The organism is Agrococcus sp. Ld7 (assembly GCF_045064095.1).
Lineage (GTDB): Bacteria > Actinomycetota > Actinomycetes > Actinomycetales > Microbacteriaceae > Agrococcus.
Genome location: NZ_JBISGY010000026.1, coordinates 227,381 through 283,256, shown reverse-complemented (window position 1 = coordinate 283,256; position 55,876 = coordinate 227,381). Strand labels below are relative to the sequence as shown.

The following is a 55,876-nucleotide window of genomic DNA, read 5'->3' as shown; positions in this document are numbered from 1 at the left end:
TCGGGTGACACCGGTGGCATCGACCGTGCCGTCACCGGGCTGACGCAGCTCGGGGAGCAGGTCACGGCACTGCAGGAGTACTGCACGGGCACCGCGTGAGCGCGCCGCTGCTCGCGCTGCTCGACGGCTCGATCGTCGACGTGGCACAGCCGATCGTGCGCGCCGACGACCTCGGCGTCGTGCGCGGCGACGGCGTGTTCGACGCGGGGCTCGCCCGCCGCGATGCGCACGGCGCCGCTCGGGTGCACGACCGTCAGGCGCACCTCGACCGGCTCGAGCGCTCGGCCGAGATCCTGCAGCTGCCGGCGCCCGACCGCGCCGGCTACGAGCGCGCGATCGACGCGCTGCTCGCCGCGTGGGACTTCGACGCCCAGCCCGAGGCGATCGTGCGGCTCGTGCTCACGCGCGGGCCCGAGGCCGGCGGTGAGCCGACGGCGTTCGCGCTCATGGCGCCGCTCGGCGCCTCCGCCCTCCGCGAGCGCGAGACCGGGGTCAGCGTGACGCTGCTCGGCCGCGGCCACGACGGTGACGAGGTGGCGGCGATGCCGTGGCTGCTGCCCGGCGCGAAGAGCCTGTCGTACTCGATCAACATGGCGGCGAAGCGGCACGCCGGGCAGCGCGGCTTCGACGACGTCATCTTCGTCTCGCCAGCGGGGCTGCTGCTGGAGGGCCCGACCTCGACGCTCGTGATCGACCGCGGGGGCCGGCTGCTGACGCCGAGGCAGGACGGCATCCTCGCCTCGATCACACTCGAGCACCTGATGCGCGACGCTCCCGACGCCGGCCTCGATGTGGCATTCGCTGCGCTGGCGCCCGACGACCTGCTCGGCGGCGACGGTGCATGGCTGCTGTCCTCCGGGCGTCTGCTCGCACGCGTGACGAGCGTCGACGGGCGATCGCTGCCCACGTCGCGGCTCGACGGCACGATGCGCCGCGTCCTCGACGCTTGACGCCTCAGCGCACCGCGGCGAGCAGCGCCGTGACCGCCTCGGGAGGTGCCCCCTCGTGCTGCACGGCGATGAGCAGCGTGCCGCGCGCGGTGCCCTCGAGCACGAGCACGGCGTCATCCGAGGTGAGCGTGACCCGTCCGTCGGCACCCGCGCCCAGCATCCCGTCAGGCGTCTCGACCCCCCCGCAGGCCGTGCCGAGCGAGCGCAGCGCGTCGAGACCGTCGGCGGCCAGCTGGGCCGTGGGATACCGCAGCAGAACCACGTCCATGGGCGCACCCGGCGCCGGGTCGGCAGCGAGCGAGACGGCGGCCGCCGCGAGCACGGCGGCGTCCACGCGCTGACCGGTGCTCGCGCACGCGCCCCCGGCGGCGCGCGCAGCGTTCACGTGCGTGAGCGCTGTCGCGACCGGCACGGCGGCGGGCGCGGCGATCTCGCTCCACGCGGCGGTGCGCATTCCCTCCGTCGTGCTCCATGCGAGGGTCGGCAGCTCGGATGCGCGCGGCAGCAGCGCCACGAGCCGCGCCGGCATCGGAGTGCTGGTCGGCGTCGGGGTGGGAGCAGGCGTCCCGGTGGGCGCGGGCGTCGGCATCGACGTGTCGACGGGCGCGGACGAGGTCGAGGTGGGTGCGTCGGTGGGCGGACTCGTCGGCTCGGTGGGCACGTACGGTCCTCGCACGGTGGGCACCTCTGGCATCGGCTGCTCGCGCGGCGGCGACATCGGCGGCACCTCGCGCTCAGGTGCCGGGGCGACGACCACGGCCGGGCGCGCGTCGTCGGGGCGGGCTGACGGGGTGCTCCCCGCTCCGGCCGGATTCGGCTCGACCACGCACCCGGTCAGTGCGGTGACCGACAGCAGTGCTGCGGCGACCGTGACCTTCGCTGGCCGGGACCTCATGCCCTCATGATCCGCCTTCCGCTTACGGATCGGGAGCGGCGCGGCGGTCAGGCGTCGGGATCGTTGTCCATTCGTGATGCCGCCGCGATCGGCTCGATCGCGTGCCGCACGGTGGCTGCGGCGCTGTCGCGGCCGGGGGTGCGCGTCCACGCGACGACCGCTGCGCACGCGGCCGAGATGATCGCGACGGGAGCGACCGCAGCATCGGTCGATTCCGGCAGCGCGTCGCGCTCGAGCGCGAGCGCGAGCGATGCGCGGTCCAGCAGAGCCTGCAGCCGCGCGGGCGCGCCGTCGCGCAGCGCCTCCGCCGCGCCCATGGTCGATGCGTCGCGCAGCGCGGTGGGCGGCGTCGTGCCCCACGGCTCCACGGCCGCCACGATCGCCTCGACCAGCCGCTGCAGCGCGTCATCCGTCCCGGTGAGGAGGGCATCCCCCGCTCGCTCGATCGCGGCGTCGAGCCCGACCCAGAGCGCGTCTGCCTTCGAGTCGCAGTAGGAGAACACCGTGCCGCGCGAGACGCCCGCGCGTCGGGCGATGTCGTCGACGCTCACCGCGTCGTAGCCGTGCTCGAGGAACAGCTCAAGCGCAGCCTCGTGGATGGTCTCGGCGCTCGAGGCGCGCGGCCTGCCCGGTCCCCGTGACGCTGCCATGGGAATCCCCCCTCGGGTCTATTGTTGCACTGGGTATTGATATCGGCGCCAGCCGATGCCGGAGGAGCACCTGTGCCAAGCATCCCAGTCCAGACCCCAGTGGGCCCAGCGGGCGGCCCCGCGCCCCGGCCGCACAGCGCCACGCGGCGCGTTGCGGCCGCTGCCACCGTCGGCACCGCCCTGGAGTCGTACGACTTCTACGTCTACTCCTACTTCGCCGCCTTCTTCGCCGGCCCGTTCTTCTTCTCCGCCCTCGGCGACACCGGAGCGCTGCTCGCCTCGTTCGCGACCATCGGCGTCGCGTTCGTCGTCCGACCGCTCGGCGCCGTGATCTTCGGCCATCTGGGCGATCGCATCGGTCGACGCGCGACGTTGCTCATCACGATCGCCCTCATGGGTGTCGCGACGGGCCTGGTCGGCCTGCTGCCGACGGGCGAGGGGTGGGCCGCGTTCGGCGCCGTCGCGCTCGTGCTGCTGCGTATCCTGCAGGGCCTCTCGCTCGGCGGCGAGTGGGGCGGCGCGGTGCTGCTCGCGACCGAGCACGCCGACGCTCGCCGGCGCCCGTTCTTCGCGTCCCTCCCTCAGCTCGGCTCCCCGATCGGCTCCGTCGCCGCTGGCGGCCTGATGCTCGCGATGTTCTTCGGCCTCGGCCCCGAGGCGATGTCGGCCTGGGGCTGGCGCGTGCCGTTCCTGCTGGCGGTCCCGCTCATCGCCGTCTCCCTCTACCTGCGCTGGTCGATCGATGAGACGCCGGTCTTCAAGCAGCTGCAGGCCGCCGGCGCGCGCGAGCGGAACCCCGTGTGGGCCGCCATCCGCACACAGCCGGCCGCGTTCGGCGTCGCGATCCTGGTTGCGCTGCTCGGCATCGGCTCCTACTCGCTCATGAACACCTACACGATGGGCTACGGCGTCGCCTCGCTCGGCTTCGACGAGATGCAGCTGCTCACGGCCGCCACGATCGGCGGCCTGCTCCAGCTCGTGACCGTTCCCGCGTTCGGCCTGCTCGCCACGCGCATCGGCTCGGCACGCGTGGTCGCCCTCGGAGCCCTCGGCACGCTGCTCATCGCCTTCCCCGTCTACCTGCTGCTCGCGGATGCCACCTTCGGCATGCTCGTGACCCTCATGATCGTGGGCGGCATCCTGCCGACCGCCTCGTGGGCGGCGCTCGGCGGCACGATGCAGGAGCTCTTCCACGGCCGGCACGCGTACTCGGCGCTCTCGGTGGCCTACGCGCTCGCGGCGGTGCTCGCGGGGTTCATCCCCGCGCTCACGGGCGTGCTGGGCACCGCGACGGGCAACGCCTGGTGGCACCCCGGCATCGTGCTCGCGGCGCTGTCGGCGCTGACCCTCGTCGGCGCCGTGCTCGCGCAGCGGATGCGTCGCTTCGGCGTCGAGGACGCCGAAGCGACGCACGCGGTCGCCGTCGAGCGAGTGCCCGAGCCCGCGTAGCGCCGCCGAGAGCGCAGCGTCACGCCTGCGCCGCGTCGCCGCAGACCGCGCAGCGTCGCCGCAGGAGAAATGTCGCTCTCGGCTCCCACTCGCACGGCTTGCGCGCCGATCGTGACATCTTTGGCGAGCGAGCAAGCAAGCGCAAGAGCGCAAGAGCGCGCGAGCGAGCGCGAGCGAGGCAGCGAATGGGGCGAGGATGGACGCATGGCACGGGCGACGATCGAGCGACAGGCGAGCGCCGAGACGGAGATCTCGCGCTCGCGCTTCGTCGCGACCGCGCAGCGCGTCAGCTCGCTCGATGAGCTCGCCGAGCTCGTGCGGGCCGCACGACGCGCGCATCCGGATGCCCGGCACGTCTGCAGCGCGGCGGTCGCTGGCCCGCACGGCGAGGCAAGCCGCTCGAACGACGACGGCGAGCCGGGCGGCACGGCGGGCGCGCCGATCCTCTCAGCGATCACAGGGCGCGAGCTGACGGATGTCGCCGTGCTCGTGGTGCGCTGGTTCGGCGGCGTCAAGCTCGGCACCGGCGGCCTGGTGCGCGCATACGGCGGCATCGCAGCCGACGCGCTGGACGCCGCAGGCAGGCTGCTCCGGCTGCCGGCGACGGAGCTGATCGGCTCGGTCGCGGTCGCCGACGCTCCTCGTGTCGAGCACGCGCTGCGCTCGGCCGGTCTCGAGCCGACGATCGACTACACCGCGATCGGCGCTCGCGTCGTGCTCACTGTTGAGGACACAGCGCTCGCGGCGGCCGCATCGCTGCTCGCCCAGCTCGGCGTCGCGCACGAGGCGCACGGAGGCCGCGTCATCGAGCGGCCCTCCCGCTGAGCGGGGCGGTCGGCGGTCACTGCCGACCGGCATCGATCTGCCGCACGTGGAAGCGCACCAGATCCTCGATCAGCTCGGTCGGCAGCGGCTGCTCCACGGTGAACCGGATCGCGTGCGCCGACGTCGGGTAGTCGGCCAGCCGATCGGCGAACTCCTCGATCGCCCAGGAGGACGGGTACAGGCTCATGTGCCGCTTCGACGCGGTGAAGTACACCAGCGCACGGCCCTTGTACGTGAGCGTCGGCATCCGATAGCTGATCGACTCCTCGACGCCCGGCACGAGCTCGGCGACGAGCACCCGGATGCGCTGCAGCTCGGCGCGGCATGCCGAATCAACGCTGGCGAGGTAGCCGTCGATCGTCGCGGTCTCCGACATCGCTCACACTCCTGCTCGTTCGCATCCCCTGTCGATGCAACGGTAGCCGCCGCGGTCGGCGGGATCAGCCAAGCGAGCGCGCCACCGCAACCGCCTGCTCGGTGTATCCCCCGCCGAAGCGCATCGTGTGCACGAGCAGCGGCTGCAGCTGCTGCATCGGAATGCGCTCCCTCCAGCCGTCGGCCAGCGGCGACACCTCGTCGTAGGCGGCCAGCACGCGATCGAGGTGCGGCAGGCCGAACAGCGCCAGCATCGCCAGGTCGGTCTCGGCGTGCCCGCCCTGCGCGTGCGGGTCGATGAGCACCGCGCCCGTGTCGACATCCGACCAGAGCACGTTGCCGCTCCAGAGATCCCCGTGGATGCGGGCGGCGCCGTCGACCAGGCGCGGCTGCGGTGCGTCGAGGTCGCCGGCGGCGAGGCGGTCCACTGCGCGCTCGATCGTCGCGGCGGCCTCGCGGTCGAAGGCGCCAGCCGCGACGCAGCGCTCGAAAATGGGTCGCACGGCTGTCGCGGCCCACGCCTCCCCCCAGCCGCCGGGCCCGCTGCCCACCGGCTCGGCGGCGAGCGGCGTGCGCGACGAGCCGACCTCGAACGGCGGTGCCGCGCTTGGCGGTGGGCAGCAGTGCCACGCCGCGCCGCTGGCATGCAGCAGCGCGAGGCTGCGGCCGAGCGCGTGCGCTCGCTCGAGTGTCGCCGGCGCCGGCTCCACCCGCGCCACACGCAGCACGTCGCCGGCGAGCCTCGCGCGCGCGATCCGCGTGCCGCCGTCCGGCTCGGCGTCCGCGAGCCACGCCAAGCCTGCCGCCTCCATCGCGAGCGCTGCGCGGCCGCCCGCAGCCGCCTTCTCGACATCCATCCCCCGATGCTAGGTGTGGCTCACGGCCGTCCGCCGAGCACCGTCGGCATCAGTGCCCCATCGCCGGGCGGGGTGAAGGTGGACAGGTCGCGCGACACCGGTCGCAAGCTCGCTGATGCTTGCACGCTGGTGGCTGGGTGCATCCTGCCGCGATGCTTGCCACCGCCTGATGCAAGACTGCGCAGAGTTCGGTAGTTTGCGACGTGCACAGGCGCCGGTGCCGTGCAATGCCACTCACGGAGGTCAGGTCACCATGACTGTCGCAGCGGAGACCGCCCCGGAGAAATCCCCGGGGACGGGTGTGATCATGATCGTGGCCGGCATCGTGCTGAGCGGGGGCATCGCGTATCTCGTGCGCGTCCTGGACTTGCCCCCTGAAGCCGGTGCCGTGATCGCCGCAAGTGCGGTGCCTCTTCCCGCCGCCATCGCGACCGCGATGTTCAAACGACGTCGCGGCCTCGTCCGTGAGCTCGGCGCATTGAGCAACGGCGCGATCGTGCGCCCAACAGGCCTGGTCGTTGCGATGGCCGCGGGTGTGTTGCTCGTGATCGTGCAATTCACCACGTTCGTGGCCGGCTTCACCGTGGGGCTCGGGTTCACCGCCGACCAGACGCTGGAAGCCCAGTACGTCGCTCTTGGCGTCGCACTGCTCTACGTCGCGTACCCGATCATCGTCACTGCGGCATTCTTCGTTGGGCGCCGCGCGTGCCACTACTTCCGCCGCCACCCGTATGCCTGGCTGCTCGTCTCTGTCGCGCTGTTCGCCGTGCTGCAGGTCGCGTTCGACGCCATGATGATGCTGACACTGCCCACCATCGACGGCCTCGCCGTCACGGTTGGGCTGGTCGCCGCGATCTACTGCGCCTCAGTGCTCGGAGCGTGGCGCGGCATGCGCCGACACGAAGAGTTCGTCGCAGGCCAGCTGGTGCGCAAACTGCCCCCCGAAGACCTGCACGCCGTGACAGCGCTCATCGGAGAGACCGTCGATGCGCGATTGCGCGCGAGCGCTGGCGCCCTGACAGCTCCGACGGCACCGCTGCCGCAGTCGGGCTGACTTCCGACACCCCAGAGATGCGGGCTCGCCGCCGCTACCGTGGATGCATGCCCCCCGCCCGCAAGCCCCTGCCGCTGTGGCTGCCCATCGTCGCCGCCGTCTGCTTGGCGGTCGCCGCCGCGCTGCAGCAGGACACGCTGTCGCGCGTGCTCATGGCAGTCGCGGCCATCACCTTCGGGCTCACCGCCTTCCTCCAGTGGCGCATGCAGCGCAAGCAGCAGTAGGCCTCGCGCGCGTAGACTCGTCCAGGACAACCAGGCATCAAGCCGGACCGCACCACGCGGTCCCCGGCACAGACGCGATGCCGCGCACATCGAAAGCGAGACGCCATGAGCGCACAGCCCGCCAACTCCGCGATGCCCGACCGCCCCGCCCTCGAGGGACTCGAGCAGAAGTGGGACGCGACGTGGGAGGAGGCCGGCACCTATCGCTTCGATGGCGTCGCCGCAGACGGCTCTACTTTGGAGCGCGACGCGATCTACTCGATCGACACCCCGCCGCCAACCGCATCCGGCTCCCTGCACGTCGGCCACGTGTTCTCCTACACGCACACCGACCTCATCGCACGCTTCCAGCGCATGCGCGGCAAGCACGTCTTCTACCCGATGGGCTGGGACGACAACGGCCTGCCCACCGAGCGCCGGGTGCAGAACTACTACGGCGTGCGCGTCGACCCCACGCTCCCCTACGAGCCGGGCTTCACGCCCCCGCAGGAGGGCGGCGACAACAAGAGCTCGAAGGCCGCCGACCAGCTGCCCGTCTCGCGCCGCAACTTCATCGAGCTGTGCGAGCGCCTCACGGAGGAGGATGAGGAGAAGTTCGAGCACCTGTGGCGCACGCTCGGCCTGTCGGTCGACTGGCAGCAGTCGTACCGCACCATCTCCGACGACTCCCGGCGCACCTCGCAGCTGGCGTTCCTGCGCAATCTCGAGCGCGGCGAGGCCTACCAGGCGAACGCGCCGACGCTCTGGGATGTGACCTTCCGCACCGCGGTCGCGCAGGCCGAGCTGGAGGATCGCGAGCAGCCCGGCAGCTACCACACGCTGCTGTTCGAGAGCCAGGACGGCGAGCTGCGGATCGACACCACGCGCCCAGAGCTGCTGCCCTCCTGCGTGGCCGTGGTCGCGCATCCGGATGACGAGCGCTATCAGCACCTCTTCGGCACTTCCGTCACGACGCCGGTGTTCGGTGTCGAGGTGCCGTTCGTCGCCCACGAGCTCGCGCAGATCGACAAGGGCACCGGCGTCGCGATGATCTGCACCTTCGGCGACGTGACGGATGTCACCTGGTGGCGCGAGCTGCAGCTGCCCAACCGCTCGGTGATCGGCTTCGACGGCCGCTTCATCGCCGACGCGCCTGAGGCGCTCGCCTCCGAGGCCGCACAGGCGGCCTACGCCGAGCTGGCCGGGAAGACGGTCTTCAGCGCGAAGAAGGCGATGCTCGAGCAGCTGCAGGCGGCCGGCCGGATCGTCGGCGAGCCGCGCTCGATCACACACCCGGTGAAGTTCTTCGAGAAGGGCGACAAGCCGCTCGAGATCGTCTCGACCCTGCAGTGGTACATCAAGAACGGCGGGCGGGATGAGGAGCTGCAGGAGCGGCTCGTCGCCCTCGGACGCGAGATCGCCTGGCACCCCGAGCACATGCGCACGCGCTACGAGAACTGGGTGCACGGCCTGAACGGCGACTGGCTCATCTCGCGCCAGCGCTTCTTCGGCGTGCCGATCCCCGTCTGGTACTGCCTCGACGAGCAGGGCGAGCGGATGCCCGGCGGCGTGCTGATGCCGAAGCTCGAGCAGCTGCCGCTCGACCCCACGACCGATGTGCCCGACGGCTACGACGAGTCGCAGCGCGGTGCACCGGGCGGCTTCGTCGGCGAGGTCGACATCATGGACACCTGGGCGACGTCGTCGCTCACGCCGCAGCTCGCGGGCGGCTGGTCTCGCGACGACGCGCGCTGGCAGCGGCTCACGCCGTTCGATCTGCGTCCGCAGGGCCAGGACATCATCCGCACCTGGCTCTTCTCGACGCTGCTGCGCTCGATGTTCGAGGATGGCCGCTCGCCGTGGAAGCACGCGGCGCTCTCGGGCTGGATCCTCGACCCCGACCGCAAGAAGATGTCGAAGTCCAAGGGCAACGTCGTGACGCCCTTGGGGATGCTCGAGGAGCACGGCTCGGATGGTGTCCGGTACTGGGCAGCGTCGTCGCGACTGGGCGTCGACGCGACGCTCGACCCGCAGAACCCGAAGATGCTGAAGATCGGGCGGCGGCTGGCGATGAAGGTGCTCAACGCCGCGAAGTTCGTGCTCGCGATGGAGGGCGCGCCGGGCGAGATCACCGAGCGGCTCGACCGCGAGATGCTCGCGGAGCTCTCCGGCGTCGTGCGGGCGGCCACACGGGCCTTCGAGAACTACGACCACGCGAAGGCGCTCGAGGTGACGGAGGCGTTCTTCTGGACCTTCTGCGACGACTACCTCGAGCTCGTCAAGGAGCGCGCGTACGCGGGGGATGCGGCGGGCCGCGGCTCGGCGATCGGGGCGCTCCGCACGGCGATCGACGTGCAGCTGCGACTGCTGGCGCCGTTCCTGCCCTTCGCCACCGAAGAGGTGTGGTCGTGGTCGCACGACGGGTCGATCCACGTCGCTGCCTGGCCCGAGCCCTCGGAGCTCGGGGACGGGCTGAGCGCGACCGGCATGCTCGCGACCGTCGGTCAGGCGCTCATCGGCATCCGGAGGGCCAAGACGGATGCGAAGGCGAGCCAGAAGACGGCTGTCGCCTCCGCCGTGATCGCGGTGCCGGAGGCGCTGCGCGAGCACCTCGAGGCCGCATCGGCGGATCTGCGGGCCGTCGGTCGCATCAGCGAGCTCTCGCTCGTCGAGGCGGACGAGCTCGCGGTTCGCGAGATCGCGCTCGAGGACGCCTGATGCAGATCGGCACGCGCTGGCCTGTCGGCGGGGTCGCGCCGTCGTCGGTGCCGGTCGAGATGCGTGCGGCCATCGATGACGAGGAGCGCACGCTCGTCGAGCTCGGCGCCGAGACCTCCGAGTGGCGCTGGACCCTGACGTTCCTCGAGGGCCAGCCGGTGGTCGAGCTCGACGACGGCACCACGATCAGGATCGACGGCGACGACGTGCTGGTCACCCGCGAGGACTGACCGCCGCTCTGCTCGCGGGTCGAGCAGCGCGCGGCGCAGCCGAGCGCGTGCTCGTAGGTCGAGGAGCGCGCGGCGCAGCCGGGTGCGTCACGAGACCGGACGTCTCGCCGCGCGCGGGTCTCGTGACGGCGACGGGCTCCGCCCGCCGCCTCCTCGACCGACGACCGCAGGTCGAGGAGCGCGCGGCGCAGCCGCGTGCGTCACGAGACCGGAGCCGCCCCTAGCGCATCGGGCGCAGGAAGATCTCTGCGCGGTCATACCGGTCCTGGATCAGCGAGATCGGGGTGGTGGCGGGGTGGGCGTCGTGCTTCGGCATGGTGTGCTCCTTGATGGTCGATCCGATCAGTCGATCGGGAAGGCGTTGAACTGGATCTGGATCCGGTGGGTCGGGTCTGCGTCGTCGGGCACTGCCCGATCGGCGGCGGCGACGCGCTCCTGGATGAGCCGCTGCACATCGCGCGTGAGCCGTCGCAGCTCGCTCGCCGGCATGGTCGCCGCATGGGACGAGACGCGGGAAGCCTCGAGCGTCGACTCGTCGTAGCGCTCCTCACCGGTGGCGATGAAGGTGCGCAGCAGCGCGCCGTCGTGCTGCGTCCACACGCCGAGCACAGCAGCGGATGCTGCGCGGCCCTCTGGCTGGTCGGCGAGATCCTTCGTCCTGACCTGGACGAGGTCGACGGCCCGCCGCCACCAGCGCTCGCGCGCGGTGCCGATGCTCGGGTCCTCGGCGACGAAGCCCTTCGCCTCCAGCTGTCTGAGGTGGTAGCTCGTCGACCCGGTCGACTCCCCCAGCTCGACAGCGAGGGATGACGCGGTCTGAGCGCCACGCGTTGTCAGCACATGCAGGATCCGCACGCGCAACGGGTGGGCGAGTGCTTTGAGGGCTTCGAGCTCGACGGGCTCCGGGAAGCTGCTTGCGCCGTCGGATCCGTCGACGGCGGCGTCGATCATGCATCCAGCATACCCTTTGCAAAGACTTCTTTGCAAGTGGCGCGGGCTGAGTGACGTGTGGAGATCCGCGACTTAGGGTGGTGCCATGACCAACCCCTTCCTGGCGCCGAGCGCGCTCCCCTACCAGCTGCCGCCGTTCGCCGACATCCGTGACGAGCACTACGAGGAGGCGTTCGAGGCCGGCTTCGCCGAGCAGACGCGCGAGGTGCAGGCGATTGTCGAGGACGACGCAGCCCCGACCTTCGAGAACACCATGGAGCCGCTGGAGCGCTCCGGCGGCATCCTCTCCCGGGTTGCCCACGTCTTCTGGAGCATGACGTCGACCGACTCGACCCCGTTCCTGGAGGAACTGGAGGAGCGCTTCGCGCCACGCTTCGCCGCGCACGCCGACTCGATCACGCTCGACCCGGCACTGTACGCGCGCGTCCGCACCCTGCACGAGCAGCCGCAGCCGGAATGGACCGACGAGCAGCGGTACCTCGTGGAGCGGCGGTTCACCGAGATGACGGTCGCTGGCGCCGGGCTGGATGACGCCGCGCGCAACCGCTTGAAGGAGCTCAACCAGCAGATCGCAACGCTCACCACGCGCTTCGACAAGCACCTGCAGGCCGACACGAACGACCTCGCCGTCGTGATCCACGACGTGGCCGAGCTCGACGGCCTCTCGGACGGCGAGATCCAGGCCGCAGCAGCGGCAGCAGCAGAGCGCGGCCTCGACGGCCGGTGGCTCATCACGCTGCCGCTGTTCACGGGTCACCCGCTGCTCGCATCGCTCACGAACCGCGATGTGCGTCGTCGAGTGCTGGCAGCATCGCTCGCGCGCGGTACGCGCGGCAACGCGCACGACAACCGCGAGACCGTGCTCGAGCTGACCGCCGCGCGCGCGGAACGCGCCAAGCTGCTCGGCTTCGCCACCCACGCCCACGCGATCATGGCCGACGAGACGGCCGGCTCCCCCGAGCCCGTCATGGCGATGCTGACGAAGCTCGCCGCACCCGCCGCCGCGAACGCGAAGACCGAAGCGGTGGCCCTGCAGGCGCGGATCGAAGCGGCGGGCGAGTCGTACGAGCTGGCCGCATGGGACTGGGACTTCTGGACCGAGAAGGAGCGCACGGCGCGCTTCGACGTCGACACCGCGGCGCTGCGCCCCTACTTCGAGGCCGAGCGCGTGCTCTGGGACGGCGTCTTCTACGCCGCCACGCAGGTCTACGGCGTCACCTTCACCGAGCGCGACGACCTCGACGGCTACCACCCCGACGTGCGCGTCTTCGAGGTGCACAACGAGGACGGCAGCGAGGTCGGACTGTACCTGCTCGACCTCTACACCCGCGACTCCAAGCGCGGCGGCGCGTGGATGAATCCGCTCATCCAGCAGAACACGCTGCTCGACCACCCGACCGTCGTGATGAACAACCTCAATGTGCCCAAGCCCCCCTCCGGTGCGCCGACGCTGCTCACCTTCGATGAGACGACCACGCTCTTCCACGAGTTCGGCCACGCGCTGCACGGCCTGTTCGCCAAGGTGACCTATCCGTCGCTCGGCGGTACGAACGTGTTCCGCGACTTCGTCGAGTTCCCCAGCCAGGTGAACGAGATGTGGATGCTGTGGCCCGGCATCGTCGATAACTACGCCAAGCACATCGAGACCGGCGAGGTGCTGCCCGCAGAGGTCATCGAGCGCCTGCAGGCGTCGGAAGTCTTCAACCAGGGTCACGACACGAGCGAGTACCTCGCCGCCGCGCTGCTCGACCAGGCGTGGCATGCGCGCACGGCAGGCGACACGGTGACCGACGTCGCCGCGTTCGAGCGGGACGCCCTCGACCAGGTCGGTCTGCTCAGCGAGACCGTGCCGACGCGCTACTCGACGGGCTACTTCCAGCACGTGTTCTCGGGCGGCTACTCGGCGGGCTACTACTCCTACATCTGGTCGGAGGTCATGGACGCCGACACCGTCGAGTGGTTCAAGCGGCAGCCCTCGATCCGCGAGGCCGGTCAGCGCTTCCGGGAGCGGCTGCTGGGCGTGGGCGGCTCGAAGGATCCGCTGGCGGCCTTCCGCGACTTCCTCGGTCGCGACGCCGAGATCGCCCCGCTGCTCAAGCGTCGGGGCCTCGAGGGGTAGCGGCCGGCGCATGCGCATCGCCCTGATCGGATACGGCGCCATCGGCCGCGAGGTCATCGGCTACCTGCATCCCGAGATCGCAGCGGGGACGATTGAGCTGGCCGGCATCGTCGTCCGGCATCCGGAGCGGTACGCGTCGCCGCCGCCCGCAGGCTTCGTGTCGATCGACGAGGCGGTGCGGGCCGATCTCGTGCTCGAGTGCGCCGGCGTGGCCGCCGCCCGGCAGCACGGCCCGGCGGTCGTCGCCGCCGGGACGGCCCTGCTCATCACGAGCATCGGAGTGCTCGCCGATCCCGTTCTCGAGCGAGCACTGCTGGGCGGGCCGGGCGAGGTCGTGCTCACGAGCGGTGCCATCGGCGGGCTCGATCTCGTGCGCGCGGCCGCCCAGGCCGGGGGCCTCGACCGAGCGACGATCACGACGACGAAGACCGCCGGATCGCTCGTGCAGGCGTGGATGGACGATGCCACGGCCGCGCGCGTCAGGAATCTGACCGAGCCCGAGCTGCTCTTCGACGGCACGCCCGCCGAGGCGATCGAGAAGTTCCCCGCGAACGTCAACGTCGCGATCGCGCTCGGCGTCGCGGCGCGCGGGCTCGGCACGATCGCCGATGGCCTCGCGAAGGTGCGCGTGCGCATCGTCGCCGACCCGCGCACCGAGACGTCGACGCACGTCATCGAGGCCGCGGGCTCGAGCGGCACGTACCGCTTCGACATCAGCAACCATCCCTCGCGCGCGAATCCGCGCACCAGCGCACTGACCGCGCAGGCCGTGGCCGCCGACGTCCGGGCCCGGATCGGGCGGCCAACGGGCGCTGCTAGCGGGAACGCCCCGCCTGCAGCACCAGCCAGATGAAGTACGGGATGCCCACGAGCGCCGTCATGATGCCCGCGGGCAGCTGCGCCGGCGCGATCAGCGTGCGCCCCAGCGTGTCCGCGAGCAGCGTGAGCGTGCCGCCGAGCAGCGCGGCGAGCGGCAGCAGCACGCGGTGCCGGGCACCCACGAGCGCGCGCGCCGCATGCGGAGCGACGAGTCCGACGAACGCCACGACGCCGATCGCCGCGACGGCGGTCGATGCGAGCACCACGGCCAGCGCGAGCGCGAGCACCTGCAGGCGTGTCAGGCGCACACCCAGCAGCCTGGGTGTGGCCTCATCGAGCTGCGCCAGGTCGAGGCCGCGATGCATCCACACGAGTGCGGCGCCAGCGACCACGATGGCCACGGCGACCGGCACCACGTCGGCGAACCCGCGGCCGTAGGTGGAGCCGGCCAGCCACACGATCGCCTTGCCGCGGTTCCACGGATCGGTCGTGACGATGAGCAGGCTTGTCACTGCCGCGGTCGCCGCCGACATCGCCAGTCCCGTCAGCACGAGGCGCAGCGAACCGAGCCGGCGCCAGCCGACCAGCAGCAGCACGATGACGCCGGCGATCGCTCCGCCGCCCAGCGCGCTCGCGGCCACCGCCCAGCCGGTCGCGACCGGCACGAGCGTGATGATGCTCACCGCGCCGAGCCCCGCACCTCCGGCGACCCCGAGCAGATACGGGTCCGCCAGCGCGTTGCGGGCCACCGCCTGCACGAGCCCACCCGAGAGCGCCAGGGCGACGCCAGCGAGCACCGCGGCGACGACGCGAGGCGTGCGCGTATCGAGGGTGACGCGCACGGCGTCCCCCGCTCTTCCGGCGAGCCAGTTGGCGACATCGCCCAGCAGCAGCAGCCGATCGCCCAGCAGCACCGCAGCGGCGGCCATCGCCACCAGCACCACGGCGGCGACCACGATCGGGAGCCATGCGCGCCGAGCGATCGTGCGGGCACCGAGCACCGCCATCGATTCCGTCTCGGCGGCCCCGGCCATCGAACGGGCGAGCGCGATGATGCAGACGGCCCCGATGAGGCTCGTGACGACGCCCGTCGGCACGTCGAGCGAGGCGATGCCGCCGAGCGCGGCGCGCAGCAGCACGTCCGCGCCCACCACCAGCACGGCCCCGGCAAGCGCAGCGAGCGGGATCGCGATGACGTGCCGGGCGGCGCCCGGGATGCGGGCAGCGAGCAGCCGGATGACGATGGGGGCGGCGAGACCCACGAAGCCGATCGGCCCAGCGATCGCGACGGCAGCAGCTGCCAGTGCCACGGAGGCGATGAGCGTGGTGAACCGCAGCCGCCCGACCCCCACGCCGATCGTGGTGGCGACCTCCTCGCCGAGCGCGAGCACGTCCAGCCTGCGGGCAAGCAGCAGCAGCGCGGCGATGCCGAGGAGCACGATCGGCAGCAGCTGCGCGACGGTGTCGATGCCGTTCTGCGAGAGCTGGCCGACACCCCACGCGAACAGGCCCGCCGTCTCCTGCTCCGCCAGGATGATCGCCACGGTGGTGACCGACTGCAGCGCGAGCGCGAGCGCGGTGCCGACGAGCACCATCTGGGTCGTCGACCCCCTGCCGCGGCCGATCGCGACGACCAGCAGCGCGGCCAGCAGGCCGCCGACGAAGGCGAGCCCTGCGCCGCCGATGCCTGGCAGGCTGATGCCGAAGACGGCGGCGAGCGCGATGGCCGCACCCGCGCCGCCGTTGACCGCGAGGGTGTCGGGGGATGCGAGCGGATTGCCCGTGAGCGTCTGCATCGCGTAGCCGGCGGCACCGAGCGCGAGCCCGACGACGACCGCGGCGGCGATGCGCGGCAACCTGCTCTCGACGATCACGGATGCGTTGCCCTGCTCGCCCCTGAGCCAGCCGAGCAGCTCGGTCACGCCGAGCTGCGTGGTGCCCTGGGTGGCGTGCCAGGCGGAGAGCGCGACGAGCGTGACGAGGAGGGCCGCGCCGAGCGCGCGCCCCCCTGGCCGCGCCCGGGTCACGGAGCCGGTGTGACCGTGGCGAGCAGCGCGTCGAGGTAGGCCGTGACCGAGTTGACGCCTCCGAAGAGCCAGATGCCGTCGGGCAGGCGAGCGACGTTCCCGGCCTCCACCGAGGGCAGGCCGGTCCAGATGGCGTTGTCGGCGAGGTCCTGCGTGAACACGTCGCGGTCGCCAACCGTCAGGTAGACGATCCAGGCGTCGTCGGCGAGCGCCGTGAGGCCCTCCACGTCGGTGGCGCCGAGACCGTACTGCTCGTCGCCCTCACCCGGCCAGCCGTTGACGAAGCCGATCGACTCGAAGGCTGCGGGCAGCAGCGCTCCGTCGGCGTACGGGCGGATCTCGACTTGCCCACCATTCTCGTAGCCGTCCATGTGCGCGATCGCGGTACCGGCGACGCCGGCCTCCTCGACCTGCGCCTCGAGCTCGTCGAAGTGCGTCTCGAAGGCGGTGATCGCCTCCTGTGCGGCCGAGGCGCGGCCCGTCGCCTCGCCGACCAGGCGCAGGTCGCTGAGCATGGTCTCGATCGGCGCGCTCGCGTCGGCGCCCTGCAGCACCAGCACCGGCGCGATGCCCTCGAGATCGGCATAGGCGCCGGCGTCCCGGCCGGCGACCGCGACGATCAGGTCGGGCGCGATGCCCGCGATCGCGTCGATCGACGGCTCCGTGCGGGTGCCGACGTCCGTCGGCTCGCCCTCCAGCGGCGCGCCCGTGCCTGCCCAATCGCGATATCCGGCGACGTCGGCGACACCGACCGGCGCAACGCCGACGGTCTGCAGGTGCTCGACGGCCACCCACTCGAGCGCCACGACCTCTTCGACGTCGCCGGGGATCACGACCTCTTCGCCACGCGCATCCGTCACCGTGATGCTCTCTGCCTCCGCCTCCGGTGCGGCGCTCTCGACCGGGGCCTCGGTGGTGCCGCAGGCAGCCAGCGCGAGCGCCGTGAGCACCGCCGCGCTTGCGAGCAGTGGCCTCGAGGGCAGGATCTTCCTGGTCATGGTCGGCCTTCCTCTGCCCCGGCGTGCAGCCGGGGCGTCATGGGTGCGCGTCACGCGGCGCGTGACACGGGGGGCCTGCGGCGGAGCCGCTGCGGCCGGATGCGAAGCCCGTCGGCGACGGGCTCGACGTCGATGGGCACCTCGTACGCGGTGCTGAGGCGCTCGGACGTCAGCACAGCTTCCGGGGCGCCGGTGGCGAGGATGCGCCCGTGCACGAGCAACACAACCTCGTCGGCGATCTCGGCCGCCTGCTCGAGGTCGTGGAGCACGACCCCGACAGCCACGCCGTCCTCGGCGAGATCGCGGATGATCTCCAGGATCTCGCGCTGGTACCGCACGTCGAGGAAGGTGGTCGGCTCGTCGAGCAGCACGACGCCCGTCTCCTGGGCGAGGCAGGTCGCGAGCCACACGCGCTGGCGCTGACCGCCGGAGAGCTGCGAGACCGAGTGATCGGCCAGTTCCACGATGCCCGTCGCAGCCATCGCACGGTCGATCACGGCGGCACCCTCGGCGTCACCTGCGCGGAAGCGGCCCCGGTGCGCGTACCGACCGTAGGCGACGACCTCGCGGACGCTCACGCCGGACGGATCGGGGTGCGACTGCGCGAGCATCGCGATGCGCCGCGCGAGCTCCCGCTCCCCCAGGCCGGCAGCATCTGCGCCATCGCTGAACAGCACCGTGCCATCGGCCGGTCGGTGGAGCGCCGTGAGGCCGCGGAGCAGGGTCGACTTACCACTGCCGTTCGGGCCGACGAGTGCCGTCACCGTGCCGGGAGCGAGGGTGAGGCACGCCTCGTGCACGATCCGTTCGCGGCCGTACGCCATCGAGATGTCGTTCGCGCGCAGAGCGGGAGGAGCAGGGGTCACGTGACTAAGGGTAGCCTTACCTCACCCGAGCGTGCAAACGCCGGCACTGCGCGTCGCCGCTGATCAGGCGGAGAGCTCCTCGATGTCATCCGCCGTCAGCACGATCGGCGCCTCCGTACCCTGCACCGACTCCTTCGTGACGATCACGCGCTCGACGCCCTCTCGGGAGGGCACCTCGAACATGACCGGCGCGAGCACGGTCTCGAGGATCGAGCGCAGCCCGCGCGCACCGGTCTTGCGATCGACGGCGAGGTCGGCGATCGACTGCAGCGCCTCGGGCTCGAAGTCGAGCTTGACGCCGTCGATCTCGAAGATCCGCTGGTACTGCTTCACAAGCGCGTTCTTGGGCTCCGAGAGGATCTCGACGAGCGCCGCCTGGTCGAGCGGAGAGACGGTCGCGATCACGGGCAGCCGGCCGATGAACTCGGGGATGAGGCCGAACTTGTGCAGATCCTCCGGCAGCACCTCCTCGAACACGTTCAGGTCGGGCTTCAGCGAGGCGACCGAGGCCCCGAAGCCGATGCCGCGCTTCCCGGACCGGTTCGCGATGATGTCCTCGAGCCCGGCGAAGGCGCCGGCGACGATGAAGAGGACGTTCGACGTGTCGATCTGGATGAACTCCGAGTTCGGGTGCTTGCGGCCGCCCTGCGGCGGCACCGACGCGACCGTGCCCTCGATGATCTTCAGCAGCGCCTGCTGCACGCCCTCCCCCGACACATCGCGGGTGATGGACGGGTTCTCGGCCTTGCGGGCGACCTTGTCGATCTCGTCGATGAAGATGATGCCGGTCTCGGCGCGCTTGACATCGAAGTCGGCTGCCTGGATGAGCTTGAGCAGGATGTTCTCGACATCCTCGCCCACGTAGCCGGCCTCGGTCAGCGAGGTGGCGTCGGCGACCGCGAACGGCACGTTGAGCTGCTTCGCCAGCGTGGACGCGAGGTAGGACTTGCCGCAGCCCGTCGGGCCGACCATCAGGATGTTCGACTTCTGGATCTCGACGCCGTCCCCGACGCTGTCGGCGGATTCCAGCTGCTGCGACGCGGCGACGCGCTTGTAGTGGTTGTAGACCGCGACGGCGAGCGATCGCTTCGCGCTCTCCTGCCCGACCACGTACTCCTCGAGGAACCCGAAGATCTCGCGCGGCTTCGGCAGCCGGAAGCCCTCTGCGGGTGGCGTGCCGTCGGCCTCCGCCATGCGCTCTTCGATGATCTCGTTGCACAGCTCGACGCACTCGTCGCAGATGTAGACCGCGGGGCCCGCGATGAGCTGCTGCACCTGCTTCTGGCTCTTGCCGCAGAAGGAGCACTTCAGCAGATCGCCGCTCTCTCCCAGTCGCGCCATCTTGCATCTCCCGATCGTCGTCGAACGCAGGCTGCGCCCGTGCCACCCAGACTACTGCGGGGCACCGACACGGCTCGCGACCACGCCGCCCGGCACCGAACGCACTCGGTATCCTTGGGGCATGCTCCCCACCCTCGCCGTGCTCTCGGCCGTCCTGCTCCTGCCCGCGCACGCCTCCGTGATCGGCTCGACGCCCGCAGACGGTGCCACGATCACCGAGCAGCCCGGCACGTTCAGCGTTGTCATGAACGAGGAGATCCTCTCGGTCGACGGCGCCGACAGCGCGAACGCGATCCAGATCACGGATGCCGCGGGCCTCTACTACGGCGATGGCTGCTTGTCCGTCGACGGCGACACCGCGTCGGTCGAGGCGCAGCTCGGCGAGGCAGGCGCATACACGATGACCTTCCAGGTCGTCTCTGCGGATGGCCACCCGGTCTCGGACACGATCGACTTCACCTTCGAGCCCACGGAAGGCAGCGCCGGCTCCCCCGGTGCCGCCGAGGCACCCGTGTGCGGGGCAGCACCGGCCGAGACCAGCGAACCGGCAGCCGAGCCGGCCGCATCCGCCGAGCCGAGCGACGAGGCAGTGCCGGCGGCGGCCACCGCGGAGCAGGGCCAGCCCGATGACGCCGTCGCCGAGGAGGGCGACGCCGTCGCGTTCCCGTTCCTGACCGTCGGCGTGCTCGCGGTGCTCGCGGTGCTGGCGGTCATCGCCTACCGTGCGAACCGGATGCGCCAGACCAAGCAGCAGGGCGACGCCGACGAGCGCTGACCTTCGACAGTGAAGAGGCCGGCACCCCGCGCGGGGTGCCGGCCTCTGGCGTTGCGGGGCTCAGCTGCCGAGCTGCGCCTGCGCCGCCGTCTTGCGGCTCGTGAGGACCTGATCGATCAGGCCGTACTCCATCGACTCCTCGGCCGAGAGGAAGGTGTCGCGCTCGATGTCCTTCGACACCCGCTCGACGTCGTGGTTCGAGTGTGTCGAGAGCGTCTGCTCGAGCCACTCGCGCATGCGCAGCACCTCGCGCGCCTGGATCTCGATGTCCGAGGCCTGGCCGCGGCCGGCGTCCGAGGTCGCGGGCTGGTGGATGAGGATGCGCGCGTTCGGCAGCGCGAGGCGCTTGCCGGGCTCGCCGGCAGCCAGCAGCACGGCGGCGGCGGATGCGGCCTGGCCGAGGCAGACCGTCTGCACTGCGGGGCGGATGTACTGCATCGTGTCGTAGATCGCCGTCATCGCGGTGAACGAGCCACCGGGCGAGTTGATGTACATCACGATGTCGCGATCCGGGTCCTGCGACTCGAGCACGAGCAGCTGGGCCATGACGTCGTCGGCGGATGCGTCGTCGACCTGCACGCCGAGGAAGATGATGCGGTCCTCGAACAGCTTCGCGTACGGGTCCTGCCGCTTGTAGCCGTAGGCCGTGCGCTCCTCGAAGGTGGGCAGGATGTAGCGCGAGCCGGGCATCTGCAGGGCCGTGCCGCCGGCCTGGAACGTGGGGGTCTCCATCAGTTGTCGCCCTCCGTGTCGATGATGTCGTGGTCCGTGCCGCCGCCGCCGGCGACGTCGGACGCAGAGGCGCGGACGTGGTCGACGAAGCCGTACTCGAGCGCCTGCTGCGCCGTGAACCACCGGTCGCGGTCGCCGTCCTCGTTGACCTGCTCGACCGACTTGCCGGTGCGCTCCGCGGTGATCTCCGCGAGGCGCTTCTTCATGTCGAGGATCAGCTGTGCCTGCGTCTGGATGTCGCTGGAGGTGCCACCGAAGCCGCCGTGCGGCTGGTGCAGCAGCACGCGCGCGTTCGGCGTGATGTAGCGCTTGCCGGGTGCGCCTGCGGTCAGCAGCAGCTGCCCCATCGACGCGGCCATGCCGATGCCGACGGTGACGATGTCGTTGGGCACGAACTGCATGGTGTCGTAGATCGCCATGCCAGCAGTGATCGAGCCGCCGGGCGAGTTGATGTAGAGGTAGATGTCCTTGTTCTGGTCCTCAGCGGCCAGCAGCAGGATCTTCGCGCAGATCTCGTTCGAGTTGTCGTCACGCACCTCCTCGCCGAGCCAGATGATGCGGTCGCGCAGCAGACGGTCGAAGACCGACTGGGCGAAGACGGGTTCAGCCACGGGTGACTCCTTCTGTCGTTGTTCTCAACCCTAGGCGAGCACCGCACCCGTTCCGGGTCGTGTTCGCCGCAGGCGGAGGGTAGCGAGAAGGGCCGGGCTGGAGCCCGGCCCTTTCGCTGGTGATCAGTCCTCGGCGCGCTCCGCGGCGAGCTGCTCCTCGTTGTCGCGGACGGCGGCGTCGACGTCATCCTCGCCGACCTCATCCGACTCCACCGGGGGCAGGAAGTCGCTCAGGTCAACCGTCTCGCCCTTGTCGTCGACGACCGTGACGCGGCTGAGCAGCGTCGAGAGCGTCTTGCCACGCAGGATGTCGCCGAGCAGCACGGGCAGCTGGCCGTTCTGCTCCAGCGCCTGCACGAGCTCCTGCGGGCCCATGCCGTACTGCGATGCCTGCTGCACGATGATCTGGGTCAGCTCCTGCTGTGTGACCTGCAGGTTCTCCTCTTCCGCGAAGCGGTCGAAGAGCATCTGCTGCTTCAGCAGCTTGCGGGTCTCCTGGCGCACCTCTTCGCCGTGCTCGGCGTCCTCCGCGCGGTTCTCGGCCTCGAGGTGGCGAGCGACCTCGTCCTCGACGACCGACTCCGGGACCTCGATCTCGACGGCCTCGATGAGCTCGTCCTGCAGGCGCTGCCTGGCCTGCTCTGCCTGCGTGAGGCGGCCGGAGCGGCCAGCCTGCTCGGCGAGATCCGTCTTCAACTCGTCGATGGTGTCGAACTGGCTCGCCATCTGCGCGAAGTCGTCGTCGGCCTCCGGCAGCTCGCGCTCCTTGACGGCCTGCACGGTCACGCTGACCTCCGCGTCCTTGCCCGCGTGGTCGCCGCCGACGAGCGTCGACGTGAAGGTCGTCTCCTCACCCGCGGTGAGCGACTCGATCGCCTCGTCGACGCCGTCGATGAGCTCGCCGGAGCCGACCTCGTAGGAGATGCCGCTCGCGGTGTCGACGGTCTCGCCGTCGATCGTCGCGGTCAGGTCGAGCTGCACGAAGTCGCCGTTGGCGGCGGGGCGGTCGACGGTCACGAGCGTGCCGAAGCGGCCACGCAGCTCGTCGAGCTCCTTCTGCACCGCAGCGTCGTCGACCTCGATCGCGTCGACGGTGATGGTGCGTCCCGCCACCTCCGGCAGGTCGAACTCGGGGCGCACGTCGACCTCGATCTCGAGCACGAGGTCGCCGGTGAAGTCCTTGACCTCCGGCCAGGCGGTGACGTCGGCCTGCGGGCGGCCCATCGGGCGCACGCCGGCCTCGGCGACACCCTGCCGGTAGAACTCGTCGATCGACTCCGAGACGGCCTGGTTCAGCACCTCGGCGCGCCCGACCCGCTGATCGATGATCGCCGAGGGCACCTTGCCCTTGCGGAAGCCGGGGACGCTGATCTGCTCGGCGACAGTCTTGTACGCCTGGTCGATCGCGGGGCGCAGCTCAGCGGGCTCGACCGCAATGGTGAGCTTGGCGCGCGTGTTCTCGATCTTCTCGACCGTGGTCTTCACGAGGTGATCTCCTGGGGTTCGTCGGATGTGCCGGCCATGCCGACCTGGGGCGCGCGAGCGCGCAGGATCCACCGCAGATGGGCGGACCGCCGCCCGAGTCTACCGGCCGCGCGCCTGGGTGCCGCAATCAGCGGCGCGTCCGTGCGCCGCAATCCGTTCGGCGGCCCGTGCCGAATCACCGATATGACCGCCCTGCTGCACGCCTCGCTGCTCCCACAGGTGCGGCCTGCGATACTCGTGCGCATGGCGGACACCCTCGAGCAGTACATGGCGCGTACTGCTGTGGGCGATGAGCGCGCCTTCGCGGCGCTCTACGACGCGGCTGCGCCGCGCGTGTTCGGGCTCGTGCTGCGCATCCTCGTCGACCGGGCTCAGGCCGAGGAGGTCGCGCAGGAGGTGTTCCTGGAGGCCTGGCGCCGGGCGCAACGCTTCGACCCCAGCCGCGGGGCGGCCATCAGTTGGCTGCTGCAGATCGCGCATGCGCGGGCCGTCGACCGGGTGCGCGCCTCGCAGTCGCAGCGCGATCGCGACGCACGCATCGGGTTGCGCGATACCGAAGTGCCCATCGACGATGTCGCAGAGCGGGTCGAGACATCGCTGGAGTCCGCACGCGCCAAGCGCGCGCTCGCTGAACTGAGCCCGCCGCAGCGCGAGGCGATCGAGCTCGCCTACTTCGGCGGCCTGACGCAGACCGAGATCGCCGAGCGTATCGGGGCACCGCTCGGCACGGTGAAGACAAGGATGCGCGACGGCATGCGCCGATTGCGCGAGATCCTAGGAGTGACGGCATGAGCGGGGGTGACGAGATGAACGGCGGTGACGAGGTGCGCGAGCAGCAGTCGATCGACGAGCTCGCAGCCGCCTACGCTCTGGATGCGCTCTCGGTCGAGGACCGCGCCCGCTTCGAGGCGAAGGCCTCGTCGGCCGCGCGCCTTGAGGCCGAGGAGCTCGCCGACATCGCGACGCTGCTCTCCACCGATGAGGTCGCTCCCCCGGCAGGCATGCGGGCGAGCCTGCTCAACGCGATCGCCCGGGAGCCGCAGGAGTCCGTCGGCAGCGGCGCCGAGTCGGACGGGATGCGCACCGACGCCGCCATCGCTGCCAAGCGCACCGCGGCACTCGCCTCCGATGCGCCGTCCACAGAGGTCACCGGTGCTGAGGCGCTCGCCGCAGAGGCGCCGGCCGACGATTCGCGCGCCGGGCGGCATGCAGCTGGCGCTTCCCGCGGTCCCGGACCGGCTGAGCGGCGAGCCCGTGCGCGCTGGCGCCCCATGCAGATCGTCGGGGCCGTCGCGGCGAGCGCGGCCATCCTGACCGGCGGCATCGCCATCGGCACACAGCTGGGAGGCGACCCGCAGCGGGAGTCGCTCGGCGCCATCGTGTCGGCGGACGATGCGCAGCGCGTCGAGGTCGAGGTCGCCGGCGGCGGCACCGCGACCGCCATCTGGTCGGCGGAGCTCGGCCAGTCCGTGCTGCTGCTCGACGACGTCGAGCCGGCACCAGCGGGCCGCGACTACCAGGCCTGGTACATCGACGGTGGCGGTGCGCGCAGCGCGGGCGTCTTCCAGACCGAGGGCGCGAGCACAGCGGTGCTGCTCGAGGGGCAGCTGGCCGAAGGCGACGTGGTCGGCGTGACGGTCGAGCCGGAGGGCGGCTCCGAGGCGCCGACGACGGAACCCATCCTGGTCGTCGAGACCTGACGCCAGACCTGACGCATCGAGCCTCCGCACGCACACGCATCCGCGTGCGGGCACGGCGCGCGCGAGATGGCAGGATCGAACGGTGTCAGCACCCGCGAGCGCCACTCGCTCCTCACGCCTCGGCCCGGTCGCGGTCGTGGTCGCATCCGTCGCGCTCATCATCATGTGGAGCTCGGGGTTCGTCGGCGCTGAGCTGGCGGCACGAGCCGGTGGCGAGCCCGTCACCGTGCTCGCCTGGCGCTTCACCGTGCTCTCATCGATCCTGCTGATCGCGCTGCTCATCGCGCGCCGCCGGTGGCCGCGCTGGCGCAGCTGGGTGCGCCAGGGCAGCATCGCGATGCTCAGCCAGTTCGGCTACCTGCTGATGATCTTCGAGGGCGTGCGGCTCGGCGTCGACGGCGGCACGGCGGCGCTCATCGCCGCGCTGCAGCCCATGCTCGTCGCCACCATCGCCGGCCGCTTCCTGGGCGAGCGCGCGAACGGGTGGATGTGGGGCGGCATGCTGGTCGGCTTCGCCGGCGTCGCGCTCCTGGTCTCGGGGCAGCTGAACCACACGGGTGCGCCGCTGTGGGCGTACGCGCTGCCCATCGTCGGGGTACTGTGCCTCGGCACGGGCACGGTGCTGCAGCGGCGCTGGCATATGCACGACGACCTGCTGCAGACGCTCATGATGCACTCGATCGTGGCGGGTGCGGCGTTCATGGTCGTGGCGCTCGTGCGCGGCCAGGCCGCGATCCCGACGACCGTGGAGATCTGGCTCGCGATCCTGTGGCTCGTGGGGCTGTCGAGCCTGGGCGGCTATCTGCTGTACGTCACCGTGACACGCTCGCACGGCGCAACCTTCGTGAGCACCCTGCTCTACCTGACTCCCCCGACGACCATGCTGTGGGTCTGGCTGATGTTCGGCGTGCCGGTGTCGGTGCTCGGCATCGTCGGCATGGTGGTCGCCGCGGTCGGTGTCGTGATCGTGCTCTCAGCCCAGCGGCGGGCCGGTCGCGCTACCGTCGTGCGCCGGGGACGCACACGCCCCGCCGTCGAGGACCAGGAGCCAGCATGACGCCGCAGCCGCCCGAGGCCGTCGATCCGACTGCGGGCTCGGCGCCTGCACCTGGCACCGCCGCGGAGCGGCGGGAGGACACCTCCGTCGGCGGCATCCAGCTCACGCGCTGGACATCGTGGGTCGGGCGCTGGATCGCAGCATTCGGCCACCGCATCGGCGACTGGCTGGGGCCGTATGCGGCGCTGGTCATCACGCTCGCCATCGGAGCCGCGATCACCACGGCACTCACGTTCCTCGCTGCCGCCGTCTACGACGCGGTGACCGATGAGGACGGCGTGGCGGGCATCGACCGCCCGGTGCTCGACGCGATCCTGACGATCCGGGATCCGACGGCGAATGCGCTCATCACCGGGTTCACCGACCTCGCGGGCACGATCGGCATGCCGCTCCTGGCTGTCACTGCGCTGCTGATCCTCAGCATCCGCCGCCGCTCGTGGACGCCCGCGGTGCTGATCGTCGCGACGGGCATCGGCTCGCTGCTCATGACGGTCGCCGGCAAGGTGCTGATCGGTCGCGACCGACCCCCGATCGTCGATGCCGTGCCGCCCTACGAGGTGTCGGCATCCTTCCCGAGCGGCCACACGCTCAACGCGGTGGCGCTGCTCGGCGTCATCGCCTACCTGCTGATCCTGCGGCGCGAGAGCGCGCTCGCGCGGGCTGCGATCGTGGTCGTCGCCGTGCTCGCGACCATCCTGGTCGCCGCGAGCCGCGTCTACCTCGGGCACCACTGGGTCACCGACGTGATCGCCGGCTGGCTGCTCGGCGCCGCGTGGCTCGCGCTCGTCATCACCGCGCATCGCGTCTACCTCACGGTGCGCGTGCGGCGGGAAGAGCGGGCCTCCGCGTAGCCCCGACCGGCAACGACTGCTGGTCGGGGCGACAGTGGTCGGGGCGACAGGATTCGAACCTGCGACCTCCCGCCCCCAAAGCGGGCGCTCTAGCCAAGCTGAGCTACGCCCCGTAGGGATCGCTCCCGTACGACAGGCGAGTCTATCGGCGTTCGCGGACCTGTTCCGCCCACGTCGAGCCGGTGCACCAGGTCCGGATCGGTGGAAGGGGTCGACGAGGGTTTTCGAGCGAAAATGAACGTGTTCAGATATGATGTGCTGCATGGCCGCACCGCACAGGATCGATGCAGCGCCCGACGTGCGGCGCGAGACGAAAGGCGCCCGGACCGCCGCGCGCATCCGCCAGGTCGCGCTGACCGCTCTGCGCGAGGATGGCTGGCACGCCACGACCATGCGCGGCATCGCGGAGCAGGCAGGCGTCTCGCCCGGCACCATCTACCTGTCGATGCCTTCGAAGGAGCACGTGCTGCTTGCGCTCTACGACGACACCGTCACGCGGATCGAGACGCGCGCTCGCATCGCGCTTGAGGGCGTGCGACCATTCGCTGATCGAATGACGATCGTGCTCGACGTCGCGCTCGACGAGATCGCACCGTTCCACCGTGCGGCGACCGAGGCGATCGGTCATGCGATCAGCCTCGACTCTCCCGTGAGCCCGTTCGGCGAACCGTCGGCGCGACCTCGCGACGCGATGATCGCGCTGTTCGGACAGGTCGTCGACGCGTCCGACCTGCGCGCCGACCGACAGCTCGTCGAGGCGCTCCCCGAGCTGCTGTGGGGGCTGCTCATCGCGGGGATGCTCGCCTGGAGCTCGGATCGCAGCCGCGGCCAGCGGCGCACCCGCGCGCTCGTCGCTCAGGTCGTGCCGATGCTCGACCGAGCGCTCAAGGTCTCTGCCGTGCCGCTGCTGCGCTCGCAGGTGCGCGACGTGATCGCCCTCGCAGCCGCCATGAAGGAGCTTCCGCATGACGATGCGTGAGCGCTACGGGTGGCGCGACCCGGCGGCGTACGAGTGGACGGCAGGCGACATCGCCTTCGGATGGCTCGTGGGCGCTGGCGCGGTGCTGGCGGGCTCTCTCGTGGTCGGGGTGGTGATGGCCGGCTCCGCAGCCGTCATCGTCGTGCTCTTCGGGGCGATCATCGGACTGCCCACGCTCACGGTCTACGGCATCCCCGTCGCGATTGCGGCTGCCTCTGCGCTGCGCCGCGTCGGGCACGAGTTCGTGCACGTGATCGTGTTCGCGCTGCTCGGCGCGCTCGGTGGAGCGCTCGCGGCCCTCGTGTCGGCGGAGCCGATGGGCTCAGGGTGGACGATCGTGACGCCCATGATCCTCGTCGGCGCCTGCACCGCAGTGCTCGCGCGCACGCTCGCGCACGACCGCGCCGTGCGCACGCGCGGCAGCTGAACGGCGTCGCTGCTCGCTACAGCGTCCGCTCGCGGATCATCCGGGCGAGTTCGAGCCCGGAGTCCTTCACGGTGCGCTCCTGCGTGTCGTAGTCGACCCGCACGATGCCGAAGCGCTTGTGGTAGCCCCACGCCCACTCGTAGTTGTCGAGCAGCGACCAGTACATGTAGCCCTTGACGGGTACGCCCGCATCGATCGCGTCGAGCACGGCGCCCACGTGCGAGCGCAGGAACTCGACCCGCTCGGCGTCGTGCACGCGCGCGGTACCCGTTGCGGCATCCGTCGTCACAACATCGTCGTAGGCGGCGCCATTCTCGGTCACCCACAGCTCGATGCCCTTGGGTCCCGTGTACTGCTCCTGCAGGCGCTGCAGCAGCGCCGTGAGGCCCGAGGGATTGACCTCCCAGCCCATCGATGTCGTCGGCACCTCGCGCGGATGCACCTGCACACCCTCGGCGGCCGGGTACGGGCTCGCGATGGCGCGGTCGGTCGGCGCGTCGTTGATGACCGGCACGGCAGGCACCTCGTAGGAGACGACATCGTCGTGGTAGTAGTTCACGCCGAGCACGTCAATCGGCGCAGCGATGATCTCGAGGTCGCCTGGCTGCACCACGGCGTCGAGGCCCAGGTGGCCGACATCCGCCAGCAGCGATTCGGGGTAGGCGCCCAGCGTGATCGGCTCGATGAAGCAGCGGTTGTACTGGTCATCGAGGCGGCGCGCGGCGTCGCGATCGGATGCGCTGGCCGCCTCGAGTGGCTCAGCCGGCTGGAAGTTGAGCGTGATGCCGAGTCGCTCGGCGCCCGCGTCGCGCAGCGCCGTGACGGCCATCCCGTGCGCCAGCAGCAGGTGGTGTGCCGCCTGCAGGCCAGCTTCGACGCTCTGCCTGCCGGGCGCGTGGGCGCCGGCCGTGTAGGAGAGGAACGACGAGCACCAGGGCTCGTTCATGGTGGTCCAGTTGCTGACGCGGTCGCCGAGCGCCGCGTGCACCGTGAGCGCGTAATCGACGAATCGGTGCGCGGTGTCGCGGTTCGTCCAGCCGCCCTCGTCCTCGAGCGCCTGTGGCAGATCCCAGTGGTAGAGCGTCAGCCACGGCAGGATGTCGGCGCCCAGCAGCTCGTCGACGAGCCGCGAGTAGAAGTCGAGGCCCTTCGGGTTGGGAGCGCCGCCGTCGGGGCGCACGCGCGCCCAGCTGGTCGAGAACCGGTAGGTCTGCAGGCCGAGACGCTGCATGAGCGCGACGTCCTCGGGCATCCGGTGGTAGTGATCACACGCGACGTCGCCGTTGTGCGCGTCGATGACGGCGCCGGGCACGCGAGAGAAGGTGTCCCAGATGCTGGGGCGGCGGCCATCCTCGGCCGCGGCGCCCTCGATCTGATAGGCGGCGGTGGCGCCACCCAGGATGAGGTCGGAAGGGATCGGTCGCTGCACGCCACGAGCGTATCCCGGCCGAACGGTGCCCGCGGATGCGGTAGATTCGTGGAGTCCCGACGCCGTCGAGCGCGGGGCGCGCGGGCGTAGCTCAATGGTAGAGCCTCAGTCTTCCAAACTGATTACGCGGGTTCGATTCCCGTCGCCCGCTCCACTCCCCCACGAACCAGCGCCGCTCGCAGGTTCTCCACAGGCCACCGCGGATCATGCCGACCCAGCGCATCCATGTCAGTGGCCTGGTGTTCACTGCAGGCATGGACGAAGCATTCATCGACGCGGAGAGCTACATCGCAGCCATCCGCGCTGGTGCGATCGATCCTTTCGGCGGATCGGCCGACGAGCTCACCGCGGCGCTCGACGAGTCGCTCCGCGCCGAGAGCGAGCTGATGGCGTCGCTGAGCGACGCCGAGATCGACGACTTCTTCCGCACGGGCACCACCCCGTGCCTGCCTGCGCCGCCGGAGCCACCCGTGCTGCAGCGGCTGCGCCTCGACGCCGAGTTCGCTGGCCGACTGAAGTCGCTCGCGCAGCAGGCCGCGCGCATCGAGGGTGAGCGCCGCACGCTCCTCGCTGAGCACATGCAACGAGCGCTCGACGAGCAGAACGCCGCCACCGCCGTGCGCGAGCTCGCCTCCATCGCCGCGGTCGAGCTGCGCCAGAGCCCGCGCGGCGTGGAGCGGGCCATGACCGACGCGTGGCGGCTCGTGCGGGAGCTGCCGCTGACCCACGAGGCCGCCAAGGCCGGCCGCATCGCCACCGGCCACCTGCGCGTGATCGAGCAGGAGACACGGGCGCTGCGCGCCGACGACGGCATCGACACCGAGCAACGCGCCGCCGTGGAGGCGCAACTGGTGGACATCGCAACGACCGCCACCCCCGGCGCGCTCGCGCGCCGCGCGAAGCGCATCGTCGACCGGATGCTCCCCACGCCGCTGCAGCAGCGCTTCGATGATGCGTTCGCGCAGCGGAAGGTCGAAGTGCTCAACCCCCGCGACGGCATGAGCGATCTCTACGCCCGCATCCCGACCGTGCTCGCAGCAGGCATCATGGACCGCGCCACCCAAGCCGCGCGCGGGAAGTCGAAGGATGACCCTCGCACCTTCGACCAGTTCCGCGCCGACGCGTTCAGCGAACTGCTCCTCGGCGGCGTCGTGCCGGAAGACCTGCACGGCACCGCGATGCTCACCGCCCACGTATCCGTCCTGATCCCCGCGACGGAACTCCTGCACGACAAGGACACACCCGACCAGCCATTCCCGGCCTCGCTCGACGGCACAGTGCTCGTCGACGGCGACACCGCCCGCCGCCTCGCCGCCGGCGAACGGATGTGGGAGCGGCTCTTCACCGACCCGGTCACGGGCGTCGCCGTGACGGTCGACACCTACCGCGCCAGCGCCGACCAGCGACGCTGGCTCCAAGCCCGCGACGGCGGATGCCGAGCACCGAACTGCGGCTGCCGAGGCACCATCGGCGACCTCGACCACACCCTCGACTGGGCAAAGGGCGGCACGACCTCCATCGACAACCTGGCGGTGCTCTGCCGCCGTGACCACACGCTGAAGCACGCGTCTCGGTGGTCGATGCGGCAGCTGGATCACGGCGTCATCGAATGGACGACACCGCTGGGCGACGTCGTCACCACCGTGCCCGAGGCCGTCGGACCGACGTTTGCCGATCTCGACCCGCCACCCGCCGAACCGAAGCTCGCCGAACCGCCGCCCGTTGACCCAGAGCCCACCGCACCGCCGCCCGCCGAGCCCGAGCCACCGCTCGCCGAGCCGCCGCGCTCAGAACTGTTGCCGTCAGAGCCGACGCCCGCCGCGTGGGGCGATACGCACCCAGGCTCCGGCGACAGGCAAGCTCGTGGCATGCCCTTCTGAACGTCACAGCCCCGCGCGATAGCGTGCATGCCGTGCCCAGGCTCGTCTCCCGTCATCGCTCGCGCGGCTCCAGCCGTCTCGGCGCGGCGCTCGTCGGGGTGGTCGCCCTGACGCTCGCCGCTTGCGTCGCGATGCCGCCGACCAGCCCGGAAGATCCGTCGATCCCGACCACCCCGACTCCGGTGTTCACCGACCTCGCTCCCCCGCCGACGACCAACGGGCCGTCGGACCCACCCGTGCCCACCACGGATCCCGGCGAGCTCTCGTACGGCGACACCGCCACGATCCACACCGATCGCGGCTCCACCTGGGAGGTGACGGTGCTCGACTCGACGGATCCTGCCAACAGCCTCGCCGCGCAGACCGGCTCGGTGCCGCGGGCGGGCGAGCGCTTCGTGGTCATGGATCTCGAGATCACGAACGTCGGTGTCATCACGACGCATCCGATGCACGACATGACGTTCGGGTACCAGCCCGACGGCGGGCCCATCGCCGACCAGAATTCGGCGTCGGTCGCTGCGGCGCCCAATGACCTCGGCTACATCTGGGAGTTCGCGCCCGGTGACAGTGAGCTCGTGCAGGTGATCGTGTCGATCCGGGAGGATGCGGCGACCACCGGGTCATGGATCATCAGCCCGACGCAGAGCATGCAGGACGGGTCGCGGCTGTATCGCTGGCGCTGACGCGCGACCGGTCTCGTGACGCGCGCGGCTGCGCCGCACGCTCCTCGACCTACGAGGGCGGGTGGCTACCGGTCTCGTGACGCGCGCGGCTGCGCCGCACGCTCCTCGACCTACGAGGGCGGGTCCAGACCGGTCTCGTGACGCGGGCGGCTGCGCCGCACGCTCCTCGACCTACGAGGGCGGCTGGCTAGAGCTGACAGCCGGGGCACCGGTAGAGCTTGCGGGCCTGCATGGTCTCGAGCGCGATCGGTGTGCCGCAACGACGGCACGGCAGCCCCTCGCGCTTGTAGACCCAGTGCCGGTCCGCGCGGTTGGCGAGCGCGGCCTCGCGCTTCGCGCCGCGCAGCCCGTCGATCGTGAGCATCTGCCCCGTCTCGACGCCGATACGCAGCAGCTTCACCCAATCGCGCCACAGCCCGCGCAGTTCATCCTCCGTCACCTGACTGCCCGGCCGGTGCGGATCGATCCGAGCACGGAAGAGCAGCTCCGCCCGGTACACGTTGCCGATCCCGGCCACGACCGACTGATCCATGAGCAGCTGACCGATCGCCTGCTTCGACCGCGACGCTCGCGCCACGAAGCGGCGCTCGGCCTGCGCACGCGTCTCGGTGAGCGCCTCCGGGTCGGGCCCGAGCCTGGCGGCGAGCGCGTGCACCTGCGCGTCATCCAGCACCTCGCACACGGTCGGGCCCCGCAGGTCGGCCAACGCTGTGGGCGTAAGGATGCGCACGCGAACCTGACCGACCGGCTCCGGCGGGAAGTCGGCGGTCTCGCTCACGAGCTCCTGCTCCCCAGCACGAATCCGAGCGAGCCTGGGCGCCCCGATGGAGGCGATGGAGTCCTCGTGCTCGCCATCGACCCCGGCTCCGCGCATGCCCGTCTGCCCCATGCGCGCTGCGCCCACTGCAGCCTTCGCCGCGAGGATCGTCGGATCGATCGAGATGGCGCCCGTGAAGTCCCACGCGCCGTAGATGCCCAGGTGCACGTGCAGCACGCGCTCGGGATCGGTCGCGGTGCCATCGAAGCCCAGCAGCAGGTGCTTGCCGATCGCCTGCGACGACGTCATCTCACGTCCATCGAGCTCTGCCGCCCCCACCTCGAAGCGACCCTGCGGGCTCGAGACGGCGGCCATCGACCCCACGAAGTTGGCGGCGAACTGCCGGGCGATGCGATGGACGGAATGCCCCTCAGGCACTGCAGGCTCCTGCCATCAGATGAGGTCGTGGCCGGCGATCGCGCCCGTCGTCTCGTACTCGCCGAGCTGCGCGATGCGACGCGCGTGCCGCTCCGCCCCCGAGAACGGCGTGGCGAGGAAGGCGTCGATGATCTCGAGCATCTCCTGCTCCGTGTGCTGCCGAGCGCCGACCGCGACGACGTTCGCGTCGTTGTGCTCCCTGGCCAGCTGCGCGGTCGCGAGGCTCCACGCAAGCGCAGCCCGGGCACCCTCGACCTTGTTCGCCGCCATCTGCTCGCCATTGCCCGAGCCGCCGAAGACCACCGCGAGCGCCTCGACGCCCGCACGCTGATCGGCGACCACCGCGCGCGCCGCGTTGATGCAGAACGACGGGTAGTCGTCCTCGGCGTCGTAGGCGGTGGGCCCGTGGTCGATCGCCTCGTGCCCACCAGCCGTCAGGTGCTCGACGAGCCGCTTCGAGATCTCGAAGCCCGCGTGATCGGTCGCGACGTGCACCCGCATCAGGCGGATGCTCCCGCGGCCGAGGCTTCGGCTGCCGGCTCCGTGGCGAACTGCGGACCCCGCGTACGGGTGCGCTTCAGCTCGAAGAAGCCGTCGATCGCCGCGGCGGCGACGATGCCGTCGAACAGCTGCAGCGCATCCGCTCCCGTGGGGGCCGGGCTCACGACCGGCCCGAAGAAGGCCACGTCGTCGACGGCGATGACGGGCGTGCCGACCTCGTCGCCGACCAGGTCGATCGCGCTCTGGTGGGTTGCCCGCAGGGTCTCGTCATGCGCGTCGGTCTCCTCCGCGAGGGCACCGTCGAGCCCCACCTCCGCGAGCGACTCGGCGACGATCGCGTCGTGGTCCTTGCGCCCCTGATGGTGGATGCGCTCACCGAGCGCGTCGTACAGCGGCTTCACGACCTCGTCCCCGCCGGCTGCCCGTGCGGCGGTCACGAGGCGCGTCAGGCGCATCGAGGTGATCATGAGCGACGCGTAGCCCTCCGAGAGGTCGCGACCCTCGTTGAGGACGGCGAGGCTCATCACCTGCCAGTCGACGTCGATCTCCCGCGCCTCGGCGACCTCACCGAGCCATCGCGACGTCATCCACGCCCACGGGCACGTCGGGTCGAACCACATCCGCACTCGCTGCGGACCCTGCTGCATGCTCGTCTCAGTCATGGCTCGATGGTATCGAGCACCGCGTGGACGCCAGCCCTGACGGGGCTACGCTGGTTCGACCAGTCACACCAAGACACAAGGAGTCCAGCGTGCCCGGAGAGAACCTCACTCGCGCCGAAGCCCAGGAGCGCGCGTCGCTCGTGCAGGTCGACAGCTACGACATCGCTCTCGACCTCACCAGCGGTGACGAGGTGTTCCGCTCGACCACGACGGTCCGGTTCACCGCGACCGAGGGCGCGACGACGTTCATCGACCACATCTCCCGCACGGTGCACTCGGTCACCCTGAACGGCGCCGAGCTCGACCCGGCCGCCGTCAACGACGGTGTGCGCATCCGGCTCGACGACCTCGCGGCTGAGAACGAGCTCACGGTCGTCTCCGACGCGATGTACGTGAACACCGGCGAGGGCCTGCACCGCTTCGTCGACCCCGTGGATGGCGAGGTGTACCTCTACTCGCAGTTCGAGGTTCCCGATTCGCGCCGCGTCTTCGCGGTGTTCGAGCAGCCCGACCTGAAGGCCACGTTCGCCTTCACGGTCACGGCGCCCGCCGCCTGGCAGGTCGTCTCCAACCAGCCGACCCCGGAGCCCGTCATCACGGGCGAGACGGGCACGTGGGCCTTCGAGCCCACGCCGCGCATCTCCAGCTACATCACGGCGATCGTCGCCGGCCCGTACACGGTCACGCGCTCCGAGCTCACCTCGAGCAGCGGCCGGACCGTGCCGCTGGGCATCTTCTGCCGCGCCTCGCTCGCCGAGCACATGGACGCCGACTACCTCTTCGACGTGACGCGCAAGGGCTTCGCGTTCTTCGAGGAGCAGTTCGGTGTGCCGTACCCGTTCGAGAAGTACGACCAGCTGTTCGTGCCGGAGTTCAACGCCGGGGCGATGGAGAACGCCGGATGCGTCACCTTCACCGAGACCTACGTGTTCCGCGCGCAGGTGACCGACGCCATCCGTGAGCGTCGCGTCGTCACGGTGCTGCACGAGCTCGCCCACATGTGGTTCGGCGACCTCGTCACCATGAAGTGGTGGAACGACCTGTGGCTCAACGAGTCGTTCGCGGAGTGGGCGTCGACGCTCGCGACCGCTGAGGCGACCGAGTGGACGGGCGCTTGGACGACCTTCCAGGCGATGGAGAAGACCTGGGCCTACCGCCAGGACCAGCTGCCCTCCACGCACCCGATCGTCGCGGAGATCCGCGACCTCGACGACGTGCAGGTCAACTTCGACGGCATCACCTACGCCAAGGGCGGCTCGGTGCTGAAGCAGCTGGTCGCCTGGGTCGGACTCGAGGCGTTCATGCAGGGCGTCGGCGAGTACTTCCGCAAGCACGCGTGGGGCAACACCGAGCTGACCGATCTGCTGACCGAGCTGGAGGCCGCCAGCGGCCGCGAGCTCGGCGACTGGAGCAAGAAGTGGCTCGAGACGGCGGGCGTGAACACGCTGCGCCCGCGCATCGAGCTCACGGGCGACGGCATCATCTCGTCGTTCGCGATCGAGCAGACCGCGCCCTCTGAGTGGCCGACGCTGCGCCCGCACCGCATCGCGGTCGGCTTCTACGAGTTCGCCGACGACGTGCTGCGACGCACGCACCGCGTCGAGCTCGACATCGACGGCGCGCTCACCGAGGTGCCGCAGCTGCTCGGGCACCTGCGTCCCGCACTCATCCTGCTCAACGATGACGACCTCGCCTACGCGAAGATCCGGCTCGACGAGCAGTCGATGTCGACCGCGGTGGAGCGGCTGCGCGACATCGAGGAGCCCCTGGCTCGTGCGCTCGTCTGGGGCGCGGCCTGGGATGCGACGCGCGACGCCGAGACGCCCGCGAGCGACTACATCGAGCTCGTGCTGGCGAACATCGGCACCGAGACCGAGTCCACCACCATCCGTCTCGCGCTCGCGCAGCTGCTGCAGGCCGCCCGCACCTACGTGGACCCGGCGCGCCGCGCCGCCACGACCGAGCGCGTCGGCGACGCGCTGTGGCAGCTCGCGACGACGGCAGCGCCCGGCTCCGACGCGCAGTTCCAGTTCGTCGGCGCATTCGCGCACATCGCATCCACGAGCGAGCATGTCGATGCGCTGCAGGGCCTGCTCGACGGCTCGCGCCCGCTCGAGGGCCTCACGGTCGACAGCGACCTGCGGTGGCAGCTGCTCGACGGCCTGGTGCTGAACGGCGCCGCCGGCGAGACGGAGATCGCCGCGGAGCTCGCGGCCGACGACACCGCGACCGGCCGCCAGTTCGCCGCCAGAGCACGCGCGACCATCCCCACGAAGGAGGCGAAGGAGGCCGCGTTCGCCTCGGTCGTCGACCGCTCGGATGCATCGAACATGATCGTGCGCTACACCGGCCTCGGCCTGCAGCACGTGCACGATCCGGCCGTGCTGGATGACATCGTGGCCCGCTACCACGGCGCGATCCAGCAGATCTGGGACTCGCGCACCTACCACGTCGCCGAGGGACTGCTCGGCGGTCTCTACCCTGCCGTCGTCGCGAGCGAGACGCTGGCGTCGGCGACGCGCGACTGGCTGGCGACGAACGAGCCGGTGCCTGCGCTGCGCCGCATCATGGTCGAGCACCTCGCAGGGGTCGAGCGCGCCCTCGAGGCGCAGCGCCGAGACGCGTGATCGGAGGCGCACGTGCGTGAGAGCGGCCTGAACAGCCACATCGGCCTGAGCAGCCAGGGCGGCGAGGGCACCGGCGTCGACTGGGTGGCCTTCGGCGAGTGGTGGAAGGCGTGGGGCGCGCCGATCGGCGTGCTGCTGACGATCGTCGGCGCCTTCATCGCGTACGCCATCGTGCGGACCGTCATCGCGCGCGTCGTGCACGAGGTCGTCACGGGCGTGAAGCGGAAGGCCAACGCCGCCGACACCGAGGCGCTCTCCAACTCCCCGCTCGCTCAGGTTCGCGTCGTGCAGCGCACGCGCGCGATCGGCAGCGTGCTCAACACGCTCGCCGGCTGGCTCATCGGCGCCTTCGCGCTCATCCTGATCCTCAGCATCCTGGGCGTGAACCCCGCGTCGCTCGTGGCGATGGCCGGGTTCCTCGGGGCCGCCGCGGGCATCGGCGCGCAGGGCGTCATCAAGGACTTCCTGAACGGTCTGTTCATGGTGTTCGAGGATCAGGTCGGCATCGGCGACACGGTCGATCTCGGTGCCGCCGCCGGCATCGTCGAATCGGTCGGCATCCGCGTCACCCAGGTCCGCGACATCAACGGCACGCTCTGGTACGTGCGCAATGGCGAGATCGTGCGGGTCGGAAACGAGTCGCAGGGCTGGGCGCGCGTCGTCATCGACCAGGCCGTGCCCTACACCGCCGACATCGACGCCGTCTCCGAGCGCCTCATCGAGGTCGCCACCGCGATGAGCGAGGACGTCGACTGGCTCGGGCGGATCATCGACAAGCCCGCCGTCTGGGGGATCGAGTCGATCTCCGCGGAAGCCGTGGTGGTGCGACTCGTCGTGAAGACGCGCGCGAGCGCGAAGTACGAAGCTGCCCGAGAGCTGCGCCGCCGCGTCAAGGACGGTCTCGACGACCTCGGGGTGACACTGCCCTCGCTGCAGAAGATCGTCGTCAAGGGCCTCGAGGAGGGACGCTGATGGCACCCGAGTCCGGCCCGCAGACCCTGTACGACGCCGTCGGGGGCGAGCGGTTCTTCCGGCAGCTCGTGCACGAGTTCTACGACCGTGTCTGGGCCGACGAGGTGCTGCACGCGATGTACCCGGAGCATGACCGCGCCGGCGCCGAGGAGCGCTTCAGCCTGTTCCTGATGCAGTACTGGGGTGGCCCCGGCACCTACAGCGAGCGTCGCGGCCACCCGCGCCTGCGGATGCGGCACCAGCCGTTCCCGATCGACCATGCCGCGCGCAACCGCTGGGTCGCCTGCATGATCGGCGCGCTCGACGCGCTCGCCCCGGCCCCTCTGCACCGCGCTGAGCTCGAGGACTACTTCGAGCGCGCGGCGACGGCTATGGTCAACCACAACCCCCTGTTCCGCTGACGACCAGCGGCGGTCAGCGTCGCGAGGAGGCACCATGGCCGCGGCCGATACCGATGTGATCGTGGTGGGCAGCGGCCTCTCCGGCCTCGTCGCCGCGTGCACGGCGCTCGATCGTGGCCGCACGGTCACGATCGTCGAGCAGGAGGGGCCGCACTCGATCGGCGGGCAGGCCTTCTGGTCGTTCGGCGGGCTCTTCCTGGTCGACTCCCCCGAGCAGCGACGGCTCGGCATCGACGATTCGCTCGAGCTCGCGTGGGAGGACTGGGATCGCAGCGCGGGCTTCGACCGTGACGAGGATGTCTGGGCCCGCCGGTGGGCCGATGCCTATCTCGACTTCTCCCACCGCGACCTGCGGCCCTGGCTGCGCGAGCTCGGCATCCGCCTGTTCCCGATCGTCGGGCACGCCGAGCGCGGCGCCCGCACCGAGGGCGGCCATGGCAACACCGTGCCGCGCTTCCACATCGTGTGGGGCACGGGCCCCGGCATCGTCGCCCCGTTCACGCGGCGGCTGCGCGATGCGGTCGAGGAAGGCCGCGCGCACCTCGCCTTCCGGCATCGGGTCACCGAGCTGCTGACCGAGCAGGGCCGCGTCGTGGGCGTCGCGGGCACGCGGCTCGCACACGACCTGACCGTGCGCGGTGAGCCGTCCAGCCGCGAAGCCGTGGGCGAGTTCGAGCTGCGCGCCGAGAGCGTCGTCGTGGCCACCGGCGGCATCGGCGGCGAGCTCGACCGGGTGCGCTCGCTGTGGCCCGCGTCGCTCGGCGCCGCACCCACGACCGCCGTTCGCGGCGTCCCCGCGCACGTCGACGGCTCCGGGCTCGACGTCGCGGCCGCTGCCGGCGCCCGGGTCGTGAACGGCGACCGCATGTGGCACTACACCGAGGGCATCAAGAACTGGGATCCGATCTGGCCCGAGCACGGCATCCGCATCCTGCCCGGGCCGTCGAGCCTCTGGCTCGATCACCTCGGTCGCAGGCTGCCGAGCCCCAACTATCCCGGCTTCGACACCCGCTCGACGCTCGAGCACCTCCGCTCGATCGACGCCGAGCACTCCTGGTTCGTGCTGACGCAGTCGATCGTCGAGAAGGAGTTCACGCTCTCGGGCTCCGAGCAGAACCCTGATCTCACGGGCAGGAGCATCGCGAAGCTCGCACAGCGCGTGCTGCCGGGAGCGCCCGCCCCGGTGCAGGCCTTCCTCGACCACGGCGAGGACTTCATCGTCGCGCGCTCGCTCACCGAGCTGCTCGACGGCATGGAACGGCTGGGCGCGAACGCCGACGGCACGACCATCGACCGTGCGGCCGTCGTCGCCGCGATCCAGGAGCGCGACGACGCCGTCGCCGACCCCGGCTCGACGGACCCGCAGGCCATCGAGATCCGCCGCGCCAGGGAGTACATCGGCGACCGGCTCGTGCGCACCGCGGCGCCGCACCGCATCCTCGACGAGGCGCACTGGCCGCTCATCGCCGTGCGGCTGCATGTGCTCACGCGCAAGAGCCTCGGCGGCATCCAGACCGATCTGGACTCGCGCGCGCTCGGCGCCGACGGCGTGCCCGTGCCGGGCCTGTTCGCCGTCGGCGAGGCGGCCGGCTTCGGCGGCGGCGGCGTGCACGGCTACCGGGCGCTCGAGGGCACGTTCCTGGGCGGATGCCTGCACACCGGTCTCCGCGCGGGTCGCGCGGCCTGAGCTGGCGCAGCGCCCCAACGCAGAGCGCCCCGCTCCTCGAGGAGGGCGGGGCGCTGCGTCGATCGGCTCTGGCTCAGCGAGCGAAGTTGCCGCGGTAGTGCTCGTAGACCCAGCCGACCATCATCACGATGACCAGCGCGGCACCGATCGGCAGCAGGAACGTCGGCCCCGTGAACGACAGGAACACGAGCGTCAGCGCAGCGCCGACGCTGACGGGCCACCAGCTCCACGGCGCGAAGTGCCCCTGGTCGGGGTCGTCGTCCTCGAGGTCGCCGTCGAGACGGTCGGCTGCGATCTCGCCGTGCTGACCGCGGTAGACGAGCATCAGGTAGAAGCCGATGAGCGTCGCCAGCGCACCGGTGAGACCGAGCGCGAGCGTGCCAGCCCACTCCACGACGTTGTAGACGCCGAGGTTCCACACCGTGTAGACGGCGGAGCTGAGGTAGAAGAACACGGCGATGATCGCCATGATGATGATGTTCGCGCGCATATCAGCGAACCTCCCCTGTCGTCGCGTCCTGCACCGGGCGGTCCGGCGCATCCTTCAGCGGCCCGACCCCCACCTGCATGCCCGCGTTGGGGTGGTGCAGGTCGAATGCCGGCGACTCGGAGCGGATGCGCGGAATCGAGTGGAAGTTGTGACGCGGCGGCGGGCAGCTCGTCGCCCATTCGAGCGAACGGCCGGTGCCCCAGGGGTCGTCGACCTCCACCTTGGGCGCCGTGCGCGCCGTGATCCAGCAGTTCCAGAGGAACGGGATCATCGACAGGCCCAGGATCATCGAGCCGACGGTGGAGAGCTGGTTCATCCACGTGAAGCCCTCTTCGGCGAGGTACGTGTAGTAGCGGCGCGGCATGCCGATCACGCCGAGCCAGTGCTGCACGAGGAACGTGGTGTGGAAGCCGATGAACAGCATCCAGAAGTGCACGTGACCGAGGCGGTCGTTGAGCATCTTGCCGGTCCACTTCGGCCACCAGAAGTAGAAGCCCGAGAACATCGCGAACACGACCGTGCCGAAGACCACGTAGTGGAAGTGCGCCACGATGAAGTAGGTGTCGGAGATGTGGAAGTCCAGCGGCGGCGACGCCATGATGACGCCCGTCAGCCCACCGAAGGTGAAGGTGACGAGGAAGCCGAACGCCCACAGCATGGGCGACTCCCACGAGATGGAGCCGCGCCACATGGTGCCGATCCAGTTGAAGATCTTCACACCCGTCGGAACCGCGATGAGCATCGTCATGAGCGAGAACCACGGCAGCAGCACGGTGCCCGTGACGTACATGTGGTGGGCCCACACCGTGACCGACAGCGCCGCGATGGCGGTGGTCGCGCCCACGAGCGTGTTGTAGCCGAAGATCGGCTTGCGGCTGAAGACCGGGATGACCTCGGAGATGATGCCGAAGAACGGCAGCGCGATGATGTAGACCTCTGGGTGCCCGAAGAACCAGAACAGGTGCTGCCACAATACGGCCCCGCCGTTGGCCGGGTCGTAGATGTGGCCGCCGAAGATGCGGTCGACCGCCAGGCCGAACATCGCGGCCGCCAGCACCGGGAAGACGATGATCACGAGCAGCGACGTGATGAGCGTGTTCCAGGTGAAGATGGACATCCGGAACATCGTCATGCCGGGGGCACGCATCGTGATGATCGTGGTGATGAAGTTGACGCCACCGAGGATCGTGCCGAAGCCCGACATCGCCAGGCCCAGCACCCACAGGTTGCCGCCGATGCCCGGCGAGAACGCGGTGGTGCTCAGCGGCGTGTAGGCGAACCAGCCGAAGGAGGCAGCACCCTGGGGGGTGAGGAAGCCGGCCAGCGCCATCATCGAGCCGAAGGAGAAGAGCCAAAAGGCGAGCGCGTTCAGTCGCGGGAAGGCGACATCCGGCGCACCGATGTGCAGCGGCATGAGCACGTTCGCGAAGCCTGCGAACAGCGGTGTCGCGAACATCAGCAGCATGACGGTGCCGTGCATGGTGAAGAGCTGGTTGTACTGCTCCTCCGTCGGCACGACCTCGAGACCGGGCGCGAACAGCTGCGCACGGATCAGCAGCGCCATGACGCCGCCGATCAGGAACATCAGGAACGACGTGATCAGGTACATGTACCCGATCGTCTTGTGGTCAGTGGACGTGATCCAACTGACCAGCACGTTGCCCTTGCGCCGCGCGCTCGGGCTGATCGGCGCCTCAGGAGCGCGCGTGGCCGTGGCGGTCATCAGTTGCCCTCGATCTCTTCGCTAGTGGCCTGCTCGAAACCAGGGACGGCGGGGTTCAGCGACTCATCGATCTCGCCGACGTTGCCCTCCGCCTCGAGGCTCTCGAGGTAGGCGTCGTACTCGGCCGGGCTGATGAGCTCGACGTCGAAGAGCATCAACGAGTGGTACTCGCCGCAGAGCTCTGCGCACTTGCCGCGCAGGACGGTCTCCTCGGAGCCGGTCTCGAAGTACATGTGGTTCGTGACGCCCGGGAGCATGTCCTTCTTGTAGAGGAACTCGATGACCCAGAAGGAGTGCGCCACGTCGCGCGACTCCAGGGTGATCTCGATGCTCGAGTCGGTCGGGAGGTAGAGCGTCGGCAGCGACTCCGGGTCGATGAGGTTCGAGTCCTGCTCGGTCGCGGCCTGGACGCCCTGGTAGTAGACCGAGTCCTGGCCGTCGCGCTCGTAGACGAAGTCCCATGCCCAGCGCTTGCCGTAGATGGTGACCGAGTAGTCAGGGTCCTCGATCGGCTCCTCGATGATGGCCTGGTCGCGCGCCGTGAACGCGAAGAAGCCGGCCACCAGGATGAGCGGCACGATCGTGAAGAAGATCTCGAGCGGCATGTGGTAGCGCAGCTGCACCGGCAGACCGGTCTGGCCCTTGCGGCGGCGGTAGGCGATGCCGGCCCAGAGCATGAGGCCCCAGGTGATCAGGCCGACGAGCATGAGCACGATCCAGGACGTCGTCCACAGACCCATGATGCGGTCGACGTGGTTCGTCAGTCCCGTCGTCGACGGCATGTACCCCTGCAGCTGCGCTGGGGTGCAACCCGCAAGCGCGAGCGCTGCGGCCACGGCGAGCGGGGCTGCGATCCAACGAGATCGACGAGTGCGCAATGTCTTCCTCCGGCTCATGTGAACGTCTTCCTCGATCCTAGTACCCACAGTCGATGCTCAGGCTCCTGCCACGCGCCGCATACGCGCTCCCGACCACGAAGCGCCGCCGATCCGTGGATCTGCGGCGCTTCGCGTCATGGGGTCCGGCTCAGCTGAAGGAGTCGCCGCAGGCGCACGATCCGCCGGCGTTGGGGTTGTCCATCGTGAAGCCCTGCTTCTGGATGGTGTCCTCGAAATCGATCGTCGACCCGTCCAGGTAGGGCACGCTCATCTTGTCGACGATGACCTCCACGCCATCGAAGTCGCGCGTCACGTCGCCATCGAGCTTCCGCTCGTCGAAGTACAGCTGGTAGATCAGGCCGGAGCAGCCCCCCGGCTGCACCGCGACCCGCAGGCGCAGGTCGTCGCGACCCTCCTGGTCGAGCAGGCGACGCACCTTGTCGGCGGCCGTGTCGGTGAGATTGACGCCGTGCGTCATGACATCCGTCATCGCAGCTCCTCTCGAAAGCTCCAGAGGGCTCAGCCCTCACCGCGAGTCTACTCCCGGTGGTCCGCGGCTCGCGAGAGCAGCAGCGCCTCCGCGCCGATCGCCTTCCGCAGCACCCCGAGATGCTGCGATTCGTTCGGGCTGTGCGCCATGGTGCCGGGGTCCTCCACGCCGGTCACCAGGATCTGCGCGCTCGGGAACTGCTGCACGAGGTCGGCGATGAACGGGATCGAGCCGCCGATGCCGGCCTCCACGGGCTCCGCTCCCCATGCGTCGGCCATCGCCTGCTTGGTCGCGGTCGCGCCCCAGCCGCTCGTGTCGACTAGGAACGGATCCCCGAGGTCGATGCTGTCGTACTCGACGACGGCCCCGAACGGCGTGTGCCGCTCGATGTGGCGCTGGAAGGCGGCGAACGCGTCGGCGGCCGTCTGCCCCGGCGCGATGCGGGCCGAGACTCGGAACCGCACCGTCGGGAGGATCGTGTTCGAGGCGTCTGGCACGCTCGGCGCGTCGACACCGGTGATCGTGATGGCCGGCTTCGCCCAGACGCGCGAGAGCACCGGGCCGCTGCCGATGAGGTCGACGCCGTCGAGCACGCCCGCCTCGTCGCGGATGTGCTGCTCACTCTGTTCGGGCACCTCGAAGTCGGCCTCGGTCAGACCCTCGACCGCCACCGAGCCATCCTCGTGCCAGAAGGACGCGGCGAGCTTCGCGAACGCCATCATCGCGTCCGGCACGACACCGCCGACCATGCCGGAGTGGCTGGCGTGCTCGAGCGTCGTGACGCGCACGTTGAAGGCGGCGTTGCCGCGCAGCGCCACGGTGAGCGAGGGGATCTCTGTGGACCAGTTGTCGCTGTCGGCGACCACGATGAGGTCGGCGCTCAGCACGTCGGCGTGCAGCTCCAAGAAGCGCTTGAACGAGCGGGAGCCGTGCTCCTCCTCCCCCTCGATGAACAGCGCCAGGCCGATCTCCGGGTCGACGGTCTCCGCCAGCGCTCGGATCGCGGCGATGTGCGTGATGACGCCGGCCTTGTCGTCGGAGGCGCCGCGCCCGTAGAGCCGGCCGTCCGACTCCGTGGGCTCGAAGGGCTCCGTGCGCCACAGCGCGACGTCGCCCCACGGCTGCACGTCGTGGTGCGCGTAGAGCAGGATCGAGGGCTTGTCGCCCCGAGCCTGGCGCACCGCCAGCACCGCGGGCTGCCCGAGCTCGTCCGTGTCGCCGATGGGCGCGCGCTCGATCGAGACGCGCTCGAAGATCCCCGTGCCCTCTGCGAGTGCTGCGACGGCTTCGGCGCTCGCCTGCACGTGCGCCGGGTCGTAGGAGTCCCACGCGACGGACGGGATGCGCACGAGCGCCTTCAGGTCGTCGAGCGCGCGCTCGAAGCCGGCGTCGACGGCGTCGAGGATGGCCTGGTCGCGCGCGGAGAGCGCGGCGGAGTCAGCGGAGTGTGCAGTCATGCGCTCGATCCTAGGCGGCGAGCCAGCACCGGTGCGGCGGTACGATGGAGCCGTCCCCCGCTCCGCTCTTCCGAAGGACCTCCCGTGGCGCTGTTCAGCCGTTCTGCCAACGACAAGGCCCAGCCCGAGCCCGGGCCCGAGGTCCGACGACGGCCCAAGCAGTCGGAGCAGGTGGCGCGCAATCGCCGGCCGCTCGTGCCCGAGGACCGCAAAGAGGCGAAGCGGCAGATGCAGGACAAGATGCGCGTCGAACGGCAGAAGGCGCGCCTGGGCTTCGAGCGCGGCGAGGACAAGTACCTGCCGCCCCGCGACAAGGGACCGGTGCGCCGCTACGTGCGCGACTTCGTCGATGCCCGGCTCTCGATCGGCACTGCCGCCATGCCCGTCATGATCGCGGTGCTGGCACTGACCTTCATCAACGACCCGCAGTGGCGGATCGTCGCGAACATCGTGCTGTGGGGCTTCGTCGCCATCGTCGTGCTCGACTCGGTGGTCATGGCGTGGCAGCTGCGGCGCGCGATCCGCGCGAAGTTCGGCGAGAAGGATGCGAAGGGGCACGGCTGGTACGCGACCATGCGTGCGGTGCAGCTGCCGTTCATGCGCATGCCGAAGCCGCAGACGAAGCTCTTCAAGTACCCGGAGTAGCGTCCGGAGGGCTCACTTCTGTGAGCCCGGAGGACGCTAGGTCGAGGAGCGCGCCGGCGCAGCCGGCTCGCGTCGCGAGACCTGTCCGGAGGGCTCACCGCCGTGAGCCCGCAGGACGCTAGGTCGAGGAGCGCGCCGGCGCAGCCGGCTCGCGTCGCGAGACCTGTCCGGAGGGCTCGCGTCGCGAGGCCTGGCCGTCGACGACCCTGCTCCGGAATCGCTCCGTCGTTGACGTTCGGAAGCGTCAGGATTGTCTATGAGTCTCGTGCCAGCCTTGTGGCGTTGGTGGTCCAGAACTACCGTTCTCGAACAGGGCAAAGACGCCGTGATTCGACCGAAGGAGCTCATCATGGAAGACACCGACTCGCGCGATACTCCGGCAGAAGGTGGGACAGGCGCAGCTGCTCGTTCGATCACCGACTGGTCGGATCTCGGCCGTGAGATGTGGTCGTATCTGACCGGGAGGCGCGCCACGGTCAATTATGAGTTCGAGGACATGCTGATCGAAGTCCCGCGAGACATCGGCCCCAATGCCCCGCGCGCCACATGGCGCATCCACGGCATCATCCGTGTCACGACGAGTGACAACACGGTTTCCGATCCCTCATAGGCCGCGGCCATGATCACCGTCGATGCCGACCTCAGCATCTCTCTCCTCGAGGACACGCAGGATCCGCCCTTCGATATCCAGCTGAGCGGTTCGGGATCGACGCTGACTGTTCGAATCAGTGACCCCGCACGGCTGCCGGTCGGCGATCGGAGACAGCTGCGAGAACTGACAGCGTTCGCCGACGCGCTGGCCGCGGAGGGAGCGAGGGTGCGCGTCGTCGGACCGGATGGTCCGATCATCGAGTTCGGCGACGTCAGCCCCACCATGCTCGGACGCCTGCTCTCGGGATCCGGCCGCGTCCGCCTGGGATCTCCCAAGGTGCTGCGCACACTCGGTTCCCGAGCTTCCCGCAGAACGACTCCCCTGGTACCCGCGGTTGCACCGATGCTCAGGCCGCTGTTGCCAATGATTCGACGCGGCAGCCGGATGTCGGTGACGACGACGCACTACGCGCGGGGCGCTGGGCGCCCACGACTGATCTACACGCGAGAAGCCGAGGTGTGGGACGGATCACCACCGCAGATCTTCGAGCTACAGCAGGATTCCGTGCTCCTGGGTTCCGCCAGCTCGTGCGACCTGGTGCTTCCGGGCATCGCCGATGTCCACGCAGAGATCCGACATGACGACAACGACGAGTATGTCGTCTTCGCTCGCGAGCCGATCGGCGGCGGGTCGCAAGCGATGGCTCTTGAGCCGACGATGGGGCGAGTGCTTCGCACGGGATCGCGGTTGACGATCGGCACGTGGCGACTGGCGTTCTTCCGAGAGGAGTACGCGGACCACGGGAGACCGTACGGCGGTCGACGGGGCGGAGAATACGCCTATCAGCGACGTCAGCCGCCGCGCAACGAGATCATGGGCGATCGTTCCACGTAGCGTGCTCCATCAGTCCGCGGTTGATTTCGCGCGCCCAACCGGGACCGCGGTAGATGAAACCCGTGTAGCCCTGCACGAGCGACGCGCCGGCGGCACGCCGCTCCTGCACCTGCTCGGCCGTCTCCACGCCGCCGACAGAGATCACGTCCGCAGACTCGGGAAGCGCGGCGCGCAGCAGTCGCAGCACCTGCAGCGAGCGCTCCGCGACCGGCGGGCCCGACAGGCCACCTGCGCCCGCGCTCGCAACCGTCGCGGCATCCGTCCGCAGGCCCTCGCGGCTGATCGTCGTGTTCGTGGCGATGACGCCCGCGAGCTCGAGCCGGGAGGCGAGCGCGGCGATGCCCTCCACCTGCTCGTCATCCAGGTCGGGCGCGATCTTCACGAGCACCGGGGTCGTGCCTGCCCCGCCGCGGATGGCGGAGAGCAGCGGCTCGAGCAGCCGCTCGTCCTGCAGCCCGCGCAGCCCCGGCGTGTTCGGCGACGAGACGTTCACTGCCAGGTAGTCGGCGACCGGCGCGAGCATCCGCGTCGACTGCAGGTAGTCGCGCTCGACAGCGGCCGCGTCCTCGGCATCCACGACGCGGCTCTTGCCGATGTTGACGCCGATCACCGGCCGCGACCGAGCCTCGCGGGCAGTGGCGATGCGCTCGGCGGCAGCGGCGGCTCCCCCGTTGTTGAAGCCCATGCGGTTGATGAGGGCGCGATCGGCGGTGAGGCGGAACAGGCGCGGCTGCGGGTTGCCGGGCTGCGGGTGCGCCGTGAGCGTGCCCACCTCGACGTGGCCGAAGCCGATCGCGCCCAGCCCGGCGATCATCGTGGCGTCCTTGTCGAAGCCCGCTGCGACGCCGAACGGCGTGGGGAACTCCCGACCGAGCGCACGGACACGGAGCGAGGGGTCCGCGCGGACACCGGGGCGCACCGCGCCGATCGCTCGGATCGCGCTGGCGCCCAGGTGGTGGGCAGCCTCGGGGTCGACCTTGGAGAAGCCGTGCTCGAACAGCAGCTCGTAGGCGGTCACTCGGCGGACTCCCCGGCGGGCTGCTGCCCGCGAAGCGTGCGGATGGCCGCCTCGAAGTCATCGAGCGAATCGAAGTTGTTGTAGACGCTCGCGAACCGCAGGTAGGCGACCTCGTCGAGCTCCCGCAGCGGCGGCAGCACCGCGAGCCCGATCTCGTTCGCGTCGATCTGGCTCGCGCCGGTCGCGCGGATGGTCTCCTCGACCGACTGCGCGACGGCCGCGAGGTCCGCATCCGTGACCGGGCGCCCGCGCACGGCCTTCCGCACGCCCTCGATGACCTTCTCGCGGCGGAACGGCTCGAGCACGCCGGAGCGCTTCACGACCGAGAGGCTGGCCGTCTCGGTGGTCGTGAAGCGGCGGCCGCACTGCGTGCACTGACGGCGACGGCGGATCGATGTGCCGTCGTCGCTCGTGCGGGAGTCGACGACGCGGGAGTCGGGGTTGCGGCAGAACGGGCAGTGCATCAGCGCCCGCGCCCCTCGAAGCGCGCCTCGATCGCCTCGCCGTGCGCGGGCAGGCCCTCTGCCGCAGCCAGCGCCGTCACCTCGTCGCGCACGACGGCGAGCGCGTCGCGACTGTAGCGCACGACCTGCTGCGGGCGCAGGAAGGTCGCGGCCCCGAGCCCGGCGACCCGCCGCGCCTGCCCACCGGTCGGCAGCACGTGGTTGGAGCCGGCGGCGTAGTCGCCCAGACTGACGGGCGTGTGCGGCCCGAGGAAGATCGCACCCGCGTGATGGATGCGCGCGAGCACCGATTCGTCGTCGCGCGTGACGATCTCGAGGTGCTCCGGCGCGTACGCGTCGCTCACCCGAGCGGCGGCTGCCAGGTCGGCGACCAGCACGATCGCCGACTGCTCCCCCGCCAGTGCGGCCGCGACACGCTCGGCCGCCGGTGTGGTGGCCGCGCGGCGGGCGACGGATTCGGCCACCAGGTCGGCCAGCTCCGCCGAGTCGGTCACCAGCACGGCGGCGGCGAGCTCGTCGTGCTCCGCCTGGCTCACGAGGTCCGCCGCGACCAGTTCGGGGTCCGCAGAGGCATCCGCGATCACGAGGATCTCGGTGGGCCCGGCCTCGGCATCGACGCGCACGGTGCCCGCGACGATGCGCTTGGCAGCGGCGACGAACACATTGCCGGGACCGGTGACGACGTCGACCGGCGCGAGATCGATCGACGGGACGCCGTGCGCGAAGGCGCCGATCGCTCCCGCGCCGCCCATCGCGTAGACCTCATCCACGCCCAGCAGCGCGCATGCGGCCAGGATGGTCGGATGCGGCAGGCCGTCGTGGTCCGCCTGGGCGGGGCTCGCGACCGCGATCGAGCGGACGCCGGCCTCCTGCGCCGCGACGACGTTCATGACCACGCTGGAGGGGTAGACGGCCTTGCCTCCGGGCACGTACAGGCCCACCCGCTCCACCGGCTGCCAGCGCAGCTCGATCTCGGCGCCGTCGGCGACGTGGGCGATCATCGGCGGCGGCACCTGCGCCTTGGAGCCGATGCGCACACGCTCGATGCTCGTCTCGAGGGCGCTGCGCACCAGCGGGTCGAGCGAGGTGAGCGCATCCGACAGCGCGGCAACGTCGATCCGGAGCGCGGCGGGCCGCACGCGGTCGAAGCGCTCGGCCTGCTCGATGAGGGCCGCGGCGCCGTGCGTGCGGACTGCCTCGATGAGCTCGGCGGCCGCAGGGAGCGAGGCGGCGACGTCGACGGCCGGTCGCGGGAGCAGTTCGCGCACGTCCCGGTCGGCGGGCAGCGTCGTCAGATCGATTCGTCGGAGCACGGGACCTATCGTAGATCGCCTGCCCTTGGAGGCGGGACGCGATCGGTCTCGTGACGCGCCGGCTGCGCCGGGCGCTCCTCGACCTACGAACGCGGGGGACGCGGGGAACCGGTCTCGTGACGCGCCGGCTGCGCCGGGCGCTCCTCGACCTACGAACGCGGGGGACGCGGGGAACCGCTCTCGTGACGCGCACGGCTTCGCCGAGCGCTCCTCGACCTACGAACGCGGGGGACGCGGGGCCGGTCTCGTGACGCGCGCGGCTCCGCCGAGCGCGCCTCGACCTACGATCGTTGGTCGAGGAGGCGGCGGGCGCAGCCCGTCGCCGTCTCGAGACCCTTACGCGATGGAGGCGGGGCCCAGCAGGGACTTGAGCTCGCCGAACAGGTCGGAGGAGACCCGCACCTGCTGCGGCAGCGCGAAGACCCGCTCGAGGTCTGGCCGCTGCAGCGCGATCCGCACGTCGGTCGGGCCCGCGTGCCGCTCGAGCAGTCCGCGCAGCTCGCGCATCGCCGTCATCGACGCCCGCCGCTCCGGGATCCGCAGCTCGAGCGGTCGCGTCTCGTCGATCGGCTGCACGTCAGGTGTGTCGATGGCGTTGGCGTGCAGCGTGATGCTGTCGTCGCGGCTGCGCGCCCTGCCTCGCACCACCACCACCTGGTCGGCCTGCAGCGCCGCGCGGAACTCGGTGTAGGTCTTGCCGAGCACCATGATCTCGAGCTCGCCGCTGAAGTCCTCCAGCGCGATGATCCCGTAGGGGTTGCCGGAGTTGCGGGCGACGCGGTGCTGCACGCTCGTGATGAGACCCGCGAGGCTCACGGTGTCGCCGTCCTCCACGCTCTCGTGCAGCTCCTGGATCTGGTGCGTCGCATGCTTCGCGAGCTCCAGCTCGAGCCCGGAGAGCGGATGGTCGGAGACGTAGAGGCCGAGCATCTCGCGCTCGAAGGCGAGCTTGTCCTGCTTGCCCCACTCCGGCCGCTCCGGCACCCGATCGGCGACGGTGTCGAGGTCGTCGAAGATGTCGCCGAAGAGGTCGACCTGCCCGTTCGCCTCGTTGCGCTTGATCGACACGGCCGCGTCGACGGCATCCTCGTGGATCTCGAGCATCGCGCGCCGCGTGACGCCCATGGTGTCGAAGCCGCCCGATTTGATGAGCGATTCGACCGTGCGCTTGTTGGCGACGCCGAGCGGCACCTTCTTGAGGAAGTCGTGGAACGAGGCGAACGCGCCCTCCCGCTCGCGCGCGGCGATGATGCCGTCGACGACGCCCTCGCCGACGTTGCGCACGGCACCGAGGCCGAAGCGGATGTCGTCGCCCACCGCCGTGAAGTAGAGGGTCGACTCGTTGACATCCGGCGGCAGCACCGTGATGCCCATCCGGCGGCACTCCGAGAGGTAGATGGCCATCTTGTCCTTGGAGTCGCCCACGCTCGTGAGCAGCGCCGCCATGTACTCGGCCGGGTAGTGCGCCTTGAGGAAGGCCGTCCAGTAGGAGATGACGCCGTAGGCGGCCGAGTGCGCCTTGTTGAAGGCGTAGTCGGAGAAGGGCAGCAGGATGCCCCACAGCTCCTTGACGGCCTCAGCCGAGTAGCCGCGCTCGATCATGCCTGCGGAGAAGGCTTCGAACTGCTTGTCGAGCTCCTCCTTCTTCTTCTTGCCCATTGCGCGCCGCAGGATGTCGGCCTGGCCGAGCGAGTAGCCGGCGACCTTCTGCGCGACCGCCATCACCTGCTCCTGGTAGATGATGAGGCCGTAGGACTCCGAGAGGATCTCGGCCAGCGGCTCCTCGAGCTCCGGATGAATCGGCGTGATCGGCTGCAGCCCGTTCTTGCGCAGCGCGTAGTTCGTGTGCGAGTCGGCGCCCATGGGGCCCGGTCGGTACAGCGCGATGACGGCAGAGATGTCGCCGAAGCTGTCGGGCTTCATGAGCCGCAGCAGCGAGCGCAGCGGCCCGCCGTCGAGCTGGAAGACACCGAGCGTGTCGCCGCGGCCCAGCAGCTCGTAGGCGCCGCGGTCGTCGAGCGGCAGCGTGTCGAGGTCGATCTCCTCGCCCCGGTTCGCGCGGATGTTGTCGAGCGCGTCCGAGACGATCGTGAGGTTCCGGAGCCCCAGGAAGTCCATCTTGATCAGTCCGAGCGACTCGCACGCGGGGTAGTCGAACTGCGTGATGATCGCGCCGTCCTGCTCCCGCTTCATGATCGGGATGATGTCGATCAGCGGGTCGGAGGACATGATGACGCCGGCCGCGTGCACGCCCCACTGCCGCTTCAGGTTCTCGAGCCCCAGCGCGGTCTCGTAGACCGTCTTGGCATCGGGATCGGTCTCGAGCAGCGCGCGGAAGTCGCCCGCCTCCTTGTAGCGCTCGTGCGAGGGGTCGGTGATGCCCGCGAGCGGGATGTCCTTCGCCATGATGGCCGGCGGCATCGCCTTGGTGAGCTTGTCGCCCATGCCGAACGGGAACCCGAGCACGCGGCTGGCATCCTTGAGCGCCTGCTTCTGCTTGATCGTGCCGTAGGTGACGATCTGCGCGACGCGCTCGGTGCCGTACTTCTCGGTGACGTAGCGGATCACCTCACCGCGGCGTCGATCGTCGAAGTCGATGTCGAAGTCGGGCATCGAGACGCGGTCGGGGTTCAGGAAGCGCTCGAAGATCAGCCCGTGCTCGAGCGGATCGAGGTCGGTGATGCGCATCGCGTAGGCGGCCATGGAACCGGCGCCGGATCCGCGGCCGGGGCCCACCCGGATGCCGTTGTCCTTCGCCCAGTTGATGAAGTCGGCGACCACCAGGAAATAGCCGGGGAAGCCCATGCCCGAGATGACGCCGATCTCGTACTCCGCCTGCGTCTGCACCGCATCCGGGATGCCTGCCGGGTAGCGGCGCTCGAGGCCCGCCTGCACCTCGTGCCGGAACCAGGTGTGCTCGTCGTGGCCCTCCGGCACGGGGAAGCGCGGCATGTAGTTCGCACTGGTGTCGAACTCGACGTTGCAGCGCTCGGCGACGAGCAGGGTGTTGTCGCAGGCGCCCGGCAAGTCCCGGAAGAGGTGCCGCATCTCGGCGGCGGACTTCACGTAGTAGCCGCCGCCGTCGAGGCGGAAGCGGTTCGGATCGTCCATGGTCGAGCCCGACTGCACGCACAGCAGTGCGTCGTGGCTCTTGGCGTCCTCTGCGCGCGTGTAGTGCAGGTCGTTCGTCGCCAGCAGCGGCAGGCCGAGCTGCTTGCCGATGTCGAGCAGGCCCTCGCGCACGCGGCGCTCGATCTCGAGCCCGTGATCCATGAGCTCCAGGAAGTAGTTGTCGGCGCCGAAGAGGTCGCGGTAGGAGGCGGCCGCCGTGAGCGCCTCGTCGAACTGCCCGAGGCGCAGGCGCGTCTGCACCTCGCCGGAAGGGCAGCCGGTGGTCGCGATGAGCCCGCTGGAGTAGCGCTCGAGCAGCTCGCGATCCATGCGGGGCTTGAAGTAGAACCCCTCCATCGAGGCGTAGGACGAGAGCCGGAACAGGTTGTGGAGCCCATCGTTGTTCTCGGCCAGCAGCGTCATGTGCGTGTAGGCGCCGCCGCCGGAGACGTCGTCGCCGGAGGCGGTCCCCTGGTCGCCCCACTTCACGCGGGTCTTGTCGCTGCGGTGCGTGCCGGGCGTGATGTACGCCTCGGTGCCGATGATGGGCTTGACGCCCCGCTCCTTGGCCGCCTTCCAGAACTCGAACGCGCCGAAGATGTTCCCGTGGTCGGTCATCGCGACCGCCGGCATCCCCTCGGCATCGACCGCTTGCATCAGGTCCTTGATGCGTGCGGCGCCGTCGAGCATCGAGTACTCGGTGTGGACGTGGAGGTGCGCGAAAGAATCTGCCATGGCACCCCCGATCCTACGTCGGAGTGCCCACTCGACAGGCCGGGGCGGCTACTCCTCGCGGAGCAGCTCGAGCGCGTGGGCGAGCGCTGCTGGGTACCCCGACTCGAACAGCACCCGCTCCCCCGTCGCCGGGTGCGCGAATCCCAGCCGCAGCGCGTGCAGCCACTGGCGCGTCAGACCGAGCCGCTCACTCACGGTCGGGTCAGCGCCGTACATCGCGTCGCCCAGGCACGGATGCCTCCTGGCGGCCATGTGCACGCGGATCTGGTGCGTGCGCCCCGTCTCCAGGTTCACCTCCAGCAGGCTGCCGCCGCGGTAGGCCTCGAGCGTCTCGTAGTGGGTGATCGCGTGCTTGCCGCCGGAGACGACCGCGAAGCGCCACTCGTGGCTCGGGTGCCGGCCCACCGGCGCGTCGATCGTGCCCGTGAGCGGGTCCGGGTGGCCCTGCACCGCAGCGTGGTAGATCTTCGTGACCTCGCGGTCGTGGAACGCGGCCTTCAGCCGTGTGTAGGCGCGCTCGCTCTTCGCCACCACCATCAGGCCGCTCGTGCCGGCGTCGAGCCGATGCACGACGCCCTGCCGCTCCGCGGCGCCGGATGTGGCGATCTGGAAGCCCGCGGCGGCGAGCGCGCCGACCACGGTGGGCCCCTGCCAGCCGACCGAGGGATGCGCGGCGACGCCCGCGGGCTTGTCGACCACCACGATGTCGCCGTCGTCATGCACGATGCCGAGGTCGGGCACCGGCGTGGGGACGATGGTCGGCTCCTGACGCGGCTGCCACGACAGGTCGAGCCACGCGTCGCCGCGCAGCCGGTCCGACTTGCCGAGCACGCCGCCGTCCTGCACCGCGCCGCCGGCCTCGAGCATGCCGACGACAGCCGTGCGCGAGAGGCCGAGCAGCTTCGCGAGGCCCGCGTCGGCGCGCACGCCGTCGAGCCCCGGCGGCACCTGCAGGAACCGGGTCTCCATCAGGGCCGATCCTCGGGGTCGAGCGGCTGCGTCGCATCGGGGTCGACGTCGGCGGTGTGCTTCGGCTCGTCGGTGTGGCGCCTGCCGTCGAGGCCGATGTTGCTCAGCACCAGCAGCACCACGCCGATCATCGAGCCGACGATGCAGATGTCGGCGATGTTGAAGATCGCGGGGAAGCCCCAGACCTGGATGAAGTCGATCACGTGACCGACGAAGAATCCGGGCTCCCTCGTCAAGCGATCGGTGAGGTTGCCGAGCGTGCCGCCCAGCAGGCCACCGAATGCCACGGCCCAGAGTGCGGAGCGGATGCGCCGCACCTGGGTGATGATGAAGACCGCGACCGCCGCGGCCAGGATGGTGAATATCCAGGTCGAGCCCTCGGCGAAGGAGAATGCCGCACCCGGGTTGCGCACGAAGTGCCACTGCAGCACCTCGCCCAGCACCTGCCGCTGCTCGCCCTCGCGCATCGAGGACAGCACCCACTCCTTGGCGAGGAAGTCGGCCACCCACGCGACGACGGCGGTCCCGAGCACGAGACCCAGCATCCGCCAGGTCGTCGTGCGCGGGACCGCCGCTGCGCTGTGCGTTGCGCTGTCGTCGGTCACCGAGCCGCTCAGCTGCCGCTCTGCCCGCCGAAGGCGAGCGAGGAGGAGCGGTCGAGGTCGCGAAGCTGGCTCTCGATGTAGCCGCGCAGCTTGAGGCGGTAGTCGCGCTCGAAGCTCTTCAGCTCGTCGATCTTCGTCTCGAGGCCGGCCTTCAGCTCGTCGAGCTTTGCCTTCTTGTCGTCGAACTCGCCCTGTAGCACGGCCTTGCGCTGCTCGGCTGCATCCTCGATCTCCTGCGCGCGAGCCTCCGCCGCGGCGATCAGCTCGTCGCGCTTCTGCTCACCGGCGGCGACGTGCTCGTCGTGCACGCGCTGCGCGAGGGCGAGGAGGCTGTCGGCGTTGGCGACCGAGGGGGATGCCGATGCCTGCGCCGGGACGTCGGCGGCTGCGGGGGCCTCGGCCTCCTGGCCGGCGGACTGGTCCTGCTCAGCCGGCTGCGCGTCTGCAGCGGCCTGGTCGGCCGCCGCTGCGGCGGCGTCGCGGTCGGCGAGCTCCTTGGTGAGGCGCTCGT

The 55,876-nt window shown here is 70.5% G+C and carries 54 protein-coding genes and 2 tRNA genes (2 of these 56 cut by a window edge); 27 read left to right on the top strand and 29 right to left on the bottom strand.

Translation table 11 applies throughout. The features are described from left to right. Together ACJJVL_RS06180 and ACJJVL_RS06175 are read left to right on the top strand one after the other, a co-directional pair. A protein-coding gene (locus tag ACJJVL_RS06180; protein ID WP_405217499.1) for a hypothetical protein crosses the window boundary here: on the top strand, nt 1-99 show its 3' end. Its footprint begins 393 nt before the window's first position; 99 of the gene's 492 nt are visible here — the last part of the coding sequence; its start codon lies off the left edge, out of view; it ends in the stop codon at nt 97-99. Next, entirely contained in the window at nt 96-950 is an 855-nt protein-coding gene (locus ACJJVL_RS06175) for an aminotransferase class IV (RefSeq protein ID WP_405217498.1), read from the top strand. The genes ACJJVL_RS06180 and ACJJVL_RS06175 overlap by 4 nt, the downstream gene beginning before the upstream one ends. A 4-nt stretch (nt 951-954) precedes the next feature. On the opposite strand, the gene ACJJVL_RS06170 is transcribed toward ACJJVL_RS06175, so the two are convergent. Both ACJJVL_RS06170 and ACJJVL_RS06165 read right to left on the bottom strand, forming a co-directional pair. Continuing rightward, nucleotides 955-1,845 (bottom strand): hypothetical protein, encoded by an 891-nt coding sequence (locus ACJJVL_RS06170; protein ID WP_405217497.1) that lies wholly within the window; start codon nt 1,843-1,845, stop codon nt 955-957. 47 nt (nt 1,846-1,892) lie between these two features. Continuing rightward, nucleotides 1,893-2,495, bottom strand: coding sequence for a TetR/AcrR family transcriptional regulator (locus tag ACJJVL_RS06165; protein WP_405217496.1), 603 nt, complete (start codon nt 2,493-2,495; stop codon nt 1,893-1,895). Nucleotides 2,496-2,567: 72 nt separating this feature from the next. Between ACJJVL_RS06165 and ACJJVL_RS06160 the strand changes: the two genes are divergently transcribed. Together ACJJVL_RS06160 and ACJJVL_RS06155 are read left to right on the top strand one after the other, a co-directional pair. Then, complete coding sequence (locus ACJJVL_RS06160) at nt 2,568-3,944, top strand: MFS transporter (RefSeq protein ID WP_405217495.1); 1,377 nt, start codon at nt 2,568-2,570, stop codon at nt 3,942-3,944. A 204-nt stretch (nt 3,945-4,148) separates the two neighbouring features. Then, nucleotides 4,149-4,769, top strand: a complete 621-nt coding sequence (locus ACJJVL_RS06155) for an IMPACT family protein (RefSeq protein ID WP_405217494.1) — start codon at nt 4,149-4,151, stop codon at nt 4,767-4,769. A gap of 16 nt (nt 4,770-4,785) precedes the next feature. On the opposite strand, the gene ACJJVL_RS06150 is transcribed toward ACJJVL_RS06155, so the two are convergent. Both ACJJVL_RS06150 and ACJJVL_RS06145 read right to left on the bottom strand, forming a co-directional pair. After that, on the bottom strand, nt 4,786-5,145 hold the full coding sequence (locus tag ACJJVL_RS06150; RefSeq protein WP_405217493.1) for an iron chaperone: 360 nt from the start codon (nt 5,143-5,145) through the stop codon (nt 4,786-4,788). Nucleotides 5,146-5,209: 64 nt separating this feature from the next. Beyond that, nucleotides 5,210-6,001 (bottom strand): fructosamine kinase family protein, encoded by a 792-nt coding sequence (locus ACJJVL_RS06145; RefSeq protein ID WP_405217492.1) that lies wholly within the window; start codon nt 5,999-6,001, stop codon nt 5,210-5,212. 313 nt (nt 6,002-6,314) lie between these two features. Here ACJJVL_RS06145 and ACJJVL_RS06140 point away from each other — a divergent pair, with 313 nt between their 5' ends. The 4 genes from ACJJVL_RS06140 to ACJJVL_RS06125 all read left to right on the top strand — a co-directional run bounded on the left by ACJJVL_RS06140 (nt 6,315) and on the right by ACJJVL_RS06125 (nt 10,206). Next, nucleotides 6,315-7,055, top strand: coding sequence for a hypothetical protein (locus tag ACJJVL_RS06140; protein WP_405217491.1), 741 nt, complete (start codon nt 6,315-6,317; stop codon nt 7,053-7,055). A 47-nt stretch (nt 7,056-7,102) separates the two neighbouring features. Beyond that, the gene (locus ACJJVL_RS06135) at nt 7,103-7,279 is read left to right on the top strand and encodes a hypothetical protein (RefSeq protein ID WP_405217490.1); all 177 of its coding nucleotides are present in this window, start codon (nt 7,103-7,105) and stop codon (nt 7,277-7,279) included. Nucleotides 7,280-7,384: 105 nt separating this feature from the next. Further along, nucleotides 7,385-9,976 carry a valine--tRNA ligase gene (valS, locus tag ACJJVL_RS06130; protein ID WP_405217489.1) on the top strand — a complete coding sequence of 864 codons (2,592 nt, stop codon included), beginning with the start codon at nt 7,385-7,387 and terminating at the stop codon, nt 9,974-9,976. Beyond that, the gene (locus ACJJVL_RS06125; protein ID WP_405217488.1) at nt 9,976-10,206 is read left to right on the top strand and encodes a hypothetical protein; all 231 of its coding nucleotides are present in this window, start codon (nt 9,976-9,978) and stop codon (nt 10,204-10,206) included. The genes valS and ACJJVL_RS06125 overlap by 1 nt, the downstream gene beginning before the upstream one ends. 342 nt (nt 10,207-10,548) lie before the next feature. Here the strand turns inward: ACJJVL_RS06125 and ACJJVL_RS06120 are convergent, their stop codons facing one another. Then, nucleotides 10,549-11,157: a helix-turn-helix domain-containing protein gene (locus ACJJVL_RS06120; protein ID WP_405217487.1), complete on the bottom strand. Its 609-nt coding sequence runs from the start codon at nt 11,155-11,157 to the stop codon at nt 10,549-10,551. A gap of 85 nt (nt 11,158-11,242) precedes the next feature. Between ACJJVL_RS06120 and ACJJVL_RS06115 the strand changes: the two genes are divergently transcribed. Continuing rightward, a complete protein-coding gene (locus tag ACJJVL_RS06115; RefSeq protein ID WP_405217486.1) occupies nt 11,243-13,276 on the top strand; it encodes a M3 family metallopeptidase in 2,034 nt (677 codons plus the stop codon). A 10-nt stretch (nt 13,277-13,286) separates the two neighbouring features. Further along, entirely contained in the window at nt 13,287-14,129 is an 843-nt protein-coding gene (locus tag ACJJVL_RS06110) for an aspartate dehydrogenase domain-containing protein (protein ID WP_405217485.1), read from the top strand. Here ACJJVL_RS06110 and ACJJVL_RS06105 read toward each other — a convergent pair. The 4 genes from ACJJVL_RS06105 to clpX all read right to left on the bottom strand — a co-directional run bounded on the left by ACJJVL_RS06105 (nt 14,092) and on the right by clpX (nt 19,327). After that, nucleotides 14,092-16,122 (bottom strand): iron ABC transporter permease, encoded by a 2,031-nt coding sequence (locus ACJJVL_RS06105; protein WP_405217484.1) that lies wholly within the window; start codon nt 16,120-16,122, stop codon nt 14,092-14,094. The genes ACJJVL_RS06110 and ACJJVL_RS06105 overlap by 38 nt on opposite strands. Continuing rightward, the gene (locus tag ACJJVL_RS06100; protein ID WP_405217483.1) at nt 16,119-17,120 is read right to left on the bottom strand and encodes an ABC transporter substrate-binding protein; all 1,002 of its coding nucleotides are present in this window, start codon (nt 17,118-17,120) and stop codon (nt 16,119-16,121) included. Before ACJJVL_RS06100 ends, ACJJVL_RS06105 begins: the two co-directional genes overlap by 4 nt. A gap of 50 nt (nt 17,121-17,170) precedes the next feature. Beyond that, a complete protein-coding gene (locus tag ACJJVL_RS06095; protein WP_405217481.1) occupies nt 17,171-17,986 on the bottom strand; it encodes an ABC transporter ATP-binding protein in 816 nt (271 codons plus the stop codon). 63 nt (nt 17,987-18,049) lie between these two features. Further along, entirely contained in the window at nt 18,050-19,327 is a 1,278-nt protein-coding gene (clpX, locus tag ACJJVL_RS06090; protein ID WP_405217479.1) for an ATP-dependent Clp protease ATP-binding subunit ClpX, read from the bottom strand. 121 nt (nt 19,328-19,448) lie between these two features. On the opposite strand from clpX, the gene ACJJVL_RS06085 reads away from it, so the two are divergent. Further along, nucleotides 19,449-20,102 (top strand): copper resistance protein CopC, encoded by a 654-nt coding sequence (locus tag ACJJVL_RS06085; RefSeq protein ID WP_405217478.1) that lies wholly within the window; start codon nt 19,449-19,451, stop codon nt 20,100-20,102. A 60-nt stretch (nt 20,103-20,162) separates the two neighbouring features. On the opposite strand, the gene ACJJVL_RS06080 is transcribed toward ACJJVL_RS06085, so the two are convergent. From ACJJVL_RS06080 to tig, 3 genes are all read right to left on the bottom strand, one after another. Beyond that, nucleotides 20,163-20,834, bottom strand: coding sequence for an ATP-dependent Clp protease proteolytic subunit (locus tag ACJJVL_RS06080; protein ID WP_405217476.1), 672 nt, complete (start codon nt 20,832-20,834; stop codon nt 20,163-20,165). Further along, nucleotides 20,834-21,445 (bottom strand): ATP-dependent Clp protease proteolytic subunit, encoded by a 612-nt coding sequence (locus ACJJVL_RS06075; RefSeq protein ID WP_405217475.1) that lies wholly within the window; start codon nt 21,443-21,445, stop codon nt 20,834-20,836. Before ACJJVL_RS06075 ends, ACJJVL_RS06080 begins: the two co-directional genes overlap by 1 nt. Nucleotides 21,446-21,568: 123 nt before the next feature. Beyond that, the gene (gene tig / locus ACJJVL_RS06070; protein ID WP_405217474.1) at nt 21,569-22,930 is read right to left on the bottom strand and encodes a trigger factor; all 1,362 of its coding nucleotides are present in this window, start codon (nt 22,928-22,930) and stop codon (nt 21,569-21,571) included. Between the two features lie 243 nt (nt 22,931-23,173). On the opposite strand from tig, the gene sigK reads away from it, so the two are divergent. The 4 genes from sigK (at nt 23,174) to ACJJVL_RS06050 (ending at nt 26,538) form a co-directional block, all read left to right on the top strand. Continuing rightward, entirely contained in the window at nt 23,174-23,722 is a 549-nt protein-coding gene (sigK, locus tag ACJJVL_RS06065; protein ID WP_405217473.1) for an ECF RNA polymerase sigma factor SigK, read from the top strand. Beyond that, nucleotides 23,719-24,630, top strand: coding sequence for an anti-sigma factor (locus ACJJVL_RS06060; RefSeq protein WP_405217472.1), 912 nt, complete (start codon nt 23,719-23,721; stop codon nt 24,628-24,630). The genes sigK and ACJJVL_RS06060 overlap by 4 nt, the downstream gene beginning before the upstream one ends. Before the next feature lie 82 nt (nt 24,631-24,712). Then, nucleotides 24,713-25,687 carry a DMT family transporter gene (locus ACJJVL_RS06055; RefSeq protein WP_405217471.1) on the top strand — a complete coding sequence of 325 codons (975 nt, stop codon included), beginning with the start codon at nt 24,713-24,715 and terminating at the stop codon, nt 25,685-25,687. Further along, complete coding sequence (locus ACJJVL_RS06050) at nt 25,684-26,538, top strand: phosphatase PAP2 family protein (RefSeq protein WP_405217470.1); 855 nt, start codon at nt 25,684-25,686, stop codon at nt 26,536-26,538. The genes ACJJVL_RS06055 and ACJJVL_RS06050 overlap by 4 nt, the downstream gene beginning before the upstream one ends. 35 nt (nt 26,539-26,573) lie before the next feature. Here the strand turns inward: ACJJVL_RS06050 and ACJJVL_RS06045 are convergent. Then, nucleotides 26,574-26,651 (bottom strand) — tRNA-Pro (locus tag ACJJVL_RS06045). Nucleotides 26,652-26,800: 149 nt separating this feature from the next. On the opposite strand from ACJJVL_RS06045, the gene ACJJVL_RS06040 reads away from it, so the two are divergent. Both ACJJVL_RS06040 and ACJJVL_RS06035 read left to right on the top strand, forming a co-directional pair. Then, on the top strand, nt 26,801-27,517 hold the full coding sequence (locus tag ACJJVL_RS06040) for a TetR family transcriptional regulator (protein WP_405217469.1): 717 nt from the start codon (nt 26,801-26,803) through the stop codon (nt 27,515-27,517). Further along, entirely contained in the window at nt 27,504-27,944 is a 441-nt protein-coding gene (locus ACJJVL_RS06035; RefSeq protein WP_405217467.1) for a hypothetical protein, read from the top strand. The genes ACJJVL_RS06040 and ACJJVL_RS06035 overlap by 14 nt, the downstream gene beginning before the upstream one ends. A 16-nt stretch (nt 27,945-27,960) precedes the next feature. Here the strand turns inward: ACJJVL_RS06035 and ACJJVL_RS06030 are convergent, their stop codons facing one another. Beyond that, entirely contained in the window at nt 27,961-29,373 is a 1,413-nt protein-coding gene (locus ACJJVL_RS06030; protein ID WP_405217466.1) for a GH1 family beta-glucosidase, read from the bottom strand. Nucleotides 29,374-29,453: 80 nt separating this feature from the next. Between ACJJVL_RS06030 and ACJJVL_RS06025 the strand changes: the two genes are divergently transcribed. From ACJJVL_RS06025 to ACJJVL_RS06015, 3 genes are all read left to right on the top strand, one after another. Next, nucleotides 29,454-29,527, top strand: a tRNA-Gly gene (locus tag ACJJVL_RS06025). Between the two features lie 100 nt (nt 29,528-29,627). After that, nucleotides 29,628-31,253 (top strand): DUF222 domain-containing protein, encoded by a 1,626-nt coding sequence (locus tag ACJJVL_RS06020; protein WP_405217465.1) that lies wholly within the window; start codon nt 29,628-29,630, stop codon nt 31,251-31,253. Nucleotides 31,254-31,285: 32 nt separating this feature from the next. After that, nucleotides 31,286-31,936, top strand: coding sequence for a hypothetical protein (locus ACJJVL_RS06015; protein ID WP_405217464.1), 651 nt, complete (start codon nt 31,286-31,288; stop codon nt 31,934-31,936). 187 nt (nt 31,937-32,123) lie between these two features. Here the strand turns inward: ACJJVL_RS06015 and ACJJVL_RS06010 are convergent, their stop codons facing one another. From ACJJVL_RS06010 to ACJJVL_RS06000, 3 genes are read right to left on the bottom strand one after another with little or no spacing between them, the layout of a single operon-like run. Further along, nucleotides 32,124-33,131 carry an Fpg/Nei family DNA glycosylase gene (locus ACJJVL_RS06010; protein ID WP_405217463.1) on the bottom strand — a complete coding sequence of 336 codons (1,008 nt, stop codon included), beginning with the start codon at nt 33,129-33,131 and terminating at the stop codon, nt 32,124-32,126. 15 nt (nt 33,132-33,146) lie between these two features. Beyond that, entirely contained in the window at nt 33,147-33,632 is a 486-nt protein-coding gene (locus ACJJVL_RS06005; protein WP_405217461.1) for a ribose-5-phosphate isomerase, read from the bottom strand. Continuing rightward, entirely contained in the window at nt 33,632-34,294 is a 663-nt protein-coding gene (locus ACJJVL_RS06000) for a DsbA family protein (protein WP_405217459.1), read from the bottom strand. Before ACJJVL_RS06000 ends, ACJJVL_RS06005 begins: the two co-directional genes overlap by 1 nt. A gap of 89 nt (nt 34,295-34,383) precedes the next feature. Here ACJJVL_RS06000 and pepN point away from each other — a divergent pair, with 89 nt between their 5' ends. Genes pepN through ACJJVL_RS05980 form a run of 4 tightly spaced genes read left to right on the top strand, consistent with a single transcriptional unit; the run spans nt 34,384 to nt 39,981 of the window. Further along, the gene (pepN, locus tag ACJJVL_RS05995; protein WP_405217458.1) at nt 34,384-36,921 is read left to right on the top strand and encodes an aminopeptidase N; all 2,538 of its coding nucleotides are present in this window, start codon (nt 34,384-34,386) and stop codon (nt 36,919-36,921) included. 12 nt (nt 36,922-36,933) lie between these two features. Continuing rightward, on the top strand, nt 36,934-37,893 hold the full coding sequence (locus ACJJVL_RS05990; RefSeq protein WP_405217457.1) for a mechanosensitive ion channel family protein: 960 nt from the start codon (nt 36,934-36,936) through the stop codon (nt 37,891-37,893). Next, nucleotides 37,893-38,294 (top strand): globin, encoded by a 402-nt coding sequence (locus ACJJVL_RS05985; protein WP_405217456.1) that lies wholly within the window; start codon nt 37,893-37,895, stop codon nt 38,292-38,294. The genes ACJJVL_RS05990 and ACJJVL_RS05985 overlap by 1 nt, the downstream gene beginning before the upstream one ends. A gap of 34 nt (nt 38,295-38,328) precedes the next feature. Then, nucleotides 38,329-39,981 carry an FAD-binding dehydrogenase gene (locus tag ACJJVL_RS05980; protein ID WP_405217455.1) on the top strand — a complete coding sequence of 551 codons (1,653 nt, stop codon included), beginning with the start codon at nt 38,329-38,331 and terminating at the stop codon, nt 39,979-39,981. A 73-nt stretch (nt 39,982-40,054) separates the two neighbouring features. Here the strand turns inward: ACJJVL_RS05980 and ACJJVL_RS05975 are convergent, their stop codons facing one another. From ACJJVL_RS05975 to ACJJVL_RS05955, 5 genes are all read right to left on the bottom strand, one after another. Next, nucleotides 40,055-40,471: a cytochrome c oxidase subunit 4 gene (locus ACJJVL_RS05975; RefSeq protein ID WP_405217454.1), complete on the bottom strand. Its 417-nt coding sequence runs from the start codon at nt 40,469-40,471 to the stop codon at nt 40,055-40,057. A gap of 1 nt (nt 40,472) precedes the next feature. Beyond that, nucleotides 40,473-42,194, bottom strand: coding sequence for a cytochrome c oxidase subunit I (ctaD, locus tag ACJJVL_RS05970; protein WP_405217453.1), 1,722 nt, complete (start codon nt 42,192-42,194; stop codon nt 40,473-40,475). After that, the gene (locus ACJJVL_RS05965) at nt 42,194-43,090 is read right to left on the bottom strand and encodes a cytochrome c oxidase subunit II (RefSeq protein ID WP_405217452.1); all 897 of its coding nucleotides are present in this window, start codon (nt 43,088-43,090) and stop codon (nt 42,194-42,196) included. The genes ctaD and ACJJVL_RS05965 overlap by 1 nt, the downstream gene beginning before the upstream one ends. Before the next feature lie 130 nt (nt 43,091-43,220). Further along, on the bottom strand, nt 43,221-43,562 hold the full coding sequence (locus ACJJVL_RS05960) for a HesB/IscA family protein (RefSeq protein WP_405217451.1): 342 nt from the start codon (nt 43,560-43,562) through the stop codon (nt 43,221-43,223). Nucleotides 43,563-43,609: 47 nt separating this feature from the next. Continuing rightward, a complete protein-coding gene (locus tag ACJJVL_RS05955; protein ID WP_405217450.1) occupies nt 43,610-45,019 on the bottom strand; it encodes a M20/M25/M40 family metallo-hydrolase in 1,410 nt (469 codons plus the stop codon). An 84-nt stretch (nt 45,020-45,103) separates the two neighbouring features. Here ACJJVL_RS05955 and ACJJVL_RS05950 point away from each other — a divergent pair, with 84 nt between their 5' ends. The 3 genes from ACJJVL_RS05950 (at nt 45,104) to ACJJVL_RS05940 (ending at nt 47,150) form a co-directional block, all read left to right on the top strand. Continuing rightward, on the top strand, nt 45,104-45,664 hold the full coding sequence (locus tag ACJJVL_RS05950) for a DUF3043 domain-containing protein (protein ID WP_405217449.1): 561 nt from the start codon (nt 45,104-45,106) through the stop codon (nt 45,662-45,664). Between the two features lie 349 nt (nt 45,665-46,013). Further along, the gene (locus ACJJVL_RS05945) at nt 46,014-46,274 is read left to right on the top strand and encodes a hypothetical protein (RefSeq protein WP_405217447.1); all 261 of its coding nucleotides are present in this window, start codon (nt 46,014-46,016) and stop codon (nt 46,272-46,274) included. 9 nt (nt 46,275-46,283) lie between these two features. Then, nucleotides 46,284-47,150, top strand: coding sequence for a hypothetical protein (locus tag ACJJVL_RS05940; protein WP_405217445.1), 867 nt, complete (start codon nt 46,284-46,286; stop codon nt 47,148-47,150). Here the strand turns inward: ACJJVL_RS05940 and ACJJVL_RS05935 are convergent. The 7 genes from ACJJVL_RS05935 to ACJJVL_RS05905 all read right to left on the bottom strand — a co-directional run. Next, nucleotides 47,128-48,168: a quinone-dependent dihydroorotate dehydrogenase gene (locus ACJJVL_RS05935; protein ID WP_405217444.1), complete on the bottom strand. Its 1,041-nt coding sequence runs from the start codon at nt 48,166-48,168 to the stop codon at nt 47,128-47,130. The genes ACJJVL_RS05940 and ACJJVL_RS05935 overlap by 23 nt on opposite strands. After that, the gene (gene nrdR, locus ACJJVL_RS05930; protein WP_405217443.1) at nt 48,165-48,632 is read right to left on the bottom strand and encodes a transcriptional regulator NrdR; all 468 of its coding nucleotides are present in this window, start codon (nt 48,630-48,632) and stop codon (nt 48,165-48,167) included. The genes ACJJVL_RS05935 and nrdR overlap by 4 nt, the downstream gene beginning before the upstream one ends. Continuing rightward, a complete protein-coding gene (gene hisD / locus ACJJVL_RS05925) occupies nt 48,632-49,945 on the bottom strand; it encodes a histidinol dehydrogenase (protein ID WP_405217442.1) in 1,314 nt (437 codons plus the stop codon). The genes nrdR and hisD overlap by 1 nt, the downstream gene beginning before the upstream one ends. A 336-nt stretch (nt 49,946-50,281) precedes the next feature. Then, entirely contained in the window at nt 50,282-53,791 is a 3,510-nt protein-coding gene (dnaE, locus tag ACJJVL_RS05920; protein WP_405217440.1) for a DNA polymerase III subunit alpha, read from the bottom strand. Between the two features lie 48 nt (nt 53,792-53,839). Then, nucleotides 53,840-54,760 carry an RluA family pseudouridine synthase gene (locus ACJJVL_RS05915; RefSeq protein WP_405217438.1) on the bottom strand — a complete coding sequence of 307 codons (921 nt, stop codon included), beginning with the start codon at nt 54,758-54,760 and terminating at the stop codon, nt 53,840-53,842. Beyond that, nucleotides 54,760-55,365, bottom strand: coding sequence for a signal peptidase II (gene lspA, locus ACJJVL_RS05910; RefSeq protein ID WP_405217437.1), 606 nt, complete (start codon nt 55,363-55,365; stop codon nt 54,760-54,762). Before lspA ends, ACJJVL_RS05915 begins: the two co-directional genes overlap by 1 nt. An 8-nt stretch (nt 55,366-55,373) precedes the next feature. Beyond that, nucleotides 55,374-55,876 carry the 3' portion of a DivIVA domain-containing protein gene (locus ACJJVL_RS05905; RefSeq protein WP_405217435.1) on the bottom strand. The gene runs 259 nt beyond the window's last position, so the window shows 503 of its 762 coding nt (coding positions 260-762); its start codon lies off the right edge, out of view; its stop codon occupies nt 55,374-55,376.

Coding starts and splice junctions, on each gene's coding strand:
- ACJJVL_RS06170 (WP_405217497.1), bottom strand. CDS start 1,845: ATGAGGTCCCGGCCAGCGAAGGTCACGGTCGCCGCAGCACTGCTGTCG.
- ACJJVL_RS06165 (WP_405217496.1), bottom strand. CDS start 2,495: ATGGCAGCGTCACGGGGACCGGGCAGGCCGCGCGCCTCGAGCGCCGAG.
- ACJJVL_RS06155 (WP_405217494.1), top strand. CDS start 4,149: ATGGCACGGGCGACGATCGAGCGACAGGCGAGCGCCGAGACGGAGATC.
- ACJJVL_RS06150 (WP_405217493.1), bottom strand. CDS start 5,145: ATGTCGGAGACCGCGACGATCGACGGCTACCTCGCCAGCGTTGATTCG.
- ACJJVL_RS06145 (WP_405217492.1), bottom strand. CDS start 6,001: ATGGATGTCGAGAAGGCGGCTGCGGGCGGCCGCGCAGCGCTCGCGATG.
- ACJJVL_RS06135 (WP_405217490.1), top strand. CDS start 7,103: ATGCCCCCCGCCCGCAAGCCCCTGCCGCTGTGGCTGCCCATCGTCGCC.
- valS (WP_405217489.1), top strand. CDS start 7,385: ATGAGCGCACAGCCCGCCAACTCCGCGATGCCCGACCGCCCCGCCCTC.
- ACJJVL_RS06125 (WP_405217488.1), top strand. CDS start 9,976: ATGCAGATCGGCACGCGCTGGCCTGTCGGCGGGGTCGCGCCGTCGTCG.
- ACJJVL_RS06120 (WP_405217487.1), bottom strand. CDS start 11,157: ATGATCGACGCCGCCGTCGACGGATCCGACGGCGCAAGCAGCTTCCCG.
- ACJJVL_RS06115 (WP_405217486.1), top strand. CDS start 11,243: ATGACCAACCCCTTCCTGGCGCCGAGCGCGCTCCCCTACCAGCTGCCG.
- ACJJVL_RS06110 (WP_405217485.1), top strand. CDS start 13,287: ATGCGCATCGCCCTGATCGGATACGGCGCCATCGGCCGCGAGGTCATC.
- ACJJVL_RS06100 (WP_405217483.1), bottom strand. CDS start 17,120: ATGACCAGGAAGATCCTGCCCTCGAGGCCACTGCTCGCAAGCGCGGCG.
- clpX (WP_405217479.1), bottom strand. CDS start 19,327: ATGGCGCGACTGGGAGAGAGCGGCGATCTGCTGAAGTGCTCCTTCTGC.
- ACJJVL_RS06085 (WP_405217478.1), top strand. CDS start 19,449: ATGCTCCCCACCCTCGCCGTGCTCTCGGCCGTCCTGCTCCTGCCCGCG.
- ACJJVL_RS06080 (WP_405217476.1), bottom strand. CDS start 20,834: ATGGAGACCCCCACGTTCCAGGCCGGCGGCACGGCCCTGCAGATGCCC.
- sigK (WP_405217473.1), top strand. CDS start 23,174: ATGGCGGACACCCTCGAGCAGTACATGGCGCGTACTGCTGTGGGCGAT.
- ACJJVL_RS06060 (WP_405217472.1), top strand. CDS start 23,719: ATGAGCGGGGGTGACGAGATGAACGGCGGTGACGAGGTGCGCGAGCAG.
- ACJJVL_RS06050 (WP_405217470.1), top strand. CDS start 25,684: ATGACGCCGCAGCCGCCCGAGGCCGTCGATCCGACTGCGGGCTCGGCG.
- ACJJVL_RS06040 (WP_405217469.1), top strand. CDS start 26,801: ATGGCCGCACCGCACAGGATCGATGCAGCGCCCGACGTGCGGCGCGAG.
- ACJJVL_RS06035 (WP_405217467.1), top strand. CDS start 27,504: ATGACGATGCGTGAGCGCTACGGGTGGCGCGACCCGGCGGCGTACGAG.
- ACJJVL_RS06020 (WP_405217465.1), top strand. CDS start 29,628: ATGGACGAAGCATTCATCGACGCGGAGAGCTACATCGCAGCCATCCGC.
- ACJJVL_RS06005 (WP_405217461.1), bottom strand. CDS start 33,632: ATGCGGGTGCACGTCGCGACCGATCACGCGGGCTTCGAGATCTCGAAG.
- ACJJVL_RS06000 (WP_405217459.1), bottom strand. CDS start 34,294: ATGACTGAGACGAGCATGCAGCAGGGTCCGCAGCGAGTGCGGATGTGG.
- ACJJVL_RS05985 (WP_405217456.1), top strand. CDS start 37,893: ATGGCACCCGAGTCCGGCCCGCAGACCCTGTACGACGCCGTCGGGGGC.
- ACJJVL_RS05980 (WP_405217455.1), top strand. CDS start 38,329: ATGGCCGCGGCCGATACCGATGTGATCGTGGTGGGCAGCGGCCTCTCC.
- ACJJVL_RS05975 (WP_405217454.1), bottom strand. CDS start 40,471: ATGCGCGCGAACATCATCATCATGGCGATCATCGCCGTGTTCTTCTAC.
- ctaD (WP_405217453.1), bottom strand. CDS start 42,194: ATGACCGCCACGGCCACGCGCGCTCCTGAGGCGCCGATCAGCCCGAGC.
- ACJJVL_RS05965 (WP_405217452.1), bottom strand. CDS start 43,090: ATGAGCCGGAGGAAGACATTGCGCACTCGTCGATCTCGTTGGATCGCA.
- ACJJVL_RS05960 (WP_405217451.1), bottom strand. CDS start 43,562: ATGACGGATGTCATGACGCACGGCGTCAATCTCACCGACACGGCCGCC.
- ACJJVL_RS05955 (WP_405217450.1), bottom strand. CDS start 45,019: ATGACTGCACACTCCGCTGACTCCGCCGCGCTCTCCGCGCGCGACCAG.
- ACJJVL_RS05945 (WP_405217447.1), top strand. CDS start 46,014: ATGGAAGACACCGACTCGCGCGATACTCCGGCAGAAGGTGGGACAGGC.
- ACJJVL_RS05940 (WP_405217445.1), top strand. CDS start 46,284: ATGATCACCGTCGATGCCGACCTCAGCATCTCTCTCCTCGAGGACACG.
- nrdR (WP_405217443.1), bottom strand. CDS start 48,632: ATGCACTGCCCGTTCTGCCGCAACCCCGACTCCCGCGTCGTCGACTCC.
- dnaE (WP_405217440.1), bottom strand. CDS start 53,791: ATGGCAGATTCTTTCGCGCACCTCCACGTCCACACCGAGTACTCGATG.
- ACJJVL_RS05915 (WP_405217438.1), bottom strand. CDS start 54,760: ATGGAGACCCGGTTCCTGCAGGTGCCGCCGGGGCTCGACGGCGTGCGC.